The sequence below is a fragment of the Streptomyces zaomyceticus genome, from assembly GCF_014656215.1.
Lineage (GTDB): Bacteria > Actinomycetota > Actinomycetes > Streptomycetales > Streptomycetaceae > Streptomyces > Streptomyces zaomyceticus.
In genome coordinates this window covers 571,408-627,601 of the sequence record NZ_BNBZ01000001.1, presented here as the reverse complement: position 1 = coordinate 627,601, position 56,194 = coordinate 571,408, and the positions used below count along the sequence as shown (strand labels likewise).

Genomic DNA, 56,194 nt, shown 5'->3' with positions numbered 1-56,194 from the left:
CCTGGACAACCCCGGCCCGCCCCCGGGCCAGGAGCAGCCCGCGCACGGCCTCGGCGCCTCCCTCCCGCAGGCCGAGTCGCGGGCGAAGACCGAGGGCACCTTCCCCTACGCCTCCGACCTGTGGGCCGAGGGTCTGCTCTGGGCCGCGATCCTGCGCTCCCCGCACCCGCACGCCCGCATCGTCTCCGTCGACACCGGCGCCGCGACCGCCATGCCGGGCGTACGGGCCGTGGTGACGGCCGCCGACGTGCCCGGCGCGGCGACCTACGGCCGGCGGGTCGCCGACCGGCCGGTCTTCGCCGCCGACCTGGTCCGGCACCACGGCGAGGCGATCGCCGCCGTCGCCGCCGACCACCCCGACACGGCCCGGCTCGCCGCCGCCGCGATCAGCGTCGAGTACGAGCTCCTCGACCCGGTCACCGACCCGGAGAAGGCGTTCGAGGCCGAGGCGCTGCACCCCGACGGCAACCTGATCCGGCACATTCCGCTCCGCTTCGGCGACCCGGACGCCACCGGCGAGGTCGTCGTCGAGGGGCTGTACCGGATCGGACGCCAGGACCCGGCACCCATCGGCGCCGAGGCCGGCCTCGCCGTGCCCCGGCCCGACGGCGGCGTCGAGCTGTACACGGCCTCCACCGACCCGCACACCGACCGCGACCTGGCCGCCGCCTGCTTCGGACTGCCGCCCGAGCAGGTCAAGCTGGTCGTCACCGGTGTCCCCGGCGCCACCGGCGACCGCGAGGACCCGGGCTTCCAGATCCCGCTGGGCCTCCTCGCGCTGCGCACCGGCTGCCCGGTCAAGCTCACCGCTACGCGCGAGGAATCCTTCCTCGGCCACGCCCACCGACACCCCACCCTGCTGCGCTACCGGCACCACGCGGACGCCGAAGGGCACCTGGTGAAGGTGGAGGCGCAGATCCTCCTCGACGCGGGCGCCTACGCCGACTCCTCGTCCGAGTCCCTCGCGGCCGCCGTGGCCTTCGCCTGCGGCCCGTACGTCGTCCCGCACGCCTTCGTCGAGGGCTGGGCGGTCCGCACGAACAACCCGCCGTCCGGCCATGTGCGGGGCGAGGGCGCGATGCAGGTGTGCGCGGCCTACGAGGCGCAGATGGACAAACTGGCGGCGAAGCTCGGCGTCGACCCGGCCGAGCTGCGCATGCGGAACGTCATGGCGACGGGCGACATCCTGCCCACCGGCCAGACGGTCACCTGCCCGGCCCCGGTGGCCGAACTCCTCGCTGCTGTACGGGACTTCCCGCTCCCCCCGCTGCCCAAGGACACCCCCGAGGGCGAGTGGCTGCTGCCCGGCGGCCCCGAGGGCGCGGGCGAACCCGGCGCGGTGCGCAGGGGCGTGGGCTACGCGCTCGGCATGGTGCACATGCTCGGCGCCGAGGGCACCGACGAGGTCTCCACGGCCACCGTCCGGGTCCAGGACGGGATCGCCACGGTCATCTGCTCGGCCGTGGACACCGGTTCGGGCTTCTCGACGCTCGCCCGGCAGATCGTGCAGGACACCCTCGGCATCGACGAGGTCCACGTGGCTCCGGTCGACACCGACCAGCCGCCGGCGGGTCCCGCGGCCCACGGCCGCCACACCTGGGTGTCCGGCGGAGCGGTGGAACGGGCCGCGAAGATGGTCCGCACCCAGCTCCTCCAGCCGCTGGCCCACCAGTTCGGCATGTCGACGGAGCTCCTCCAGATCACCGACGGCAAGATCACCTCGTACGACGGTGTCCTCTCGACGACGGTCACCGAGGCGATGGACGGCAAGGAACTCTGGGCCACCGCCCAGTGCCGCCCCCACCCCACCGAGCCGCTCGACGAGGCGGGCCAGGGCGACGCGTTCGTCGGCCTCGCGTTCTGCGCGATCCGCGCGGTGGTCGACGTGGACATCGAACTCGGTGCCGTACGCGTCGTGGAGATGGCCGTCGCCCAGGACGTCGGCCGCATCCTCAACCCCGCCCAGCTCGCCACCCGCATCGAGGCGGGCGTCACCCAGGGCGTCGGCGCGGCCCTCACGGAGAACCTCCGCACCGCCCGCGGCCTGGTCCGGCACCCCGACTTCACCGGCTACGCACTCCCGACATCCCTGGATGCCCCGGACATTCGCATCGTGAAACTGGTCGAGGAGCGCGACGTCGTCGCACCCTTCGGCGCCAAGGCCGCCAGCGCGATCCCGGTCGTCACCTCACCCGCCGCAGTGGCCTCAGCGGTGCGCGCGGCGACCGGACGGCCGGTCAACCGCCTCCCGATCCGCCCCCAGGCGGCCGTCGCCGTGCCCAATTCGTAACCATGTGATGTCCGTTGCTTGTGCAACCCGGAGGTGCGCACTGTCGTCGTTCCTGGCTACAGTGAACTTCTAGACTCGGTAGTAGACGTCATGGACGCGGACGTCACAGCAGGTGGTTCACGGGGGAGGGGTACGGGTATGGCGATCGTGGGCATGGGCATGTCGGCGCAGGCCCTGCGGTACAGCGCGGATTCCATGGAGACGTTCCGCAAGGACGTCCAGGGCCTGATCGATCAGCTGAGCGGCTCCGAGGCGAGCGCCGACAAGATCAAGACGGAAACGGTCACGCGCGACAAGTTCGGCGGCGGCGGCGCCGCCTGGGCCGAGGCCCAGGGCGTGTACACCGCCTACGACGCGGTCCTCGGCCGCCTCGTGGACCTCTCCGTCCTCCTCAGCGACTGCCTGGAGGGCCTCGGCATCGCGATCGTCGCCTCCAAGAACGGCATCGAGGAGATGGACGACGACGTCAAGCGCAGGATGATCGAGATCCACCAGCGGACGAAGGACGCGAAGCGCCAGGCGGAGATCGAGGCCGGCAAGGGCGCACCTGCCAGCGAAGGCAGCGAGGGCACCGAAGGCGACGGCTCCTTCAAGTAGGCAGCCGCCGACGGAATTTCAGGGACACGGGGAAGAGGCGACAGATGAGGCCTGCAGAGGGCGGCGGAGGCGGCGGAACCGACTTCAGCGGCATGTCCCACCAGCAGATGCTGGCGTGGCTGGACGAGGCGAGCAGCTTCTACGTCGGGGACGCGGCACAGCGGTTGAAGACCATCGGGATGCAGATGGAGAAGATCGCCGAGGATCTGCGCGTCCGCATGAAGGGCATGGACTGGGAGGGCGAGGCCGAGAAGGCCTTCGTCGAATGGGCCACCAACGTGGCCAACTCGACGTCGGCGCTCGCCACTTACAGCAAGAAGGGCGCGGTGCCGATGGAGGACAACTCCAACGCCATCGCCTCGGCGCAGAGCGCCATGCCCCGGTACACCTCGCACGAGCAGGCCAAGGAGAACCTGGCCGCCGCGCGGAAGTACCACAACGACCCGGACTCGCAGACGATCGCGGGCAAGGCCAAGAGCTCCATGGCCGACTCCGAGGACGCCGCGGCCATCCAGGCCAAGGAAGAGGCGAACCGGCAGGCGGCGGCAGCGGAGATGCGCCGCCTCTCGTCGACGTACCAGTGGTCGAGCCACCGGATGAACAACGAGGTGCCGCCCACGTTCCCGCCGCCGCCGGGGGCGTTCGTTCCCTCGGACGGAGGCAACATCGGTAGCGGGGAGCGCTACATCGGATCCACGCCGCAGGGCGACCGCTCCACGGGTACCGACACCGGAACGCCGCAGACGAACACCACGCGTCCGCAGCCGCAGGACACCCGGACCACGCCGGACACGAACATCGTCCAGCCCCCGAACGACCCGAGCCGCCCGACGAATCCGGTCCGTCCCGAGGTCCGGCCCGACGTCCCCGTGGACCTCGGCATCGACAGCGTGGACACGCTGCCGCCGACCACCACCACGCCCGGACCGACGACGCCGACCCCCGGGGGTCCGCCGCCGATCAACAAGCCGGACGGTGTCACGCCCCCGTTCGTGACCACGACCGGCATGCCTCCGCTTCCCGGCAAGACCGGCCCGGGATCGCTGCCTCCCACCGGCCCCGTCACCGGTGGCACACGGAACCCGATGACCACCGGCCCGCGCGGCCTTCCGACGGGCCCGGGCCCGCTGGGCGGCACCCGCGAGGGCATCAGCGGCGGCAAGGCGGTACCCAACGCGGGACGCCCCCAGACCGGTCTCCCGCGCAGCACCGTCATCGGCACGGAGCAGGGCGGCCGCAATGCCACGGGCATGGGCCGCGGCATGGGCGGCGGCATGGGCGGCGGCATGGGCGGCCCGATGGGCGGCGGCATGGGCGCCGGCCAGAACGGCATCAGCGGCGGGCGCCGTCTCGCCGGTGAGGCCGGCGGAGTCGTCGGCGGCAAGGCGCAGCGCGCCGGGACCACCGGTACCGGTGCACGCCCCTTCACGCCCGGTGGCTCCGGCCTCGTGCGCGGAGGCTCCACGCAGGCCGGCGACCGGCGCGAGGAGACGAACGGAGAGCGTCCCGACTACCTTGTCGAGGACGAGGAGACCTGGCAGCAGGGGCGCCGCGTGGCGCCGCCCGTCATCGACTGATCAGCGCGAGGAAGCAGATGCGTACCAGCAGTATTCGTCGGAGCCGTGCCCGAGTCACCGCCTCGGCCGCCTTGGGGATGCTGCTGGTGGGCATCGCTTCCGCACCCGCCCACGCGGAGGGTATCCGCGCCCGGCAGTGGCACCTGGATGCCATGGGCGCCGAGGAGATCTGGCAGCTCAGCACGGGCAAGGGTGTCACTGTCGCTGTTCTCGACACCGGTGTGGAGAGAGACAATCCCGATCTGCGAGGCCAGGTTCTCGCGGGCAAGGACTTCGCTCCGGACAAGCCGGGTGACCAGTTCACCGACTACTCCGGGCACGGCACGGGTATGGCCGGGCTCATCGCCGGCACCGGGGCCCGCGACGGTGGCAACGGCGCCTTCGGGCTGGCTCCCGGAGCCAAGATCCTTCCGGTCCGTGTGCCGGGCGGGACCGGGGGCGACAAGAGTCAGGCGGCGGCCGACGAAGAGTTCAACAAGGTCATGCCCCAGGCGATTCGCTACGCCGCCGACTCCGGGGCGAAGGTGATCAACATTTCGCAGGCGTCGCCGACCGGCTCGCAGCAGCTCACGGAAGCGGTGAAGTACGCCCTGGACAAGGGCGCACTGGTCTTCGCCGGTGTCGGCAACGACGCCGAGAAGGGCAACGACCTGATGTACCCGGGGGCGACCCCCGGCGTCGTCGGCGTCGGTGCCGTCGACAAGAGCATGAAGCGCATCCCCATGTCCCAGCACGGCGACCAGGTCGACATCGTCGCACCCGGCAAGGACACGGTCTCCGCCTGCGGCGGCGGTACCGGGATCTGCGAGTCCACCGGTACCAGTGACGCCACCGCCCTCGCCTCCGCCGCCGCCGCGCTCCTCTGGTCGAAGCATCCCGACTGGACCAACAACCAGGTCCTCAAGGTCATGCTCAACACCGTCGCCGCCCCGACCGGGGGCGAGAAGCGCAGTGACTTCGTCGGTTACGGCGCCATCCGGCCGCTCCGTACGCTGAAGACGCCCGGCGACCCGGGCCCGGCCGACGTCCGGCCCATCGACGACCTGAAGGCCCCGGAGACCAAGGCCCCCGAGGCCGGGGCCACCGGCAACGCGACCGCCGACCCGGCCCCCGTGGAGTCCCCCGCGGCCTCCGCCCCGGCCGTCGCGGCCGCGGAGGAGGGCGGCAACACCGGCCTCTGGATCGGGATCGGCATCGGCGCGGCGGTGCTGATCGCCGGGGCCGTCGCCGTCCCCGTACTCCGTTCGCGACGGGGCTGAGGGCGACGATTCCGGTGACCATCCGTGACGCGCGCGGCGTACGCATCGGTGCCGCTGTGGCGGTGGCCGCTCTCCTCGCGGGCTGCTCCGGCGGCACCGCCGACGGGGAAGGCACGAAGGGCCCGGAGGGCCTGACGGCCGCCGAGGCCTGCGGGGGCTTCGCCTCGGCCGCGCCCGTCGCCGCCGCGCTCGAAGCCGTCGTGGGTACCGAGCACTTCGAGGACGACCTGTCGAAGCCGGACAAGGCCATCGAGCGGTTGCGTGACGACGCGGCCGCGCCCTGGGCCGATTCCTACCGGCCGCAGCCGGTGCGCTACTGCGGCCTCCGGGCCGTCGAGCTCGGCCGGAAGGACCTCAGGATCGAGGTGCGCGCGGCGGGAAAGGGGCCTTACCTGGGCCCGGCGCTCGCCAAGTCGGTGACCTCCTACGCCTCGGGGCTCGAGGCCTTCGCCTCCTCCGGGATCGGTCGTCTCTACTTCTCCTGCCGTCTCGACGCCCCCGCCCGCTCCCTCGTCGTCGAAGCGGTGGTCCGGGGCCCGGCGGACGTCCCGGAGACGGACCTGCGGCACCGGACCCGGCTGATCACCCTCGCCAACGCGGCGGCCCGGCAGGTCTCCGCGAAGCTGGGCTGCGAAGGCGACGGGCTGGCGACCGGGGTGCCGAAGACCGTCCCGGCCCCCGCATCCGTCCAGTCCGCCCAGTAGGCCCCTTCCTCCGCCCAGTCCCCCAGGAGGCCCCGTCCTCCCTGACGGGGCCGTGCACCGGGTGACCGGCCGGGCTCTACCTCTCGAACACCGGCATCGCCGCGATGCGGCCGCCCCGGGCGATGAAGACCCGGTTGCCGCCGCTCGCCAGCTGGTAGGAGCCCGTGCGCTGAAACTTCGCCTGGAAGAGGCGGGTGCCGGTGGTCTTGTGGACGACCTGGACGTAGCTGTTGTCCGGGGCGTGGAACCAGACCGTCGCGCCCTGCACGACAGGGGGGTTGACGTTGCCGGGGCCGGTGTCGTCCAGGACCTCGTACCAGTCCGAGATCGAGGAGTTCATGCCCGGCTGCGTGCTGTACCGGTAGGCGTTGTACGCGTTGGACGCGAAGACGAGGTCGCCGCTCGCCACAGGGGTTCCCCAACCGTGCGGGGACGCCTCGCTCTTCGCCCGCTCCGTCCAGATGAAGTCACCGCGGTCGAGGCGGCGGGCCGTCAGCTGGGAGCCGCCGAAGTAGGCGGTGTTGTTGTCGCCGAGCGTCGGGGCCTGGCCGTCGGTGCCCTGGTCCTTGATCTCCCAGTCCGTCTCGCCCGTCTCGGTGTAGAGCGCGGCGCAGTGGCCGTCCCGGCCGTGGATCACGAGCCGCTTCCTGCCCACCGCGGCCTTCGCGGGGCCGTTCTGCGAACGGGGTGACGTCATCGGGCGGGCCCATGTCGTGGCGAGGGTCCAGGCGTTGACGGCGCGGAGCTCGTTGTCCTTCGTCACCAGGTAGACATGGGTGTCGTCGGCGGCGAGGACGTCGTCGACGTCGCTGCCCGTCTGCCAGACGGGGGCGCCGGTGGAGGCCACGAACGCGCGCAGCCCGCCCTCCTTGTCGACGCCGACGACGAGCCGGTCGGCGACGGAGACGAAACCGGCGTCGGCGTCGATGTCCTTGGCCCTCCATCGCTCCTTCCCGTCCTTGACGGCGAGGGCGAGCAGCCCGCCCGTCTTCGCCTGCACGATCACCACATCCCGTACCGGCAGGGGGAGTTCACCCTCCGGGGCCGTCACGTCGAGCGGGCCCCACAGGGTGTCGGGGGCCTCGTCCTGCCGGATGTCGATGCTCGAGACGAAGGCCGCCTCCGGGGTCGCCACGGCGGGCGGCACGTCGAACGACGGGGTCTTCGCGCCCCGGTTCAGCCACCACGCGCCCACCCCGCCGCCAGTACCCAGGACCGCCACGCCGACGGCTGCTCCGGTGAGGAAGCGCCGCCGGGACGGCGAGGAGGGTACGGCGGTGTCCGCGGGCGCGGTCAGCCGCTTCGTCGCGGTCTCGCGTCGCTTGATGTCCTCGGCGAGCGGGCCCTTGCGCCAGGCGCGGTCCGCTCCCTTCGGCGGGGCGAAGGCCGCCGCGACCTGCGGGGGCGTCGGACGGAACGCCGGGTCCTTCGCCAGGCACGGCCCGATCAGCTCCTGGAGCTGCGGCGGCACCAGGCTCATGTCGGCCGTCCCGTGCACGACCTCGTACTGGACGGCCGGCACGTGCGCTCCGTCGAAGGCCCGGCGGCCGCCCGCCGCGAAGACGAGGACCGCACCGAGGGAGAAGACGTCCGACGCGGGGCCGACGCGCTGCCCCAGGACCTGTTCCGGGGCCCCGTAGCCCGGGGTGACCGGAATCTGGCCCGTCGTCGTGAGGGTGAGGCCGTGCTCGGGACGCGCGATGCCGAAGTCGATGATCCGCGGGCCGGTCGAGGTGAGCACGATGTTCGCGGGCTTGAGGTCGCGGTGGACCAGGCCGGCCGCGTGGATGTCGTGGAGGGTGCGGGCGAGCTGGTGGGCGAGGGCGCGGACGGCGGCCTCGTCCATCGGCCCGTACGCCTTGACGGCCTCGTCGAGCGTCGGTCCCGCGAGGAACTCGGCGGCGATCCACGGCCGTCCGCCCTCGGTCTGCGCTCCGAGGACCCGGGCCACGCCCCTGCTGGTGACGGCCCGCGCCATGTCGGCCTCGCGGACGAACCGCTGGGCGAGGTGCTGGTCGTGGGCGAGTTCGGGGCGGAGGACCTTGACGGCGGCGGGGGCTCCGGTGGCGTCCCTGCCGACGTACACCTTGCCCATGCCGCCCTCGCCGAGGACGCCGAGCAGGCGGTACGGGCCGAGCCGGAGCGGATCGCCGGTGGCGAGGGGCTGCGTGGTCACGGAAATGCCTTCTGCTGGAATCGGAAGAGGAGAGAAGTGAAGTGAACTGAAGCGCTGAGACGTCGGGGAGAAGCCGGGGCGGGGGCAGGTCAGGCGTAGGGGATGGCCATGACGCTCGACTTCCCGGCCCCGATGATCCGCTTCCGGTCCTTGTCGACGACGAACCGTGTCGCGTCCGTCGGGAACACCCAGTCCGAGACGTGCGTCGTGCGGTCGACCGCGCTCAGGCCGCCCTGGACGGGTGCGTACACGTACTTCTCGCCGACCACGGGCTTGTCGAAGAGGGACGGCGTCAGGCTGCGGCCCGAGTAGACCTCTTCCCAGCGCTTGAGGCCCTTGTCCGCGCTGACGGCCACGATCCCCACGCCGTTCTTGTTCACGTGGACGAGCCCGTCGGCGAGCACCGGCACGCCGTACTCGGTGCTTCTGGTGCCCGAGCCGAACTCCCAGGCGATCCTGCCGTCGGTGACGCGCAGGGCCCGCAGCCGGTCGCCGCCCACGTAGACGTGCCGGTCGTCGGTGGTGAGCTGGCCGGGGATGTACCAGGACGAGTCCTCCAGGGGCAGTCTGCGCTGCCACAGCTGACGGCCGGTGCGCAGGTCCCTCGCCTGGACGAGGAAGGAATCCAGGTCGCCGCTGTTCTTGCCGAGGATCAGCCGGTCGCCCACGATGCTGGAGAGCCACGGGCGGACGCCGTCCCAGTCGTACGCGAAGCGCCACACGAACTTTCCCGTGCGCAGGTCGACGGCGAACATGTGCCAGTCGACGTCGTTCTTCTCCAGCGGGTCGTCGAAGGAGCCGCGGCGGGCGGTCGCGTAGAGGATTCCGCCGGAGACCGTGAACACCTCCATGTTCCTGCCGGCGCCGTCGAAGCCCTTGAGGGTGACCGTCCGGGCCGTCTCCTCGCCGGTGAGGGGGGCGAGCGTACGGATGTGGAGTCGGCCCGGACCGTCGACGGGCCCGTCCGCGGCGTAGAAGGACGTGCCGTCGGTGGTGATCTGCAGGGGCTCCGAGACCTTGTTGTCGGTCCAGAGTTCGGCGTTGTCCTTCGGGGACACGGCCCGGAAGGAGACCGTCTCGGCGAAGCCGACGACGCCACCGGCGAGCAGGGGGAAGGCCTTCTGCTCGCGGTCGAGCACCTCGCCCTGCCACAGGGCCGTGGGGGCGCCGTCGGAGGCCGTCTTCGCGGGGATGGCGGTGGGGCCCGTCGCGGTCACCGAGCCCGTCGTGGTCCCGGTCCCGCCCTCGTCGTCCCGGGAGCGCAGCCACGCCCAGGCCCCGCCACCGGCGCCCGCCACCCCGAGCAGGGCGGCACCGCCGGCGGAGAGCAGACGGCGGCGGGAGACTGGGGTGCCCGGGGTGGTCTCGGCCACCGCGGACTCAGCGGGGGCCGGCAGCCGGTGCGGCGCGTGCAGCCAGACATCGGTCGCGCGGCGGGCGATGTCGGTGAGGAGTAGCGGCGGCAGATGGTCGGCGAACTCGCCGTGGCCGTCGTGGAGACGGTCGATCAGGTCACCGGTGGTGGGGCGGGCCTCCGGGTCCTTGGAGAGGCAGGCCGTCAGGAGCGGCAGCAGTGCCTCGGGTACGCCGGAGAGGTCGGGATCGGCGTAGCGGACGCGGTAGAGGAGGTCGGCGGCGGAGCCCGTACCGAACGGGCCGTGGCCGGTGGCGGCGAAGACGAGGACACCGGCGAGAGCGAACACATCGCCCGCGGGCGGGTGTTCCTGGCCGCTCGCCTGCTCCGGCGACATGAAGGCGGGCGTGCCGGCCGCCGCTCCCGTCCGTGTGAGGTGCTCGTCGCCGGCCGCGCGGGCGATGCCGAAGTCGATGATCTTCGGGCCGTACGCGGTGACGAGGACGTTCGAGGGCTTCAGGTCGCGGTGGACCACGTCCGAGGAGTGCAGCTGGGCGAGGGCCCCGGCGAGCGCCGCGCCCAGGGCGCGGACGGTCGGTTCGGGGAGGGGGCCGCCGAGCGCGACGGCGTCGTCGAGCGGCGGGCCGAGGACGTACTCGGTGGCCAGCCAGGGTGTCTCGGCCAGGGGATCGGCGTCGACGACGGCCGCGCCGTGGCGGGCGCCGATGATCCGCGCCGCGTCCGTCTCCAGCCGGAAACGGGCACGGAAGGCGGGGTCGGTGGCGAGCCGCGCGTGCACGGTCTTGAGCGCGACGGTACGGCCGCCGGGGGTGCGCGCCAGATACACCGTGCCCATGCCGCCGGAGCCGAGGCGGGCGAGGAGACGGTGGGCGGCGACGTCGGCCGGGTCGTCGTGGGTCAGGGGCGACAGCATGGATGAGGTCCGTCAGGTCCGGGGAAGGGAGGGCGGGCAGGTACGCGGGCGGGCAGCCGGGGCGGGGGTGTTCAGACCCGGGCCGGCTCGGGGAGTTCGGCGGCGAGGAGCTCGGAGGACTGGCGGGCCAGCGCGGCGACCACCCGGCCCGGAAGCCAGCCGGGGGAGAGCAGGGAGCCGCCCGAGTTCAGCACCGTCTCGTGCGTGGACGGCGGGGCGAGCGCCGTCATGAGGGCGGCGGCCGTGGGCCGGTCGGCCGGGTCGCGGGCCAGGCACGAGGCGATCACCGGGCGCAGGGCGGGCGGGATTTCGTCCCGCTCGGGCACCGTGTGACCGGTGGCGGCGTACGCGAGGACGGCGCCGAGCGCGAAGACGTCGCCCGGCGGACGCGGCCGGCCGCCCGAGGCCTGCTCGGGGGCGAGCGCCCCCGGGTCGAGGCCCGGCAGGCCGGTGCGCGGCTCGCCGTCGGCCGAGGCGGCCCGTACCGCGCCGAAGCAGGTCAGCCGGGGGCCGTCGGCGGTGAGCAGCACGGCGGCGGGGGAGACCCCGGCGTGTGTGAGGCCCTGGCCGTGCGCGGTGGCCAGCGCCTCGGCGAGGGTGGCGCCGACGGCCCGGACGGTGGCCTCGGGCAGTGGGCCGCCGTGGACGGCGAGCGCCACGGGGAGCGGGAGCGCCGGAAGGTACGGGCTCGCGGACCAGGGCGCCTCGCCGGGGCCGGCCACTCCGGTCACCGGGGCGATCCAGGGACCGAGGAGGAAGCGGGCGGCTTCGGCCTCCGCGGCGAACCGGGCGGGATCGGTGCCGGGCAGCGGGGTGTTGAGCAGCACGGTGTGCTCGCCGTCCTCGGTGCGGGCCACGAACCGGCGGCAGGGCAGGACGGAATGGGGCGGGTCGAGGCGGGTGATCAGCCGGAACGGACCGATCCGCCGCGCGGATTCCTGCTGTGTGCGCGACTGTTCCACCGCTCGTGCCCCCCGTCGTTCGTGCACCCCGTGGTGACGGGGGCGGGTCGAGCCTACCGAGGCGGGGGCGGGAGGCCGTGCGCGGGAGGTGTGCGGGAAGGGGAGAGGGAGCGGGGACCGGCGGTGGGGTGGTCCGGGAAGTCCGGGGTGTCCCGGTTGCGAAGGTGAAGCGGGCATGCGGACACCGTGAAGATGTCGGGGTCGGCGGTGATTCCCGGTCGGCCGGGCTCGAACAGGCACCGGGGGGACTACGATCACCGTGTTTCCGTGGGCACGGAACTTGCTGAGGCGAAGCCGGAACGATCACCGTCACGGGGGAGAGCATGTCGTTCGAACAGGAGTGGGCGTCGGTACGGTCCGCGTCCACGGCCGGTGTGAGCATGAGGCTCAACCAGGTCGCCCCCGAGCCCGGTGGCGGTGGCGGCGGGAACGCCGACCTCAGCGTCGACCAGGACAAGCTCGGAGCCATCGGCGGCGCCGCGTACGCGCTGCACGGCCGGCTGGCCAAGGACGGCAACCACGCGCGGACGAACACCACGGACGCGGCGACGAGTCTGTCCAGCCACGGCTTCGCCACCGGGTCGGCGATGTCGACCGTGCAGGAGACGTGGAGCTCGCAGCTGAACACGCTGCTCGACGCCTGCGCCAACATCTCCAACCACCTCGACTACAGCGCGGCCTCGCACGCCAAGGAAGAGGCGGACATCCAGGCGGCCCTCGCGGCATCCAAGATCAACGAGTACTTCAAGTAGGCGGGGGACCTGCTGTGCTGACCTTTGACAACGTGTACCAGGCGCCGCTCGACAAGATGAAGTCCGCGGCCGACGACTGGTCCGCGATGAAGGGCAAGCTGGACAAGCTCGCCGACGACGCCCGTACGACGATGGCCGCGAAGGCCAAGGACGACTACTGGCGCGGAGTGAACGCCGAGGTCACGAAGCCGTTCGTGGACAAGACCGCGAAGGAGTTCGAGGACGCGGCCAAGGCCGCCGACGGCATCCACAAGGTCCTGGAGGATGGCTACAACGCCTTCAAGAAGGCGAAGGACGACCTCAAGAAGATCGTGGAGACCGAGGCGCCGGCCCAGCGCTTCCGGGTCGACTCCAGCGGCAAGGTCGAGGCCGTCGAGCCGCTGTCCCAGACCAAGGACCAGGGGATGCGGCACGACCCCGACTTCCAGGACATGGTCCGCAAGGAGAACGCCGACATCAGGGCGATGCAGCAGCGGATCGACGCGATCGTCGAGACCTGCGACGACGCGGACGTCGCCTGCTCCAACGCCCTCAAGGCCAACATCACAGGCGAGAAGCACAACTTCAGCGCCCCGAAGTACGGCAGCCTCGACGCCGAGGAGGCGCAGCGCGCCGTCGACCTGGCCAAGAAGGGCCGGGACATCTCCCACGAGGAGCTGATGCGCCTCAACGAGCTGCTCAAGGACAACAGCGGCTCGAAGGAGTTCTCCCGGACCTTCTACGACGGCATGGGTCCGAAGGGCGCGCTGGAGTTCTTCGGCCAGCTGTCCACGGACACGTACGACTACTCGAAGGTCGACAAGCAGCGCCTCGCCGACGTCCAGGAACTCCAGAAGAACCTGGGCATGAACCTGGCGACGGCGACGCAGGGCGGCGACGCGTGGACCGACAAGTGGTCCACGGACATGCGCAAGCTCGGCACGGAACGCATCCCGCTGGTCAAGTACGACAACAACCCGGCCTTCGGCTACCAGTTGCTCGGCGGCATCATGCGCTACGGCAACTACGACCCCAAGTTCCTGGTCCCGATCGCCGAACACGTCACCCAGCTCCACGCGAAGGACCCGTACCTCTTCGCCAACAGCAAGCCGATGGGCGGAGGCTGGCTGCAGAACCAGTACAACCCGTCGGGTGTCAACGGCTCCGGCTTCGACCCGATGGTCTCCATGCTGGAAGCCCTCGGGCACAGCCCGGAAGCGTCGAAGGAGTACTTCTCCAAGGAGCCGACGTCCTACAACAAGGACGGCAGCCTCGGCGGAACGGTCGATCTGGACCCGAAGAAGGACGGGAACCAGAAGGGCTACCTGGACTACTTCCAGAACAAGGAGTACGAGTTCTTCCCGGACATCGAGGGCCACAACCCGGACGACTGGAAGAAGACCGCCGAGTACATGCCGGACGCCCTCGGCCACGCCCTGGAGGCGGCGACCACGGGCCACGGATGGGACGACCCCAACCCACAGCTGCACCGCGACGAGAAGTCCGCCGAGATCATGAAGCAGGTGATCGACTCGTACGGTTCGAGCACCGAGCTGCGCGAGCAGCACAAGCCGCTGATGGACAGCCTGGGCAACATGGGCGCCGCCTACATCGACGACCTGAACTACTCGATGATGAACTTCGGCGGCACGGGAGACGCGTACAACCGCGACGAGCTCTTCGGGAACAGCAGCGACGGCAGCAAGCGGACGGACTTCGGGTTCAACTCGTCGCTGGAGTTCATGAAGGCCGTCGCGGGCGACGAAGGCGCGTACAAGAGCATGTCCGCGGCCCAGCAGGTCTTCGAGGCGAGCGGCATCAAGGCGCTGGAGGGGGACCGGGACGACGCCATGGCTTTCGCCAAGAACGGTTCACTCGTCCACGGTGTCCTCGACGAGTCGCGCGTCACCCAGATCGCCGAGGACTTCAAGGACGACGAGGACAAGAAGAACCTGGCCCTGGAGCAGCAGGCCGAGTGGCGCAAGTCCGCGGTCAGCGGCGGTGTCACCGCGGTCGTCGGCGTCGGCTCGGCCATCGTGCTCGGTCCGGCGGCGGGCGTCGTGGCGGCCACGGTCGTGCCGATCATCATGGAGAGCGTCGGCTCGACCGTCAGCACGTCGTACGCCTCCGGCACCCTCGAGTACCTCAAGGACAACGAGTACAAGAACGACGACGAGGCACGGACGTCGATCGGCTCCACGAGGGAGACCGGGCGTGGCAGCGCGATGAACCCGCTGATGAACTACGCGGACGCCACCGGCATGACGGAGGCCGAGCGGCGTGCGTTCCTCGACGACGCGCGGGGCGCCTACCTGGACGGCGAGCAGCTCGTCAGCGGTACCGAGCAGAAGGTCAGGTGAGCATGCCGGTCATCAGCAGGTGGGTGGGCAGGAGCGCCGCCGCGCTCGCCGTCGTCGTCTCGGCGACGGCCTGCGGCGGCGCGGACACCCCGAAGCCGAGCGGAACGGGGACCGTGTCGCCGACCGCGCTCAAGACCTGCCAGGAGGTCTTCGGCAGGGCGAACGTCGACGCAGTGAGCGCCGACCTCGGCAGCGCGTTCCGCCCGTTCGACCGGTCGCTCACGGACATGCGGGACCGCCTGCTCACGGAGGCGCGCGGCTGGGCCGCCGGCAAGGACGATCTCCAGCGCACCACGTTCCACCCGTGCGAGATGGAGGGCGGGGGCGACGGAACGTCGGCGCGGGTCACCGGCACCGTCGGATGGTCGACGTACGACATCGACTTCCTGGCCTCCGGAGAGGGAAGGCTCCGCTGGCGGGCCGTCGCGGACGGGCTGTACGTGGCCTCCCGCGCCGACAACTGGGGCACCCCGCTCGTCATGACCTGCACGGTTCCGGGTACCGCCGCCGGCCAGGGCCGGGAGCTGCCGCTCCAGGTCTCGGTGAACGACGAGGGCCGCAAGGGCGACGCGACCGTGTCGACGGAACAGCTGCTGAAGTCCCTCGCCGAGAGCACGCGCGTGCTCCTCGGCTGCGCGGAGAAGCTCCCCGTCCCCGGCGACCTGCTGCCCTGAGGGCCCGCGCGGCCCGCTCCCTCAGTCCTCGGCCGTCTCGACGGCCGGGGACAGCTGGGACAGCAGCAGGACCGTCGCGCGGGTGATCAGCGCCGCGAGGAGGATCGTGGCCAGGCCCTCGACCCGCAGTTCCGAGATCTTCGGTCCCAGCCAGGACAGCAGCCACCAGATGAGGGCGTCCTGGACGAAGCCGGCGAGGCCGAAGACGGTCAGGGCGGGGACGGGGACGCGGCCCGAGGGGCCGATGTGCACGAGCTGGGTGAGGACGACCGTCACCAGGGTCGCGGCGAGGACGGAGATGATGACGTCGAGCGGCTCCGCGCCCAGCGTCACACCCGGCAGGAGACCGCCGGCGAGGGCCACGCCCGCGAGGACGCCCAGTTTGCGTCTGCCTTGATCACTCATGGGCGGACTCTGGCACAGCCCCGCGAGGTTGTGAAGATCCGATAGAGACCGTGATCGGAATTGAACCGACGTAACTCGCTTTGCAGGCGAGCCCCTCAACCACTCGGGCACACGGTCGTGTTGTGCACGAGTACGACCGTAGGGCGGGGGTGGGGAGGGGCTCAAGGGGTTCGGGTGCCGTGCAACACGACTGCCATACCGCTGCCACACCCCGTTCACGGTCGTACGTCGAAGGGCTGAGCAGCACCGGGACTCCTGACAGGGGTCATTCCCCGCTTCACCTCTTACCCTGGGGGAATGAGCGCCCTCGAACCCCGCGACGCCGACGTCGCCCCACGCCCCGGAGCCCGTGCCGTCGCGCACGTCGCGCACGACGACGACACCAAGGGGTCCGTCCTCGATCCGGCCCACCGGGCGCTCAGCATCGGCATCGTCTCCGTCGTCCTGCTCATCGCCTTCGAGGCGACCGCCGTCGGCACGGCCATGCCCGTCGCCGCCCGCGAGCTGAACGGCGTGTCCGTGTACGCCTTCGCCTTCTCCGCGTACTTCACCACCAGCCTCTTCGCCATGGTCCTGGCCGGACAGTGGTCCGACCGGAGCGGTCCGCTCGCGCCCCTCACCGCGGGCATCAGCGCCTTCGCCGCCGGTCTGCTGCTCTCCGGGACCGCCGGCGCCATGTGGCTCTTCATCCTCGGCCGGGCCGTCCAGGGCCTCGGCGGCGGGCTCGTGATCGTCGCGCTGTACGTGATCGTCGGCCGGGCCTACGCGGAGCACCTCAGGCCCGCGATCATGGCCGCGTTCGCCGCGTCCTGGGTCGTTCCCTCCGTCGTCGGACCGCTGGCCGCCGGAACGGTCACCGAGCACCTCGGCTGGCGCTGGGTCTTCGTCGGTATCCCCGCCCTCGTCGTCTTCCCGCTGGCGCTCGCCCTCCCCGCGATACGCCGCACCGCCTCCGGACCCGCCGACCCGACCGCGCCGGTCGCCCCCTGGGACCGGCGGCGGATCCGCCTCGCGCTCGGCATCTCGGCGGGGGCGGCGCTCCTGCAGTACGGGGGCCAGGAGCTGCGCTGGCTCTCCCTGCTCCCGGCCGCGGTGGGCGTCGCGCTGCTCGTGCCCGCCGTCCGCGGGCTGCTGCCGCACGGCACCTGGCGGGCGGCCCGCGGTCTGCCGTCCGTCGTCCTGCTGCGGGGCATCGCCGCCGGCGCCTTCATCGCGGCCGAGTCCTTCGTGCCGCTGATGCTGGTCACCCAGCGGGGGCTGAGCCCCACGCTCGCCGGGTTCTCGCTGGCCGCGGGCGGTCTCACCTGGGCCCTCGGCTCCTGGATCCAGGCCCGGCCCTGGACGGAGCCGTACCGGGAGCGGCTGGTCGTCCTCGGCATGGTGCTGGTCGCGCTCTCCATCGCGGCGGCGCCGAGCGTGCTGATCACGGCCGTGCCGGTGTGGGTGCTCGCGGCGGTCTGGGGTCTCGGCTGCCTGGGCATGGGGGCGGTGATCGCCTCGACGAGCGTGCTGCTCATGAAGCTCTCCGCGCCCGAGGAGGTCGGCGCGAACTCGGCCGCCCTGCAGATCTCGGACGGCCTGTCGAACGTCCTGCTCCTGGCGGCGGGCGGCGCGGCCTTCGCGGCGCTGGGCGGCGGCGCGGTCGGCCACGCGGTCACGTCCTCCGCGGCCACGGGCTCGCACCCGGCGGCTTTCGCGGCGGTCTTCCTGCCGATGGCGGGGGTGGCGGCGGTGGGGGCGTGGGTGGCGACCAGGCTGCACGGTACCGAGGCCCGGGCCTGAGTAATTCGGTACCAGTCTGACCCCACCCGGTGGTACCGTTTTGGTATGGCCATGAACCTGCGTCTCCGCGACGACCAGACCGAGGCACTCAAGCTGCGCGCCGAGCAGGAGGGCACGAGCATGCACGCCCTGCTCCTCCAGGCGGTCGACGACTACCTCGCCCGGACCGCGCAGCAGGCGATCGTGCGGAAGACCGCCATGGAGCAGGCCGCCAAGTGGCACGAGCTGATGGAGCGGCTGAAGTGAGCTGCGTCTACCTCTCGGCCGAGGACGTCCTGGTCATCGCCGAGCACGCGGTGGACGACCAGCACATCGTCGTACGGGACGCGGGACTGCTCGAATCGGCGGTGCACCGGCCGTCCGCCGCCATGTTCGGCGAGGAGGCCTACCCCGACCTCGTCGACAAGGCCGCCGCGCTGCTCCAGTCGCTCGCGATCAACCATCCCTTCCTCGACGGCAACAAGCGCACCGCCTGGCTGTCCTGCGTCACCTTCCTCGCCATGAACGGCGTCCAGCTCCGACCCGACATCGACGCGGCGGAGCGCCTGGTCATCGCCGTGGCGACCGCCGCGATCGACGAGGTGAAGGCCATCTCCCACGGGCTGCGCGAGCTGATCGCCCCCGACGTGAGCTGAATCGCAACCGGGCCCCACCGGCCCGGTTTCATACGACGTTCCGGCCGGGCCGCCGGTAAGGTGGCCCGGTTGTCATATCTGGACGAGCGTCGAACCCGGAGATCGTGACTACTACCACCACCTCCTCACACCACCTCTCTCCCGCCTTCCCCGGCCGGGCCCCGTGGGGTACCGCCGGCAAGCTGCGCGCCTGGCAGCAGGGCGCCATGGACAGGTACCTCCAGGAGCAGCCCCGTGACTTCCTCGCCGTCGCCACCCCCGGCGCCGGCAAGACGACCTTCGCCCTGACCCTCGCGTCCTGGCTCATGCACCACCACGTCGTGCAGCAGATCACCGTCGTCGCACCCACCGAGCACCTGAAGAAGCAGTGGGCCGCCGCGGCCGCGCGGATAGGCATCAAGCTGGACCCGGACTACAGCGCCGGGCCGCTCAGCAAGGAGTACGACGGCGTCGCCATCACCTACGCGGGTGTCGGCGTCCGGCCCATGCTCCACCGCAACCGCTGCGAACAGCGCAAGACCCTCGTCATCCTCGACGAGATCCACCACGCCGGAGACTCCAAGTCCTGGGGCGAGGCCTGCCTGGAGGCGTTCGAGCCCGCGACGCGGCGCCTCGCGCTGACCGGTACGCCCTTCCGGTCCGACACCAACCCCATCCCCTTCGTCACGTACGAGGAGGGGAACGACGGCATCCGCAGGTCCTCCGCGGACTACACGTACGGCTACGGCAACGCCCTCGGCGACGGCGTCGTCCGGCCGGTCATCTTCCTCTCCTACAGCGGCAACATGCGCTGGCGCACCAAGGCCGGCGACGAGATCGCCGCCCGCCTCGGCGAGCCGATGACCAAGGACGCCGTCTCGCAGGCCTGGCGCACCGCGCTCGACGCCAAGGGCGACTGGATGCCCAACGTGCTGCGCGCCGCCGACCAGCGGCTCACCGAGGTCCGCAAGTCGATCCCCGACGCGGGCGGCCTGGTCATCGCCTCCGACCAGGACTCGGCCCGCTCGTACGCCAAGCTGATCCGCGAGATCACCGGCACCAAGGCCACCGTCGTGCTCTCCGACGACACCGGCGCCTCGAACCGCATCGACGAGTTCAGCGAGAACAACGAACGCTGGATGGTCGCCGTCCGCATGGTGTCCGAGGGCGTCGACGTGCCACGTCTCTCCGTCGGCGTGTACGCGACGACGATCTCGACCCCGCTCTTCTTCGCCCAGGCCGTCGGCCGTTTCGTGCGATCACGCAGGCGCGGCGAGACCGCCTCCGTGTTCCTTCCGACGATCCCCAGCCTCCTCGGCTTCGCCAACGAGATGGAGGTCGAGCGCGACCACGTGCTCGACAAGCCGAAGAAGGCGGGCGAGGACGAGGACCCGTACGCCGAGTCCGAGAAGGAGATGGCGGAGGCCGAGCGCCAGCAGGACGAGGACACCGGCGAACAGGACATGCTGCCCTTCGAGGCGCTGGAGTCCGACGCCGTCTTCGACCGCGTCCTCTACAACAGCGCCGAGTTCGGCATGCAGGCCCACCCCGGCAGCGCCGAGGAGCAGGACTACCTCGGCATCCCCGGCCTCCTCGAACCCGACCAGGTCCAGCTGCTGCTGCAGAAGCGGCAGGCCCGGCAGATCGCGCACAGCCGCAAGAAGCCGGACGACGAGGCGGACCTCCTGGAGCTTCCGGCGGAGCGGCGACCCGTCGTTTCCCACAAGGAGCTCCTCGAACTGCGCAAACAGCTCAACACGATGGTCGGCGCGTACGTCCACCAGACCGGCAAGCCCCACGGAGTGATCCACACGGAGCTGCGCCGGGTGTGCGGCGGGCCGCCGAGCGCGGAGGCCACCGCCGGCCAGATCCGGGAACGGATCAAGAAGGTGCAGGAGTGGGCCACCCGGATGCGGTGACCGTTTCCGCACCCGGCAGGTGCGACAGACGTGGCTGAGGCCCGTACGACGGCGGTCGTACGGGCCTCACTCGTCCCGCGCGGCGGTGGATCCGGCGGGGATGACCGACGGCGGGCCGGCCTCGGAGACCGGCCCCCACGGTCGGCCTCCGGGCCCTTCCACGCTACCGGCACGACAAAGCCGATCTTGTCCGCCAAAGTCCCGCATGCGACCGACGAAGGTCCCGAACCGTCTCTATTCGCTCGTCGACGCCCGGATTCTGGACGAGGTCTTCCGCTGAGCGGAGCGGGTCGCTACTGTCCCGGCTCAAAAGCAATCGCCCCGTGGCAGCGCCGCCGCGGAGCGCAGCCGGTGTACCCCTTCCTGCCGGCGGCCTCTGACGTGCGTCGCCGACGGGACCGGCGACGCAACCCCGTGAGAGCACCGCCGCCACTCACTCCGAAGGAGAGGGCGTCGTGACCGCGGAAACCTCCCAGACGCTCGACCGGGGACTCAGAGTCCTCAAACTGCTCGCCGACACCGACCACGGCCTGACCGTCACCGAGTTGTCCAACAAACTCGGTGTCAACCGGACCGTGGTCTACCGTCTGCTCGCCACACTCGAGCAGCACGCCCTCGTCCGACGCGACCTCGGTGGACGCGCCCGCGTCGGCCTCGGCGTGCTCCGGCTCGGCCGCCAGGTCCACCCCCTGGTCCGGGAGGCCGCGCTGCCCGCGCTGCGCTCGCTGGCCGAGGACATCGGTGCGACGGCCCATCTGACCCTGGTCGACGGGGCGGAGGCGCTCGCCGTCGCCGTCGTCGAACCGACCTGGACCGACTACCACGTCGCCTACCGGGCCGGCTTCCGCCACCCGCTCGACCGGGGCGCTGCCGGCCGCGCCATCCTCGCCGCCCGCCAGGGCGGGCTGATAGAACCCGGCTTCACCCTCACCCACGGCGAGCTCGAGGCCGGGGCGAGCGGTGCGGCCGCACCGCTGGTCGGCGTGACCGGCGTGGAAGGCAGCGTCGGTGTCGTGATGCTCGCGGACGCGGTGCCCGAGCGCGTGGGACCGCGGGTGGTGGACGCGGCACGCGAGGTCGCCGACGCGTTGCGCTAGGCCGCGGGCGCGCGGCGCCGGGTCGTAGACGGGCTGCGCCGGGTCGTGGGCGCCGGGGACGCGAGGCGCCAGGCCGCGAGGCGCTCGGGCGCGTGGCGGTCCGGGTGCGCCTGCCGAGGGTCGGGGACGTCGGGCACCGGGCGTCGGCACCGTCCTACGGCGTCGTGCCGACGACGAGCGTCCCCAAGGGGGTCTGCTCGTGGTGGACGGATCTGCCCGTTCTCGTCGTGGTGATCAGGCCCGCCGCCCTCAGGGCTGCCGCGTGGGCGGAGGCCGTCGCGTTGCCGATGCCCGTGCGCCGGGCGAGGTCGGTCGTCGTACGGGGTTCCGCGAGGGCCCGGAGCACGGCGGCCCTCGTGCGGCCCAGGGCCGCCGCCAGGCCGCCGTCCTCGCTCCGCGCTCCCCGGGGCTCCGGCGCGGGCGGAAGGCCCCCACCCGCCGGGTAGGCCAGCACCACCGGGCGGTCCGGCAGGTCCTGCACCAGCGGGCCTCCCCTCCAGTGGAAGGTCGGCAGCAGGACCAGGCCCCGGCCGTCGAGGCGGACCTCACGGGCTCTCCCGGCTTCCCCGGCTTCCGGGGCTGTCCCGGCTCCCCGGGCTTCCGGGACTTCCGGGGCTTCGAGCACCGACGGGGCCGACGGGGCCGACGGCCACTCCCAGACGCCGTCCCGCAGCCGTGAGCCCGGGGCGACCGCCGCCAGCGCGGCGGCCAGGCCCTGCTCCGCCGCCGTCAGGGCGTAGCGGGTGAACTCCGCCCGGTGCAGGTCCTCGACCAGCGGCCACACCGGCGCGAGAACCGTCTCGTGGGCCGCCCGCTGGGCCCGGTCGAGCGTGCCCCAGGCCGCCGCGTCCCCGCGGTGCAGCGCCCTGACCCAGAGCGGGACGGGGCCCTGTCCCGCGTACACCCGTGCCAGCTCGGACCGTACGAACTCCGGTCGCGCCGAACGGATCAGCCCGAAGCCCTCCTCCCGCGTGCCGCCGAGGACGTCGAGGAAGCGGGGGGCCGCCCCGCCCGGCACCAGCTCCCCGAGCGGTTCGGCCGCGCCCGGCAGGGTCCGCAGCAGCCTGCCCCGCCAGCGGCCGAAGAGCAGCCCCTCGTGCGGGGCGCCCAGCATCAGCAGAGCCGCGTGCAGCTCGGGCACGGGGGAGGGGCGGGGCGCGAACCGCACCCGGCTCATGTCCTCCGCCGTGAAACGGATGTGAAGCACCGCACCGACCCCCGTTCTCCGCCAGCCTTTCGGGTAGGGCCGTAACCTTCGCTCCGGCGTCCCGTCCGCTCCCAGGATGACGCTCATGACCATGACACCCGATCACACGCCCGGCAGCCACACGCCCGCCCGCCGTACCGTCGCCGCCGGGGCCCTCGCCGGGGCCGCCGCCCTGCTGCTCGGCACCGGCACCGCCTCGGCCGCCGCCTCCCGTCCCCTCGTCCTCCGGCTGCCCGCACCCACCGGCCCGCACGCCGTCGGAGCCACCGTCCGGCATCTCGTCGACCCCTCCCGCAACGATCCGTGGGCGCCCGCCGTCGGTGTGCGGGAGCTGATGGTCACCGTGTTCCGGCCGGCCGCCTCCGGCCGGGGCCTCCCGCGCATGCCGCAGCTCACCCCCGGTGCCGCCGACGCGTTCACCTTCCTCGCACCGCTGGTCCGCCCCGGCCTGCCGGGGGCCGGGGTCGACTGGGCGGCCACCCTCACCCACGCCCGCACCGGCGCCCCGCCGCTGCCCGCCCGGCGGCCGGTGCTGGTGTACAGCCCCGGCGGCGGGGACTCCCGGGCGATGGGCAGCTCCCTCGCGATCGACCTCGCCTCGCACGGCTGGACCGTCGTCACCGTCGACCACCCCGGCGACGCCTCCGAGGTGGAGTTCCCCGTCGAGCGGCCGGGGCGCGAACGGGTCCGGACCACCGTCCTCCGTCCCGACCTCGACGCCGGGACCTTCCGCACCATGATCGACACGAGGGTTGCCGACCTCCGCTTCGTCCTGGACGCCCTCGGCCTCGACCGGGTCGGGCTCTACGGGCACTCCGCGGGCGGCACCGCCGTCGCGCAGGCGCTCCACGAGGACCCCAGGGTCGCCGCCGCCGTGAACCTGGAGGGCTACCTGGACCAGATGGACGGCGCACTCCTGCCCGTCGCCCGCGAGGGGACGGACCGGCCGCTGCTCCTCGCCGGCACCGACGGCTTCCGCGACGCGCGCCTCGACCGCTCCTGGTCGGCGCTGCTCGGCCGCGGCGGACCCGTCGCCCGACGGCAGCTCGCCGACAGCCACCACTGGGTCTTCACCGACTACGCGGCCCTGGTCCCGCAGCTGCGGGCCGCCGGTCTGACGACCGCCGCCGGGCGGGCCGGGATGGTCGGCACCGTCGACCCCCGTGCCTCGGTGCCCGCCGTGCGGAAGCTCGTACGGTCCTTCTTCGCCCGGCACCTGCCGGTGCCCGGCTCCGGGGCCGTGCCCCGGGCCGTGCGCGCGCCCGGCTCCGCGCCCCCGGCCCGGTGGGGGCGGTCGCCCCAGTAGATTGGGGGCGTGCTCTCCAGTCTCTCCCGTCCCAAGGCGCTCGCTCTCTGCGCTCTGCCCGTCGCCGCGCTCTTCGCCGTCGTCGGGCTCGCGCCGCTGCCGTACGCGATCGCGCAGCCCGGCAGCACCGCCGACGTGCTCGGCAAGGACAAGGGGCAGGAGGTCATCACGATCACCGGCGCCCCCGTCCGTGACACCGAGGGCCAGCTGCGGATGACGACGATCGTCGCCACCGGGCCGTCCACGGACGTGGACCTCGCGGACGTGGCCGACGCCTGGTTCCGCACCGACCGGGCCGTCCTTCCGCGCGACTCCGTCTACCCCTCGGGGAAGTCCGACGCCGAGGTCGAGAAGCACAACCTCGGCCAGATGAAGGAGTCGCAGGACGCGGCCACCCTCGCCGCCCTCGACCACCTCGACCTGGACCCGGAGAAGGTGAAGGTGAGCCTGCACCTCGCCGACATCGGCGGTCCCAGTGCCGGGCTGCTCTTCTCCCTCGGCATCGTCGACAAGCTCGACGGCGACGGTGACGGCGGTGACCTCACCGGCGGCGGCATCGTCGCCGGTACGGGCACGATCGAGGCGGACGGCACGGTCGGCGCCGTCGGCGGGGTCTCCCTCAAGACCCAGGCCGCCTCCCGTGACGGGGCCACCGTCTTCCTCGTGCCGAAGGCCGAGTGCTCGGACGCCCAGGCCGAGCTGCCGAAGGGGATGCGGCTCATCCCCGTCACCGCGCTCAGCGACGCGGTGGCGTCCCTCCGGGCGTTGGAGCAGGGGCAGGAGTCGAAGGTTCCGTCCTGCTGAACCGTTCCGCGCCGCCGCCGGGTATCGGCTCCGGCCGTTCGGCGTCCATGGCCCGCCAGGCCGGGAAGACCAGCGGCGACAGGGTGGCCAGGAGGTAGAGCCCTCCGATCCCGAGCAGCGTCGTCGTCAGACCGACCCGCTCGACCAGCAGGCCCGCCGCCACGCCGCCCAGCGGGGTGGTCAGCAGGACGCCCGCAGTGGTCGCCCCCATGACCCGGCTGCGCAGGGCGTCGGGGACCTGCTCGTACATGACCGTGGTCAGGATCGGGTTGAGCACGCCGACGCCGAAGCCGGCCGCCGCGAGGGTCACGAGCAGGGGTGCGGTGGTGTCGGTGAGCGCGGCCACCACGTACTGCGGGGTGCCGCCGATCAGGAAGCCCGCGGTGAAGACCGCCCGGCGCGGGAAGCGCTCCCCGATCGCCCCGTAGAGCAGGGCCCCGGCCAGAGCGCAGCCGCCGAAGACCGACACGAGCAGGCCCTGCGCGGCCGGGCCGCCCAGCTCCTCCCGTGCGTGGACCGGAAGCAGCACCGCGCTCCAGCTCTGGTTCAGCCCGTTGGTGACCATCACCATGACCGTGATGCCGAGCAGCAGCCGGGCGCGGAACACGAAGGCGTACCCCTCGCGCAGATCGGCCCGGTAGCGGGCGGGGGAGAGCCGGGGGCCGTCCCGCAGCGGCTCCGCCGAGGGCACCCCGCGCAGACCTCCGGCGACGAGCAGGGCGGAGACGGCGAAGGTGGCCGCGTCGAGGACCAGGACCGTGTCGGAGCCCATGAACGCGACCAGCAGACCGGCGATCGCCGCGCCCGTCATCCGGGCCCCGCGCGACACGGCGTCGTAGAGGCTGGCGGCCCGGGGGAGCGAGGTCCCGGCGCGCCCGGCGAGGTCGGGGAGCAGTACACCCCGGGCCATCTCCCCGGGGGCGTGGAACAGGCCGTTGACCGCCATCAGCGCGCACAGCATCCAGAACTCCAGGACGCCGGTGTGGTGCAGGAGGGGGATCGTGGCGAGCGCGAGGGCGCAGACCAGGTCGGAGGCGATGCTGACCCGGCGTCGCCCGAGGCGGTCGACGACCGGGCCGCCGGCGATCGCGGAGACGAGGACGGGCAGGGCCGCGCAGAAGGCGACGAGACCGGCCTTGCCGGGGCTTCCCGTGGTGTCGAGCGCGAACCACGGGACGCCGATGAGTGTGAGTGAGTTCCCGGTGATCGATACGGCGTTGGCGGCCAGGACGGTGGCGAGCGGAACCCGGTCCCCCTTCGCCGCCCCCTCCTTCCCGGTGGCCTTCCCCGCCGTGTCCGCGTCGTGTCCCCCCGGCGCGGTCATGCGGCCAGGGTGACCGGGCGGCGGTGTGCGGGCGTGGCCAGGCGCAGGCCCCATTCGACGAGTCGCCATCCGAGTTGGACACGGAGGGCGGGGCGGCGGACGCGCGGGGCGGTGGTGGCGGCCGCTCGGTGGAGTTCGGCGGCGTGCAGCTGGTGGAGCTGATGGTGAATGTCGGCGTGCATGACTCCGTGGTTCCTTCCGTCAGTTCTCGCGCTGCGGGAAAGCGTGCAGATGGATCCGTACGCGCTCGGCGTCCGGCGCGTCGGCCTCCTCGACGCCCCGGTACGACTCGATGAGGGCGTGCATCCTCTGGTCGAGCTCGCGGAGCTTCTCGGGGGGCAGACGCAGAGTGAAGTCGCTCATGTCGGACACGCCGATCCAGGCGTCACCCCAGTCGTGCCGGGTGCCGAGGTAGGTGCTCAGCTCCTGGGTGTGGATGGTCGCGATCTCGTGGACGTAGAGGTCGAGGGCGCCGCGGACCTCCGGGTCCGGGTTCCGGGAGAGCGTCTCGTCGACGGTGACGCCCTGCTGGCCGGCCTTCCACCACCGCTCCCGTCCCTTGCCCCGCGTCGGGTCGTCCTCGACGAAGCCGTGGGCCGCGAGCTGGCGCAGGTGGTAGCTGGTCGCCCCGCTGGACTCGCCCAGCCGCTCCGCGAGTTGGGAGGCGGTGGCGGGGCCGTGGGTGCGCAGGGCGCGCAGCAGCTGGATGCGGAGGGGGTGGGCGAGCCCGCGCAGGGTGCGCGGGTCCAGGGAGCGGGTCGGGAATCCTTCGGGCTCGGGCATGGTCCGAGCGTAGAGTTACAAAGGACCAGTTGCAAGCAGTTCTTTGCAAGTGGTCCTTTGCATTCGTCCTCCGGTGTCCGGGGCCCTACTCCTGGGCCGCCTGCTCCACCAGCGGGATGATCCGCAGGGGGACCGGGTTCTCCATGACGATCGCCGTCGACGCCCGCACGATGCCCTCGAAGGCCACCACCTTGTCGATCACCCGCTGGAGGTCCGCGTTCGAACGGGCGACGAGACGGCAGAGCATGTCTCCGTGGCCCGTCGTCGTGTGGAGCTCCAGGACCTCCGGCACCGTCGCCAGGTGCTCCCGTACGTCCGCGCCCTGCCCCTGCTTGATCTCCAGGGTCGCGAACGCCGTCACCGGGTAGCCCAGTGCCGCCGGGTCCACCTCGGGCCCGAAGCCCCTGATCACCCCGCTCGCCTGGAGCCGGTCGAGCCGGGCCTGCACCGTGCCGCGTGCCACCCCGAGCCGGCGGGAGGCCTCCAGAACCCCGATGCGCGGCTCGCGGGCGAGGAGCCCGATCAGCCGGCCGTCCAAATGATCGATCGCCACAGCGGTCTCCCCGTGGTCAGGATGTACAAGTCGCACGACGATACTCGCCCGTCACTGTGCAACATGACCAGCAGATCAACGAACTCTTGCGCACCTTGCAGAACGGCGGGACATTGCTGCCATGACTGAGACCATCGATCACACCCCCTCCACCGCGCGTAAGGCCGATCCCTTCCCGGTCAAGGGAATGGACGCGGTCGTCTTCGCCGTCGGCAACGCCAAGCAGGCCGCGCACTACTACTCCACGGCCTTCGGCATGAAGCTCGTCGCCTACTCCGGACCGGAGAACGGCAGCCGCGAGACCGCCAGCTACGTCCTCACCAACGGCGCCGCCCGTTTCGTGTTCACCTCCGTCATCAAGGTCTCCACCGACCGGGGGCGGTTCCTCGCCGAGCACGTCGCCGAGCACGGTGACGGCGTCGTCGACCTGGCGATCGAGGTGCCGGACGCGCGTGCCGCGTACGCGTACGCCGTCGAGCACGGCGCCACCGGACTCACCGAGCCGCACGAGGTGAAGGACGAGAACGGCACCGTCGTCCTCGCCGCCATCGCCACGTACGGCAAGACCCGCCACACCCTCGTCGAGCGCTCCGGATACGACGGCCCCTACCTGCCGGGCTTCGTCTCCGCCAAGCCGATCGTCGAGCCCCCGGCCAAGCGCACCTTCCAGGCCATCGACCACTGCGTCGGCAACGTCGAGCTCGGCCGGATGAACGACTGGGTCGGCTTCTACAACAAGGTCATGGGCTTCACGAACATGAAGGAGTTCGTGGGCGACGACATCGCCACCGAGTACTCCGCCCTCATGTCGAAGGTCGTCGCGGACGGCACCCTCAAGGTGAAGTTCCCGATCAACGAGCCGGCGATCGCGAAGAAGAAGTCGCAGATCGACGAGTACCTCGAGTTCTACGGCGGCGCCGGTGTCCAGCACATCGCCCTCGCCACCAACGACATCGTCGCCACCGTGCGCGCGATGCGGGCCGCCGGTGTCTCCTTCCTCGACACCCCCGACTCGTACTACGACACCCTCGGCGAGTGGGCCGGCGAGACCCGGGTGCCCGTCGAGACCCTGCGCGAGCTGAAGATCCTCGTCGACCGCGACGAGGACGGCTACCTGCTGCAGATCTTCACCAAGCCGGTCCAGGACCGCCCGACCGTCTTCTTCGAGATGATCGAGCGTCACGGCTCCATGGGCTTCGGCAAGGGCAACTTCAAGGCCCTGTTCGAGGCCATCGAGCGCGAGCAGGAGAAGCGCGGCAACCTCTGACGCGCACCGCACGGTGAGGGGCCCGGGGCCACGCCCCCGGGCCCCTCACCGTGCGCCACAGACCGCGTCGACCCGGGCGCCCGCGGCGGACGCCGGGCGGCCCCGGTCACCCGGCGGCGTCCCGGCGGGACACGGGGCCTGTCCGGGACGCCGCACCTCCCCGCCGTCGCCGCCGGCGACGGGCCCTACTCCGTCACGGGGCTCCCGGACCCGGCGGGTTTCGCCTCCGGAGCCTCCGGAGCCCCCAAAGCCGCAGCCTCCTCCGGGTTCGCCGAGTCCCCCGGGTTCGCCGCGTCCGACGCCTGCGACGGGTCCGTCGAGCCCGCCGCCGCGACCTGCTTCCGCGGTGACTGCCGCTGCTGCGGAGTCCCCGGGGCTTGCGGTGCTGCGGGCTCCGGGCGGAGCTCCGGCGGAAGTTCGTCCGAGGGCTCGCCCAGCACCGCCAGCGACTCCTTCGCCCGCGGCGCGAGCAGCGGCGAGAACCACGGGTTGATCCGCAGCGCCTCCGCCAGATGACGGCGGGCCGGGCCCGCGGCGGTGAGCGCACGCTCGATCTCGCCCCGGTGGTACGTGAACAGGGCGCTCCGGGGCCCTTCCTCCGTGGCCCGCTTCGCGTAATCCAGCGCCTCCTTGCTCGCGCCCGACCGGTGCAGCGCCCACCCCAGCGCGTCCGCGACCCGCACCGAGCGGTGCCCGCGCGCCCACTCCGCCCGCATCCGGGTGACCGCCGCCGCCGGGTTGCCGTGGTCCGCGTCGAGCAGCGCGAGGGACACCGCCCCCCGCGCCCACGGGCCCGTCCGCAGCCGCTCGTACAGGGCCTCCGCGTCCGCGTCCCGGCCCAGCGACTCGTAGAGCTCACCGGCCTCCAGGACGTACTCGGGCAGCGGCAGCCGGGCCAGCGCCGCCCGCCAGTCCCGCACCGCCTCGTCGATCCGGCCGAGCGCCGCGAGCGCCCGCGCACGGCCCGCGAGCGAGGGCCCGTGATCCCGTACGAGGCCCAGCGCCGCCCCGTACCGCACCAGCGCCTCGTCCGGCTCGCCCCGGTCCCACGCCAGGTCCCCGAGCCGCGCGAGCGAGGCCGCCTTCTCCGCGCCCGTCTCCGCGAGCGCCACCGCGTCCAGGGCCGCCGCGTCGGCGTCCTCGCGCCACCCGCGGTCCCGGTAGCTCTGCGACGCCCTGCTCCGCACCACCGCGCCCTTGCGGAGCCCCTCCAGGCTCCGCATCGCCTGCTGGGCCGCCTTGTACTCCCCGAGACCGTTGTACGCGTCCATCAGGACCGGGTACACGGGCCAGCGCCGAGGATCGGCCTTCCGGACCTTCTCGGCCCACTCCTTCGCGGACTTCCAGTCGCCGCGCGCCCCCGCGAGCGCCCCCAGCCCCAGCTGCGCGTCGAGGTTGCCCTCCGCGGCGGGCTTCTCGGCGAGGGAGCGCCGCAGCGCCTCCTCGGCCCGCGGATAGTCCCGTACGTCGCCCAGGCGCGTCCCGCGCTCCGTGTAAGCCGCCCCGAGCTCCGCCCAGGACGCCTCGTCGTCCGGGTGGTCCCGGAGCCACTCCTCCCGGTCGGTGATCAGCGCCGCCAGGTCGAGCAGCGCGGCCTGCGCGCCCGCGTGGGCCGCGATCGTCGCCCGTTCCGCCGGACCGGGCGGGGACGGCCGCCCCTGGCCGAGGAGCTCGGGGACGTAAAGGAGTGCCGTCGCCGCGAGCACCGCGCCCACTCCGGCCGCCAGGACCGTCCTCGACACGTTCTGCGTCTTCATGGCGCTCACTGTGCGCCCGCCCGCACCTGTACGAAGAGCACACGAAGCGCCTGCCCCGGCGGGTTCACACCGATGGCCCCGGGTGCCAGGCTGGAGGCATGGACGATCTTCTGACGCGGCTGCGCGCCGGGCTCCCCGCCGAGGCGCTGCTCACCGACCCGGACGTGACCGCCTCCTACGCGCGTGACATGGCGAGCTTCTGCGAGGCCGGCGCCCCCGCGGTCGTCGTGCTCCCGCGCACCGTCGAACAGGTGCAGCACGTCATGCGCACCGCGACCGAGCTCCGTGTCCCCGTCGTCCCCCAGGGCGCCCGTACGGGCCTCTCCGGCGGTGCCAACGCCTCCGAGGGCTGCATCGTGCTCTCCCTGGTCAAGATGGACCGCGTCCTGGAGATCAGCCCGGTCGACCGGATCGCCGTCGTCGAACCGGGCGTGATCAACGCCGTGCTCTCACGGGCCGTCGCCGAACACGGCCTGTACTACCCGCCGGACCCGTCCAGCTGGGAGATGTGCACCATCGGCGGGAACATCGGCACGGCCTCCGGAGGCCTGTGCTGTGTGAAGTACGGCGTGACCGCCGAGTACGTCCTGGGCCTCGACGTCGTCCTCGCCGACGGCCGCCTCCTCACCACCGGCCGCCGCACCGCCAAGGGTGTCGCCGGATATGACCTGACCAGGCTCTTCGTCGGTTCGGAGGGAAGTCTGGGCATCGTCGTCAAGGCCGTGCTCGCCCTCAAGCCGCAGCCTCCGGCGCAGCTCGCGCTCGCCGCCGAGTTCCCCTCCGCGGCAGCCGCCTGCGCGGCCGTCTGCGCGATCATGGAGCGCGGCCATACTCCGTCGCTGCTCGAACTGATGGACCGCACCACCGTTCAGGCCGTCAACAAGCTGGCGCGCATGGGTCTGCCCAACACCACCGAGGCGCTGCTCCTGTGTGCCTTCGACACCCCGGATCCGGCGGCCGATCTGGCCGCCGTGGGCGAGCTGTGCGTGGCGGCGGGTGCCACCGAGGTCGTCCCGGCCGCGGACACCGCCGAGTCCGAACTGCTGCTCCAGGCGCGCAGGCTCTCCCTCACGGCCCTGGAGACCATCAAGTCCGCGACGATGATCGACGACGTGTGCGTCCCGCGGACACGGCTCGCCGAGATGCTCGACGGCACCGCGGCCGTCGCGGAGAAGTACGGGCTGACCATCGGCGTCTGCGCGCACGCCGGCGACGGCAACACCCATCCCGTCGTCTGCTTCGACCACACCGACGAGGACGAGTCGCGGCGCGCGCGGGAGTCCTTCGACGAGATCATGGCGCTCGGGCTCGCGCTCGGCGGCACGATCACCGGCGAGCACGGCGTGGGCGTCCTCAAGAAGGAGTGGCTGGCACGGGAGCTGGGGCCGGTCGGTCTGGAACTCCAGCGCGGGATCAAGGCCACGTTCGACCCGCTGGGCCTCCTCAACCCCGGCAAGCTGTTCTGACGGCGGGGCCGCACCGGGCCCGGGGGGTACGGGGATCACAGCTCGCCGTCCTGCGACTCGTCCGACGGCCACGGGTCGCGCAGCCACAGCTCGTCGGCGATCACGGTGGCCGCCAGGAGTTCGGCGAGTCCGTCGTCCATGCCGAGCCGCTCGGACTCGGTGCCCGGCGGCACGGCGCGCAGGGTGCGCTCCAGCCAGGCGGACACCTGCGCGGACGGGGCTTCGAGGAGGGCGTCGCCGTCGGGGGAGGAGAGCGCCATCAGGACGACGCCGCGGCCGTCGACCTTGGTGGGCCAGATCCGCACGTCACCGTGGCCGCACGCCCGGAACACGCCCTCGACCAGGAGTTCGCGTGCGAACGTCCAGTTGACCGGGTGGTCCGTGCCGATGTGGAAGGTGACATGGACGGCGTACGGGTCGTCGCTGCGGTAGGCGAGCCGGGCGGGGACGGGGACGGACCGCTCGGGCGAGAGCACCAGCTTCAGCTCCAGCTCGCGCTCGACGGTGGTGTTGTCGGTGTTCTGCATGGTCGTACTCCCTCTCGCGGACCGGCCCCGGGCGGGCCTTCACAGGGAGAGAGCGGGGTGGCCGCGTCTCATTACGCGACTTCGGGAAGTTTTTTCGGGAAGTTCTCTCCGGGCCCCACCACGGGCGTATGCACCGCCCCGAACATCACCGGGAGTGATCGATTCCGGTATGTGTCTCCCCGAAGGCCTGCTTTCTCGCGGGCTCTTTGTTCCCTCGGGGACGTTCTTCGTTACTGTCCTCCTTGGGCGCGGCACGCCCGGCACGCGGCCGCGCGGATCAAGGGCGTTGTGACTGAACGGAGTCGGGGCAGTGGCTACTCCTCCTGGAGGCGGCGAAGAGGTACCGCAGGCGGGGTACTACCCGGACCCGTCCATTCCCGGGTACATCCGGTACTGGAACGGGGGCGCCTGGGTTCCCGGTACGAGCCGGCCCGCCCCCGGGGACGGCGAGGTCCCTCCCCACCCGCCCGCCTCGGCGATCCCGGCCGGCCCGATCCTGGCCTCCGGCCCGGCGCCCGCGCCGGTATCCGTCCAGGCCGTACGCCCCGAGCCCGTACGCGCCGAGCCCGTACGCCCGGAACCCGTACGCCATGAACCCGTACGCCCCGAGCCCGTACAGGCCGGGTCCGTACAGCCCGAGCCCTGGCAGCAGCAGCAGCAGCCGCAGCAGCCCCAGCGGTCGCAGCCCGCTCCGCGGCCCGAGCCCGTGGGGCCCGCCGCCTCCGTGCCCCCTCAGGCCCAGGCGTCCGCCCAGCTCCCCGCCCAGGTCCACGCGCAGGCCCCCGTCCCCGTACCCGCGGTGGAGGAGACCGGGCCCGTCTTCTTCGACGAGGAGCCGGTCGCCACGGAGCCCGCCTCCGCCTGGCAGGCGGACACCTCCCGCCAGACCGGCTTCGGCGGCGACCGCGACCAGAAGGTCTCCTGGGGCGCGCCCCGGACCCCCGACCCCCGCACCCCGGCGGACTGGCCGGTCGCCGGCGCGAGCGAGCCCGCCGAGGCGCCGTCCGCCTCCCCGGCGCCGACGGCGGACCCCCGCGCGACCGGGACGGCCGGACGGCTCGGCGGGATGCCCGTCACACGGATCCCCACGCCCGCTCCGGCGCCGCAGCAGCCCCAGCCGGACCCCCGGCCCCGGCCGACTCCGCAGCCGGCCCCCGAGGCCCCGGCTGCGGCTGCGGCACCCGCGCCCGCCCCCGTGCGGCGGACGCCCGCCCCGGCCCCCGCACCCGCGGCACCCGCCTGGGCGCAGCAGCAGCCCCAGGCGCAACAGCCGCAGGCACAGGCACAGGCACCGCAGTCCCCGGACCAGCCGCAGCCGCCCGTCGTCCCCTGGAAGCCGCCCGTCGACGACCTGTTCGTCCAGGCTGCCCGTGCGCAGGCCTCCGCCCGCCCCGCCGGGCTCGGCAGGCGCCTGTTCGCCCGGATCATCGACACCGTCGTCCTCGGGGCGCTCGTCGGCGCCGCCTCCTTCCCCTTCGTGACCGCCGCGCTCGACCACATCGACGGCAAGATCGAGGCGGCCAAGCAGTCCGGCGTCACCGTCCAGGTCTGGCTGCTGGACGGCACGACCGCGGTCCAGTTCGGCATCGCGCTGGCCGCGCTGTTCGTCATCGGCGTCCTGTACGAGGCCCTGCCCACCGCGAAGTGGGGCCGCACGCTCGGCAAGAAGCTCTGCGGGATCGAGGTGCGGGACATCGAGGCGCACCAGCCGCCGAGGTTCGGCGCCTCCCTGCGCCGCTGGCTCGTCTACAGCGTCCTGGGGCTCCTGGTCCTCGGCGTCCTCAACGTCCTGTGGTGCCTCTTCGACCGGCCCTGGCGCCAGTGCTGGCACGACAAGGCCGCCCGTACCTTCGTGGCGCGCTGAGTCCGCGCCGGGCGCCGCGGCACCCGGCGGCGGCACCGGCCGGGTCCCCCGGCGGGTGAGCGTCCCCCCGATGGCCGGGGGTCCCCCGAACGGGCGGTGATTCCTTGCGGGGGTGCCGCGCCCGGGATGCACTGCCCCCATGAGCACCGATCAGCCGCCGTCCGGCCAGCCGCCCGAGGAGGACCCCTTCCTCAAGAGGCCGCAGGAGCCTCCGCCGCCCTCCGCCGGCCAGCCGCCGCCCGCGGGGCCGCCCCCGTCCGAGCCCCCGCCGGGCGGTCCGCCACCGGGAGGCCCCCCGCCGGGAGGTCCGCCTCCCGGGGGTCCGCCTCCGGGCAACCCGTACGGCCCTACGGGCGGTTCGCCGTACGGCCCCTCGGGCGGCTCCCCGTACGGCAACGACATGCCGCCGCCCCCGCCTCCGTACGGCGGCTACGGTGCCGGGTACGGCGGGACCGATCCGCTCTCGGGGATGCCGCCGCTCGCCGAGTCCGGCAAGCGCATCATCGCCCGGATCATCGACTGGCTGATCATCGCGATCCCCCTGGCGATCATCGGCATCCCGTTCAAGATCTACTCGCGGGCGACCGAGGACGGGAACGACTTCGGCGACACGGTCAACAGCCTCAACGGCGGCAGCCAGCTGGTCTTCCAGCTGATCACGATCGTCGCGTTCGTCGCCTACGACACGGTGATGGTGGCCAAGAACGGCCAGACCCTCGGCAAGAAGTGGATGAAGCTGCGGGTCGCGATGCTCAACGACGGCTCGACGCCCCCGATGAGCCAGTCGCTGCTGCGCGCCGTCGTCCTGTGGCTGCCCGCGCTGATCTGCTGCGCCTGTCTGTGGCCGCTGCTCCTGCTGATCCTGATCCTGGTCGACAAGCCCTACAAGCAGGGTCTGCACGACAAGGCGGCGAAGACGGTGGTGGTGTCCGTCCCGCAGTGAACGGACCTCTTCACGAACCGATCCGGGTATCGGCTCCCGCGCCCACGCGCTGGGTCGGCACCCGGATCTCTTCGTCGGCCGGGGGAGCCTGGTCCGTCGCCGGGGAAGTCTGAACCGTCTCCCGGACCTTGACGGCGGGCGTCCGCACCGGCATCGTCACCGCAACGAGCAGTCCGAGCAGCAGGCCGGCGAGGCTGATCACCGTGATGCCGAGGGTCGTCGTCGCACCCGAGAGCAACAGCAGGGCGACGGTCGCGAGGACGACGGTGGCACCACCGTAGGCGAGTTGCGCGGTATTCGGACGCTGCATGACAAATACCGCCCTCTCAGGACAACGGTCGGCTCTGTGCCCGGTTCTATGACAGTGGATGCCCGGGCGGACCAAACGTAAGCGTGACCTAACCCACGGTGCCGGGTGCACGGGGGGCGCACGGAGTCACTCGGACGGGCAAGTGCCGCCGTCAATGCGCCTGTTGGGGTCCCAGGGACGCTCGGGGCGGGACGGAAAAGTGTCCGAATATCGGAATCTCGCTCCCGCATAGTGCACTTGGTATGTGCAAGTCAAGATCTGTCTTTTCTTGTCTCCCTCCGGTCGAATGTCGTCACTTGTGACGCGCGACCCGCCGGACGGACACCCCACCTTCGGTCCGAGAGCGCGGGCGCCGGGGAGGACATATCAAGTGACCAACAGACGACGGGCGATCAGAGCGTCCGCAGTCGTCGTGGCGCTCGCGGCCACCGCCGCCACCGCCTCGACCTTCACCACCGCCTGGGCCGACAATCACGGCAGCGTGACGCCGGCCGACGTCCGTCACGACCCGGCGCCCGGCGCCGGTGTCGACAAGGCGGCGGTCGACCACGACCTCGAGGGCCCGTACAGCAAGCAGCAGGAGCAGCAGCGCAAGGCTGCCCTGGAGCAGGTGCTGAGCGGCGAGTCCAAGGTGGAGCGCCGCGGTGGCTCCCAGGTCGTCAAGCTCGACAGCAAGAAGTACGTCGAGCTGGGCCGCGAGAAGACCGACAAGATCTTCACGATCCTCGTCGAGTTCGGCGACAAGGTGGACAACACCACCCTCGTCGACCGCGCCGACGACGACACGACCGAGCCGAAGCCGAAGTTCGGCGGCACGCCCGGTCCCCTGCACAACCAGATAGCCAAGCCCGACCGCGCGACGGACAACTCCACGGCGTGGCAGGCGGACTACAACCAGAAGCACTTCCAGGACCTGTACTTCGGCACCGGCAAGGACGCCAAGGGACAGCCCAAGGAGTCGCTGAAGACCTACTACGAGAAGACCTCGTCCGGCCGTTACTCGGTCGCCGGTGGCGTCTCCGACTGGGTCAAGGTCGAGTACAACGAGGCCCGTTACGGCTCGAACTACTGCGGCAACAGCAACTGCGCCAACGTCTGGGACGCGGTCCGCGACGGCGTCACCGCCTTCGTCGCCGACCAGAAGGCCAAGGGCCGGACGGACGCGCAGATCAAGGCCGACATGGCCCAGTACGACCAGTGGGACCGCTACGACTTCGACGGCGACGGCAACTTCAACGAGGCCGACGGCTACATCGACCACTTCCAGATCGTCCACGCGGGCGAGGACGAGTCGGCGGGCGGCGGCGTCCAGGGCAGCGACGCCCTGTGGGCCCACCGCTGGTACGCGTACGGCACCAACGCGGGCAAGACCGGCCCCTCGAACAACAAGGCCGGCGGCACGCAGATCGGTGACACCGGCATCTGGGTCGGCGACTACACGATGCAGCCGGAGAACGGCGGCCTCGGCGTCTTCGCGCACGAGTACGGCCACGACCTCGGTCTGCCGGACCTGTACGACACCTCCGGCAAGGCCGGCGCCGAGAACTCGACCGGCTTCTGGTCGCTCATGTCCTCCGGCTCGTGGCTCGGCCGCGGCAAGGACTCCATCGGCGACCTCCCCGGCGACATGAACGCCTGGGACAAGCTGCAGCTCGGCTGGCTGAACTACACCAAGGTCGCCAACGAGGCCCGGAAGTGGAACTCCACCCACAAGCTGGGTGTGGCCGAGTACAACACGAAGAACCCGCAGGCGCTCGTCGTCGAGCTGCCGAAGAAGGCCGTCACCACCGATGTCGTCGCGCCCGCCGAGGGTGCCACGCAGTGGTGGAGCAACATGGGTGACGACCTCAAGAACACCCTGACCCGCTCCGTCGACCTGACGGGCAAGACGTCCGCCTCCCTGAACCTCAAGGGCTGGTACGACATCGAGCTCGACTACGACTACCTCTACACCGAGGTGTCGACCGACGGCGGCGCCAACTGGACGGCCCTGGACGGCACCGCCGACGGCAAGCCGCTCCCGCGCGACGCCAGCGGCGCCCCGGCGCTGACCGACGTCTCCGGCGCCCACAAGGAGCTCGTCTACGGCCTCGACGCCTACGCGGGCAAGAAGTTCGACCTCCGCTTCCGCTACCAGACGGACGGCGGCGCGGGCGGCAAGGGCTTCACGGCCGACGCCATCACCCTGACCGCCGACGGTGCCACCGTCTTCTCGGACAACGCCGAGAACGGTGACAACGGCTGGGCCGCCAAGGGCTTCTCGCGGGTCGGCAAGGGCTTCACGAAGGAGTACGACCAGTACTACATCGCGGAGAACCGCCAGTACGTCTCGTACGACGCGACCCTCAAGGTCGGCCCGTACAACTTCGGTTTCGCGGGTGACAGGTCGGGCTGGGTCGAGCACTACCCGTACCAGAACGGTCTGCTCATCTGGAAGTGGGACCTCTCCCAGAAGGACAACAACACCGCGGTCCACCCGGGCCAGGGTCTGATCCTTCCGGTCGACGCCCACCCGTCCCCGCTGAAGTGGAAGGACGGCACCCTGATGCGCAACCGCGTCCAGGCGTACGACTCCACCTTCGGCACCTACCGGACCGACGGCCTCCAGCTCCACAAGGCCGATGTCGCGACCTTCGTACCGTCCCTGAAGGGCAACCCGGTCTTCGACGACCGCAAGGGCACCTACTGGTACAAGGAGACCGAGCGCGCCGGTGTTCAGGTAACTGACACCAACACCAAGATCCAGGTCGTCAAGGAGCCGAAGAGCGGCGAGACGATCACGGTCCGCGTGGGTCCGTCCACGAAGTAATCGGTAAAACAGCAGGTCAAGCCATGATCGGCCGTCGCCCTCTAGCGGGCGGCGGCCGATCGTGTTTAGGTGCGTCTGGCAGTACAGACCGATGTTCTTATTGACAGTCGATCCACGGGGGAGTGGTTCCGCATGCCCAACGGAGGGTTCTGCAAGTTGCCGGGAGGCAGTGTCGTCGTCGCGATAGGGCTGCCCAGCCCGGCCCGCGACGGCGCCAGCGTCCGCTTCCTGGTCCACGCCGCGAACCGTGCCCGCGCCCTGACCAGGCTGCGGAATCTGGGACTGCGGGCGGTCTATCTCCGCGGCAACAGCGAGCCGCCCACGCCGGACGAGATCACGGCCGTCCTGCACCACCCGGACGGGCTGCTGTGGAGATCCACCCCGGGCGCGGCCCAGGAGCTCTGGCACCCCGTACGGTCCCTCCCCAGGGAACCGGCGGCCTGACCCCGAAGGGGCCCGACCCGGGCAGGATCCCGGGCGGCGCTCCGGGACGAGACCCCGGCCCGGGGCTCCGGGCCGGCGGGCTCAGGCCACCACGGGCTTGCCGGTCAGCTCCACGCCCGCCGTCCGCAGCTCCTCCAGGGCCCGGTCCGTCGTCGCCTTCGCGACGCCGGCCGTCAGATCGAGCAGCACATGGGTGCGGAAGCCCTCGCGGGCCGCGTCCAGGGCGGTCGCCCGGACGCAGTGGTCGGTGGCGATGCCGACCACGTCGACCTCGGTGACCTCCCGCTCGCGGAGCCACTCCGCGAGCGTCCGCCCGTTCTCGTCGTGCCCCTCGAAGCCGCTGTACGCCGCGTCGTACGCGCCCTTGTCGAAGACGGCGTCGATCGCCCCGCTGGCGACGGCGGGCGCGAAGTTCGGGTGGAAGCCCACCCCCTCCGTACCGGCCACGCAGTGCACCGGCCAGGAGGAGACGTAGTCCGGCTCCTCGCCGGCCGGGGCGAAGTGCGCGCCCGGGTCGACGTGGTGGTCACGGGTGGCGACCACGTGCCGGTAGGAGGTGCCCGCCGTCTGGCCGACCAGGTCGGTGATGGCGGCGGCGACGTCCGCGCCGCCGGTCACCGCGAGGCTGCCGCCCTCGCAGAAGTCGTTCTGAACGTCCACAACGATCAATGCGCGGTGCATGGCGGGTGTCCTTAGCGCGTCGGGGAGGGGTGGGTTCGAGCCTAGAGACTTCCCCCTCCCACCGGGAGGGGGCGGGTCCGGGTCCTGGCCGGAGACCCCTACATGTACTCCGTCGGGAGCACCGGCTCGCCGCGGGAGAGCTGGATCGCCGACATCGGCAGCCCGGCGCGGGCCGCGATGTGCCGGGACCTGGCGGCCTCCAGGGGCTCCCGGGCCACCACGTCGCCGCCCTTGACCAGCTCGACCAGGAGCTGGTGGTCGGCGAGCTCCGGCGGAACCGGCCCGGTGCCCACGACCTCGGCCTCGGCGTCCCCGTAGGCGTCGGGGCGGCGGGCCGCCCACTTGCGCCCGCCGACCGAGGCCTTGCCGCCCAGGGACTTCTTGGCGACCGGGGTGAGGGGCGCCTTGGGGTCGGCCGAGGCGGCCCGCGCGACCAGCTTGTAGACCATGGAGCAGGTCGGGTGGCCGCTGCCGGTGACCAGCTGGGTGCCCACCCCGTACGCGTCGACCGGCGCCGCCGCCAGCGAGGCGATGGCGTACTCGTCGAGGTCCGAGGTGACGACGATCTTCGTGTCCCGCGCGCCCAGCTCGTCGAGCTGCGCCCGGACCCGGTGGGCGACGAGCAGCAGGTCGCCCGAGTCGATGCGGACGGCTCCGAGCTCGGGCCCGGCCACCTCCACGGCGGTGCGGACGGCCTCGGCCACGTCGTAGGTGTCGACGAGCAGGGTCGTCCCGCGTCCGAGGCTGTCGACCTGGGCGCGGAAGGCGTCCCGCTCGCTGTCGTGGAGGAGGGTGAAGGCGTGGGCGGAGGTGCCGACGGTCGGGATGCCGTAGCGGAAGCCGGCCGCGAGGTCCGAGGTGGAGTCGAAGCCGCCGACGTAGGCGGCGCGGGAGGCGGCGACGGCCGCCAGTTCGTGGGTGCGCCGGGCGCCCATCTCGATGAGGCGGCGTCCGGCGGCCGCGGCCGACATGCGGGAGGCGGCGGCGGCGATGGCCGAGTCGTGGTTGAGGATGGAGAGGATCACCGTCTCCAGGAGCACGCACTCGGCGAAGGAGCCCTCGACGCGCAGGAGGGGGGAGCCGGGGAAGTACACCTCGCCCTCGGGGTAGCCCCAGATGTCGCCGGAGAAGCGGTAGCGGCCCAGCCATTCGAGGGTCGGCTCGTCGACGATGCCGTGCTCGCGGAGGAAGCCGAGGACGGCGGGGTCGAAGCGGAAGTTCTCGACGGCGTCCAGGACCCGCCCGACGCCCGCGAGGACGCCGTAGCGCCGGCCCTCGGGCAGCCTTCGGGTGAAGACCTCGAAGACGGAGCGCCGGTCGGCGGTGCCGGCCCGGAGGGCGGCCTGGAGCATGGTCAGCTCGTACTGATCGGTGAAGAGCGCGGTCGACGGCACGTCCACCGGCAGCCCAAGGTCCGCAGCGTTCATGTCAGCGATGCTAGCGCAGAAATCGTCAGAGTGACGATTTCTAGGCCGTCTGTGTGCGGGAGGCCCTACCCGTTTGTGCGACGGGCCCCTTGGGGTGGCAGCATGGGGTGAGTGAGCGTCGCGCCTATTGAGATCGAACGTACGGAATCGGCCGAGGAGGTCTCCGCGGTCGTCGAACCGGACGTGCCCTGGGTGACCCTCGTGCACAACGACCCGGTCAACCTGATGAGCTACGTGACGTACGTCTTCCAGTCGTACTTCGGCTATTCCAAGGACAAGGCGCACAAGCTGATGCTCGACGTGCACAACAAGGGGCGCGCGGTGGTCTCCAGCGGCACCCGCGAGGAGATGGAACGCGACGTGCAGGCGATGCACGGCTACGGACTGTGGGCGACCCTCTCCCAGGACCGCTTCTGATGGCCGGGCGCTTCGACACCCTGCCCGGCGGTGGCGCCGCCGTCGCCCTCGACGACGTCGAGATCTCCATCCTCCGTTCCCTCGCCGTCCAGCTCATGGAGCTGATCGGACCGGGCGACGAGCCCGCCGAGGACGCGGACCCGCTGGCGGCGCTCTTCGCCGAGGGCCCGAGCAAGCCGCCCTCCGACCCCGCGCTCAAGCGCCTCTTCCCCGACGCGTACGGGGACGACAGCGAGGAGCTGCGCGCGGCCGCCTCCGACTTCCGCCGCTACACCGAGAACGACCTGCGGGCCCGCAAGCGCGAGGACGCCCTCGTCGTGGTGCGCGCCCTCGACGCGCTCTCCGCCGAGGCGGCGGGCGAGGGCGGCGCGGTCCTGAAGCTGACCGCGGACGAGTCCCGGGCCTGGCTCGGCGCGCTCAACGACCTCCGGCTGACCATCGGCACCCGGCTGGAGGTCACGGACGAGGAGGGCGAGCAGCTGTACCGGCTGCCGGACTCCGACCCGCGCAAGCCGATGGTGATGGCATACCTCTGGCTGGGGGCGCTCCAGGAGTCCCTCATCGAAGCCCTGATGTCCTGACCCCTCTCCCCGGAACACCTCCCCGTCACGGGGTGTTCGCTCAGCGGACGCTCAAATCCGGATAACGAATGCGTTATCAGAGCGTCCGCTTCGCCGTCTTGTGCACCTTTTTCCCGGCGTTTTCTGTGGCCTGCGCCACACGGAACTCCCTCGATCGAGCCCCGCAGCGTGATAAATCTTCACGACCGCTCGGGGACGCCACCCCTGTTCCCGAGGGCGCTTTGGCCGGCTGACCGCCGGTAGCACTCCATCCACATCCGGGGGGATCAGGAACTGATCCGCGGCAGACGCACTCGCAGTCGCGCGGATCGGTATGGAGAAAGGCGCACCACCATGACCTCTGTGCAGGTCGACAAGCAGCACGACGGCACCGACGGGGCCGTGGACGGCGGCGAGGGCTACCAGCGTGGCCTCGGCGCCCGGCAGATCCAGATGATCGCGATCGGCGGCGCCATCGGCACCGGCCTCTTCCTCGGCGCGGGCAAGGCCATCGCCAAGGCGGGCCCCAGCCTGATCCTCGCGTACGCCATCGCGGGCCTGGTCATCTTCTTCATCATGCGCGCCCTCGGCGAGCTCCTCATGTACCGGCCCGTGTCCGGCTCCTTCGCGGAGTACGCACGCGAGTTCGTCGGCCCGTTCTGGGGCTTCGTGACCGGCTGGACGTACTGGCTCTTCTGGGTCGTCACCGGCATCACCGAGGTCACCGCCGCGGCCACCTATATGACGTACTGGTGGGACATCCCGCAGTGGATCTCCGCGCTGGTCTTCACGGTCATCCTCTACGGCGCGAACCTGATCTCCGTGAAGCTCTTCGGTGAGCTGGAGTTCTGGTTCTCCATGGTCAAGGTCACCGCGATCATCGGCATGATCCTGATCTGCGCCGGCATCCTCACCATCGGCTTCTCCGACGCCGGCGACACCGCCTCCGTGACCCACCTGTGGGACCAGGGCGGCTTCTTCCCCACCGGCATCGGCAACACGCTGATGACCCTGCAGATCGTCATGTTCGCCTTCCTCGCCGTCGAGCTGGTCGGCGTCACCGCCGGCGAGTCCAAGGACCCGAAGACGGTCCTGCCCAAGGCCATCAACACCGTGCCGTGGCGCATCGCCGTCTTCTACGTCGGCGCGCTGATCATGATCCTGTCGGTCGTCCCGTGGACCGAGTTCCAGCCGGGCGTCTCCCCGTTCGTCGCCGCCTTCCAGAAGATGGGCCTCGGCGTCGGCGCCGCCATCGTCAACTTCGTGGTGCTGACCGCGGCCCTGTCCTCCTGCAACTCGGGCATGTACTCCACCGGCCGCATGCTGCGCGACCTCGCGCTCAACGGCCAGGGCCCGAAGGTCTTCACCAAGCTCACCAAGAACGGCACCCCGCTGCTCGGCCTGACCTTCTCGGCCTCGCTGATGCTCGTCGGCGTCTGGATCAACTACGTCGCCCCCGGCAAGGCCTTCGAGTACGTCGTCTCCTTCGCCACCATCTCCGGCATGTGGGCCTGGATCATGATCCTGGTCTGCCAGATCCGCTACCGGGCCAAGGCGAACCGCGGCGAGCTCCCCGAGTCCACCTTCAAGGCCCCGGGAGCCCCGTACACCAGCTGGTTCGCGCTCCTCTTCATCGGCATGGTCATCGTGATGATGGGCATCGACGAGGGCGCCCGCGTCTCCCTGTACGCCGCCCCGGTCTGGGGTCTCGTCCTCGGCGTCTCCTACCTGGTCCTGAAGGCCCGCAACCCCGAGGGCGCCGCCTTCGCCAAGCGGTCCTGACCGGTCCCCCCAGAGCGGTCGCGCGGTCGTCCCCCCAACGGCCCCGAACGATCGTCTCGGCATGCGGGCCGTCCCGTACCACTCCTCGGTACGGGGCGGCCCGTCCGCTTATCCTGTCGGCATGCTGACCATCACCCGGGCCCTGTACGACCAGATCGTGGAACACTCCCGCGCGGACCACCCCGACGAGGCCTGCGGCGTGGTCGCGGGCCCGGTCGGCACCGGGCGCCCCGAGCGGTTCATCCCGATGCTGAACGCCGCCCGTTCGCCCACCTTCTACGAGTTCGACTCCGCGGACCTGCTCAAGCTCTACCGAGAGATGGACGACCGGGACGAGGAGCCCGTCATCGTCTACCACTCGCACACCGCGACCGAGGCCTACCCGTCCCGCACGGACATCTCGTACGCGAACGAGCCCCAGGCCCACTACGTCCTCGTCTCCACCGCCGACAGCGACGGCGCGGGCCCCTTCCAGTTCCGCTCCTTCGGCATCGTCGAGGGCGTCGTCACCGAAGAGGACGTCAAGGTCGTCGAGGCGTACGACGCCTGAGAGACTGACCGGGACCAACGGGCGGCAGGACCCAGGAAGCCGGTGTGAATCCGGCACGGTCCCGCCACTGTGACCGGCGCCCTCGGGCGCCGGGAGCCAGGAACTGACCTGCCGCCTCCCACCACCGATCGGGGACGTGGAAATCCCCGGAGGAGGCACTCCGTCATGACCGGGTCCCGTCGCGCCCTGCTGCCCGCCGCCGTCCTGCTCCCGCTGCTCGCCGCCTGCTCGGCCACCCCCTCGGCGCCCGCCGCGAAGGCCGCACCGGGGTTCCCCTACACCGTCACCAACTGCGGTGTGAAGACGACGTACCAGGCCCCGCCGCAGCGCGCGGTCACCATGAACCAGCACGTCACCGAGGTCATGCTCGCCCTCGGCCTGGAGAAATCGCTCGTCGGCACGGCCTACCTCGACGACGCCGTCCTCCCCGCGTACAAGAAGGCGTACGACAGCGTCCCCGTGCTCGCGAAGGAGTACCCCTCCAAGGAGGCCCTGCTCGCCGCGAACCCCGACTTCGTGTACGGCGGTTACTCCTCCGCCTTCGCGGCCAAGGACGGCCGCGGCCGCGACGACCTGAAGCGCGCGGGCATCGACACCCGCCTCAACACCGAGTACTGCCCGACCGGTTCGCCCTCCGTCGACGACCTCTACCGCGAAGTCCGCGAGACCGGACGGACCTTCGGCGTCCCCGACCGGGCCGAGACCTGGATCAAGGAGGCGCGGGCCACCGTCGCCGCCACCGGGAAGCGCCTCAAGGACGTCGAGCCGGTCTCCGTCTTCGTCTACGACAGCGGCGACAAGACCGCCTTCACCGCAGGCGGCAAGGGCATCGGCAACGAGCTCATCACCCGGGCCGGCGGCGTCAACGTCTTCGCCGACCTCGACAAGCCCTTCGGCGACGCCACCTGGGAACAGGTCGTCGCCCGCAAGCCCGAGGTCGTCGTCATCTACGACTACGGCTCCACCACCGTCGAACAGAAGAAGAAGCGGCTCCTCGACGACCCGGCGCTGAAGGACGTCCCCGCGATCAAGAACCGCCGGTTCGCCGTCATGCCGCTCTCCGACACCGTCCTCGGCGTCCGCGTCCCGGCCGCCGTCGACAAGCTGGCCGCCCAGCTCCACCCGGCCCGATGAGCCCGACGGCCCGCACCGCGGGCCCGGCGGGGGAGCCCACCGGCGCGCCGGGCGCCCCGGAAGACCCGCAGGCCCCGCCCCGCCAGGACACACCGGCCACCGGTGCGGCCGGTGCGGCCGGTGCAGGCCGGCCCGCAGGGCCCGAACGGCCCGGTCGGCCCGGTGCGGGGAGCCCGGGGGCACCCGTCCGGAAGGCCGGCCCACCACCGCGGACCGGTGGCGGGCCCCTGCGGTACACGGTCGTCGTCACCGGGCTTCTCCTCGCCCTGGCCGCCGCCGCGACCGCCTCCCTGGCCCTCGGCTCCGTCCGCATCCCGCCCGGCCAGGTGCTCGACGCCCTCACCGGGCGCTCCGGCCCCTCCCCGTTCCGGACCATCGTCCTCGACGTACGGCTGCCCCGGGTCCTGCTCGGGGCGGTCGTCGGCGCCGGACTCGCCGTCGTCGGCGCCGTCCTCCAGGCCCTCGTCCGCAACCGGCTCGCCGACCCCTTCCTCCTCGGGATCTCCTCCGGCGCCTCCGCCGGAGCCGTCCTCGTCCTGGTCCTCGGCGGGGGAGTCGGCCTCGTCGGAGGCGTGACCACCACCCTCGCCCTGCCCGCCGGCGCCTTCGTGGGCGCCCTGCTCTCCCTCGTCCTCGTCTACGGGCTCGCCCGCACGGGCGGCACGCTGACCAGCACCCGGCTCGTCCTCGCCGGAGTCGCCGTCTCCTACATCCTCTCCGCCCTCGCCACCCTGCTCCTGGTCGTCGCCGGACGTCCCGAACAGTTCCAGGAGGCCATGTACTGGTCCCTCGGCGGCCTCGGCAGCGCCCGCTGGGACACCCTGGCCCTGCCCGCCGTCGTCCTCGCCGTCGGCGTCGGCGCCCTCCTCACCCTCGCCCGCCCGCTCGACCTCCTCCTCGTCGGCGAGGAGGAGGCCACCGTCCTCGGCCTCGACACCGCCCGCTTCCGCGCCGCCGTCTTCGTCCTCGCCTCCCTCGTCACCGCCGTCATGGTCTCCGCGAGCGGAGCCGTCGGCTTCGTCGGACTGATGGCCCCGCACGCCGCCCGGCTCGCCGTCGGCGCCCCGCACCGCAGGCTCCTCCCGGTCGCCGCGCTCGGCGGGGCGCTCGCCCTCGTCCTCGCCGACCTCGCGGCCCGGACCGTCGCCGCACCCCAGGACATCCCCGTCGGCGTCCTCACCGCACTCACCGGCGGCCCGTTCTTCCTCTGGCTGATGCGCCGCCGCCCCGGCCCCGAAGGAGCGGCCCTGTGACCGAACTGCGCCTGCACGGCCTCTCGTACGGGGAACGGCTCCGTGCCGTCGACCTCACCGTCCGCCCCGGCGAGACCGTCGGACTCATCGGCCCCAACGGCAGCGGCAAGACCACCCTCCTGCGCTGCGTCTACGGCACCCTCGTCCCCACCGCGGGCCACGCCCTCCTCGACGGCGACGACCTCCACGCCCTCGGGCCCAAGGCCCGCGCCCGCCGCGTCGCCACCGTCCCCCAGGACAGCGCCACCGAGTTCGAACTCACCGTCCGTGAACTCGTCGCCCTCGGCCGCTCCCCGCACAAACGGTTCTGGGAGGGGGACACCGGCGCCGACCGGGAGCGCGCCGGGGCCGCCCTCGCCCGCGTCGGCCTCGCGGACCTCGCCGACCGCCCGTACCCCACCCTCTCCGGAGGTGAACGCCAGCGGGCCCTCGTCGCCCGCGCCCTCGTCCAGGACCCGGCCCTCCTCGTCCTCGACGAGCCCACCAACCACCTGGACATCCGGCACCAGCTCGACGTCCTCGCCCTCGTCCGGACGCTGGGCACCACCAACCTGCTCGCCCTCCACGACCTCAACCTGGCGGGGGCGTACTGCGACCGGATCTACGTCCTGGAGCGCGGCCGGGTCGTCACCGGCGGCACTCCGGCCGAGGTCCTCACCCCGGCCCTCCTGGAGGCCGTCTACGGTGTGGACACCGAGGTCATCCCGCATCCGAGGACCGGCAGCCCGACCGTCCTCTACATGCACCGTCCGGCAGTCGGTCAGGATCCATCCACCATGTGAGATCACATTCCGGAACCCGGACCGGGAATCGATACGATGTGCCCATGGTTTCCCACGACGTGAGCGAAGAGACTCCGGGCACACCTCTGCTCGTTGCGCGCCTGCACGTCGACCTGTGCCGCCTCGCCGGCGCGATCTGTCCGATCCGCGCTGCGCTCTGAGCGACCGGCCGAGCGCACTTTCGTACGACCCCCCTCCGCGCGGGGCCCCAGCAGCGCGCCCACCACGCCACTTCCGACAGGAGCCCACGCCATGGCCATCGAGGTCCGCATCCCGACCATCCTCCGCACCTACACCGACGGCGAGAAGGCCGTCGAGGGCAGCGGCGCCACCCTCGCCGAGCTCTTCGCCGACCTGGAGACCCGCCACAACGGGATCGAGGCCCGCATCGTCGACGGCGGCAAGCTCCGCCGCTTCGTCAACGTCTACCTGAACGACGAGGACGTCCGCTTCCTCGACGGCATCGACACCAAGCTCACCGACGGCGACAGCGTCACGATCCTGCCGGCCGTCGCCGGTGGCATGGTCTGATCCACATGCGCTACGACTCCTCGCTGGCGGCGGTCGGCAACACACCGCTCGTCCGCCTCCCCCGGCTCTCGCCCTCGGACGACGTCCGCATCTGGGCGAAGCTGGAGGACCGCAACCCGACCGGCTCGGTCAAGGACCGCCCCGCGCTCCACATGGTCGAGCAGGCGGAGAAGGACGGCCGCCTCACCCCCGGCTGCACCATCCTGGAGCCGACCAGCGGCAACACCGGCATCTCCCTCGCCATGGCCGCCAAGCTCAAGGGCTACCGCATCGTCTGCGTCATGCCCGAGAACACCAGCGAGGAGCGGCGCCAGCTGCTCGCCATGTGGGGCGCGGAGATCATCTCGTCCCCCGCGGCGGGCGGCTCGAACACGGCCGTACGCGTCGCCAAGGAGCTCGCCGCCGAGAACCCGTCCTGGGTGATGCTCTACCAGTACGGCAACCCGGACAACGCGGGCGCGCACTACGCCACCACCGGCCCCGAGATCCTCGCCGACCTGCCCTCCATCACCCACTTCGTCGCCGGCCTCGGCACGACGGGCACCCTGATGGGAGTCGGCCGCTACCTGCGCGAGCAGAAGCCCGACGTCAAGATCGTCGCGGCCGAGCCCCGCTACGACGACCTCGTCTACGGCCTCCGGAACCTCGACGAGGGCTTCGTACCGGAGCTGTACGACGCCTCCGTCCTCACCACCCGCTTCTCCGTCGGCTCCGCCGACGCCGTCACCCGCACCCGCGAACTCCTCCAGCAGGAGGGCATCTTCGCGGGCGTCTCCACGGGCGCGGCACTGCACGCGGCCATCGGCGTCGGCAACAAGGCGGTGAAGGCGGGCGAGAGCGCGGACATCGCCTTCGTCGTCGCCGACGGCGGCTGGAAGTACCTGTCGACCGGCCTCTACACGGCGGCGACCACGGAAGAGGCGATCGCGACGGTCCAGGGCCAGCTCTGGGCGTAGGCCGCCCCTCGCGGATCCCGCCCGGCGCACCGCCGGCACCCGCTCCACCGGCCCGCACCGCCCGGCACCCGCTCCACCGGCCCGCTAGCGCGCCAGATGGCGGACCCGGTCCCAGAGGACCGGGTCCGCCATCCCCGCTTTCCGCCGGAAGTCCGACACCGGCACCTCGCGCAGCTCGTCCGTCTCCAGGAAGCTGGGCCGCCCCTGCGCGTCACCCACCGCACCCGGCGGCAGCGCGATCACGCCCGGCCGCTCGTCGTGGTACTTGCTGGTGATCTTGGCGACGAGCGCGTTGTCCCCCCGTACGGACAGCACCAGACAGGGCCGGTCCTTCGAACCCGGCCCGTCCTCGAAGGGCACGTCCGCCCACCAGATCTCGGCCGCGTGCGGCAGACGCGACGGAGCCTTCCGCGGCCCGGTGGGCCGACCGGGCGGCCGGGTCGGCGGCCGGGTCCGTCCCGACGGGCGGCGCGACGACCGCCTCCATCCGTCGGCGAGCGCCACGACCAGCCCGATCACCACGACCGCGACCAGCGCGGGCCACCACGACGTGTCCATACCTCAAGACGGTACCGGCGCGCCTCCCACTCCGCCGCAACGGCCCGCCATCCATCCGAACCGGTGACAGAGCCCGTGAGTTCGCCCACAACGGGCCACCGCAAAGGAGCGACAGGCCCCCGTGCGCCTTACGCTCGACAGACCGCACAGCCTCCCCCTTCCTCAGCGCGCTTTCCGTATCCGTCCACGGAGGTTCCCGCTCCATGAAGCTCACCGTCGTCGGCTGCTCCGGGTCGTTCCCGTCCGCGGATTCGGCCTGTTCGAGCTACCTCGTCGAGGCCGACGGCTTCCGGCTGCTCCTCGACATGGGCAACGGCGCCCTGGGCGAGCTGCAGCGACACATCGGTCTGTACGACCTCGACGCGATCTTCCTCAGCCATCTCCACGCGGACCACTGCATCGACATGTGCGGGTACTTCGTCGCCCGCTACTACCGGCACGAGGGCGGGCGCTGCGACGCGATCCCGGTCTACGCCCCGGAGGGTGCCGAGCAGCGGCTGACCACGGCGTACGCGGACACCCCGTCCCCCACGGCGATGAGCGAGGTCTTCGACTTCCACACCCTGAAGTCGGAGGCGTTCGAGATCGGCCCGTTCTCCGTCCGTACGGAGAAGGTGTGCCATCCGGTCGAGGCGTACGGCATCCGCGTCGAGCACGGCGGCCGCGCGCTCACCTACTCCGGGGACACCGGGGTCTGCGAGTCGCTGCACAAGCTCGCCGAGGGCAGCGACCTCTTCCTCTGCGAGGCCTCCTTCACCCACGGCAAGGAGGACATCCCGGCCCTCCATCTCAACGGCCGGGAGGCGGGGGCGGAGGCGACCCGCTCCTCGGTGGGCCGGCTCGTCCTCACCCACATCCCGCCGTGGACCGACGGCGAACAGAACCTGGCGGACGCGCGCCAGGTGTACAAGGGCCCGTCGGAGCTGGCGCGGCCGGGCGCGGTCTACGAGGTCTGAGGCCGTCCCCGGCAACGGGGTGGTCGGCAACGGGAAGGGCCCCGGAACCGTACGGTTCCGGGGCCCTTCCGTGCTGCGGGTGGGACTCACGCCTTGGTGAGGTCCTCGATCTCCTCGTCGGACTCGCGGCCCGGCGTCGGAAGGTTGAACTTGGTGATCGCGAAGCGGAAGACCACGTAGTAGATCGCCGCGAAGACGAGACCGATCGGGATGATCAGCCACGGCTTGGTCGCGAGGTTCCAGTTCAGCAGGTAGTCGATGCCACCGGCCGAGAAGGTGAAGCCCGCGTGGACACCGAAGGCCCAGGTGACGGCCATGGACACGGCGGTCAGGACGGCGTGGATCGCGTACAGGACCGGCGCGATGAACATGAAGGTGAACTCGATCGGCTCCGTGATACCGGTGACGAAGGAGGTCAGCGCGAGCGAGACCATCATGCCCATCACGGCCTTGCGGCGCTCGGGGCGAGCGGCGTGGGCGATGGCGATGGCGGCGGCCGGGAGGCCGAACATCATGATCGGGAAGAAGCCCGACATGAAGATTCCGGCGCTCGGGTCACCGGCGAAGAAGCGGTTGAGGTCACCGTGGACGACCTCGCCGGCCGCGTTGGTGAAGTCACCGATCTGGAACCACGAGACGGTGTTGACGAACTGGTGCATGCCGACGGGGATCAGCGCGCGGTTGATGAGACCGAAGAGGCCGGCGCCACCGGCGCCGAGGCCGGTCATCCACTCGCCGAAGTTGGAGATGCCCTCACCGATGGGCTCCCAGACCAGACCGAACACGACACCGACGAGGGTGCCGACGAAGGCCATGATGATCGGGACGAGACGGCGGCCGTTGAAGAAGCCGAGCCAGTCGACGAGCTTGGTCCGGTGGAACTTCTGCCACAGGACGGCCGCGATGAGACCCATCAGGATGCCGCCGAGGACACCCGGGTTGTTGAACTTCGCGGCGACGTCGACGCCCTTGTTGGCGGTCGTGTTGATGACGGCGTCGGCGACGGGGAAGGCCTTCAGCACGTTGCTGTAGACCAGGAAGCCGACGAGCGCGGCCAGGGCGGTGGAGCCGTCCGCCTTCTTGGCGAAGCCGATGGCGACACCGATACAGAAGAGCAGGGGCAGATTGTCGAAGACCGCGCCGCCGGCGGTGGCGAAGACAGAGGCGACCTTGTCCCAGCCGAGGCCGTCGGCACCGAACACGTCGGGCTGGCCGAGACGGAGCAAGATACCCGCGGCCGGCAGAACGGCGATCGGCAGCTGCAGGCTGCGACCGACCTTCTGCAGGCCCTGGAACAGGCCGGATCCGCGCTTCGCGGGAGCGGCGGCCTGGGCGGTGGCCGTACTCATCAACTTCCTCCAGTAAGGCAAGGCGCCGCCAGAGGATGGAAAGGGGGGACGGCGACGTCTCGTGGAAACGCGGTGGTCTGGACCGCGTGGTCTACACCAATGAGTGGTGTAGACCAGTTGTAGCACGTGAGACTTAGATAAGGAACCTGCGAATTTTGTGTGCTCAGCCATAGCTGGAAATGCACGACATAAGGCCCCCGGACCGTCAGGTCCAGGGGCCTTTCTCGGGTCTTACGGGAGGGATGAAAGCCCCGTAACGGTCAGGGCTCCGCGGGGTGACCGAAGGGCTACCTGACGTTGTCGAGCCGTCTCACTTGACGTTCTCGCGCTCCATCTCGTCCCCCACCTCGTCCGGCTCGCGGCCCGGCGTCTGGAGGTCGAACTTGGTGATCGCGAACCGGAAGATCGCGTAGTACACGACCGCGAACCCGAGACCGATCGGAATGATCAGCCAGGGCTTCGTCGCCAGGTTCCAGTTGATCACGTAGTCGATCAGACCCGCCGAGAAGCTGAAACCGTCCTTCACCCCGAGCGCCCACGTCACCGCCATCGAGACACCCGTCAGCACCGCGTGGACCGCGTACAGCAGCGGCGCGATGAAGAGGAACGAGTACTCCAGCGGCTCCGTGATGCCCGTGACGAACGAGGTCAGCGCCACCGACAGCATCAGACCGCCCACCTCCTTGCGCCGGTGCGGCTTCGCGCAGTGGGTCATCGCCAGCGCCGCCGCCGGCAGCGCGAACATCATGATCGGGAAGAAGCCCGTCAGGAACTGACCGGCGTTCGGGTCGCCCGCCAGGAACATCGGGATGTCACCGTGGACCACCGTGCCGTCCGGCTTCTCGTACGTGCCGAACTGGAACCAGATGGGCACGTTCAGGAACTGGTGCAGGCCGATCACGAGCAGCGCCCGGTTCGCCACGCCGAAGATGCCCGCACCCCATTCGTCGAGCCCGACCAGCCAGTCGCTGAAGTTCTCCAGGGCGTCACCGATCGGCGGCCAGATCCACAGGCAGATCGAGGCGAACGCGATCGCCACGAACGTCATGATGATCGGGACGAGGCGGCGGCCGTTGAAGAAGCCCAGCCAGTCGACCAGCTTCGTCCGGTGGTAGCGCTGCCACAGATACGCGGTGAGCAGACCCATCACGATGCCGCCGAAGACACCGGGGTTCTGGTACGTGTAGCCCGCGAAGGAGTCGTCGGCGCCGAGGCAGCCGCCGCCGACGTCCGCCGTGCCCGTCGGGCAGTCCTTCGGGAACTGGCGCAGCACGTTGAAGTAGACGAGAAAGCCGACGACCGCCGCGAGCGCGGTCGAGCCGTCCGACTTCTTCGCCATGCCGATCGCGACACCGATGCAGAACAGCAGCGGCAGACCGAGGTTGCCGTCGAGGAGGGCGCCGCCCGCGCCCGCCATCACCTTCGCGACGTTGTCCCAGCCGAGACCGTCCGCGCCGAAGACGTCCGGCTGCCCGAGCCGGTTGATGATGCCCGCGGCCGGCAGCACGGCGATGGGGAGCTGAAGGCTGCGCCCCATCTTCTGCAGCCCCTGGAAGAGTCCGCCCCACAGGGACTTCTGCGGCCGCGCGGCGGCGCTGTCCGTACTCATCGGCGTCCTCCCTGCCCGGGAACGACCCGGGTCCGCATCTCGTTGCACACTGGTGTAGACCAGTTGCGATAGGCTCCCGGGAGCCCGCTGAGGACAGGCCGCCGGTGATCGTCATCATTCGGCAGAACGGCGGCACTCGCTCGCGAAGTTGGGCCAACCGTGGGTTACCGTGACAAAGCGGACCGCAGGTGCGCCGAGATTCGCGCTCGCGCGAACGGAACGGACAGGGAGAAACACATGGCCACCAAGGCTGAGAAGATCGTCGCCGGACTCGGCGGCATCGGGAACATCGAAGAGGTCGAAGGCTGCATCACCCGCCTGCGCACCGAGGTCGTGGACCCCGCCCTCGTCGACGAGGCCGCCCTCAAGGCCGCCGGCGCCCACGGCGTCGTGAAGATGGGCACCGCGATCCAGGTCGTCATCGGCACCGACGCCGACCCGATCGCCGCCGACATCGAAGACATGATGTGAGCGACTGACACACGTCGGCCGACCCGCATCGGCGAAGGGCCCGTTCCGGCAGGGGAACGGGCCCTTCGTCATGAACGGCCCGGGAGCGAAGGCCGTGCGACCGGAGGGCGAAGACCCCCGGTACCGGGGAGCGAAGTCCCCCGCGACCGGGGAGCGAAGTCCCCCGCGACCGGAGAGCGAAGACCCCTCCCCATGTCCCGCTACGCTCGTCCCATGTCTCGTATCGACGGCCGTACCCCCGAACAGCTCCGCCCCGTCACCATCGACCGCGGATGGAGCAAGCACGCCGAGGGCTCCGTCCTCATCTCCTTCGGCGACACCAAGGTCTTCTGCACCGCCTCCGTCACCGAAGGCGTCCCGCGCTGGCGCAAGGGCAGCGGCGAAGGCTGGGTCACCGGCGAGTACTCCATGCTTCCCCGCGCGACCAACACCCGCGGCGACCGTGAATCCGTCCGCGGCAAGATCGGCGGCCGCACCCACGAGATCTCCCGCCTCATCGGCCGCTCCCTGCGCGCCGTCATCGACTACAAGGCGCTCGGCGAGAACACCATCGTCCTCGACTGCGACGTCCTCCAGGCCGACGGCGGCACCCGCACCGCCGCCATCACCGGCGCCTACGTCGCCCTCGCCGACGCCGTCGCCTGGGCCCAGGGCAAGAAGCTCGTCAAGGCCGGCCGCAAGCCCCTCACCGGCACCGTCGCCGCCGTCTCCGTCGGCATCGTCGACGGCGTCCCCCTCCTCGACCTCTGCTACGAGGAGGACGTCCGCGCCGACACCGACATGAACGTCGTCTGCACCGGCGACGGCCGCTTCGTCGAGGTCCAGGGCACCGCCGAGGCCGAGCCCTTCGACCGCAAGGAGCTCAACGCCCTCCTCGACCTCGCGTCCGGCGGCTGCGCCGAACTCGCCGAGATCCAGCGCAAGGCCCTCGAAGGAACTCTCTGACGCTCCGGCGCGTCACAACGGGCAACGGGCGCACGGATACGATCCGTGCGCCCGCATCAATGTCATGCACAGGGGGAGGACCCGCCTTGAAGCGCCGTCTCGCACTCGCCGTGGCCACGGCCGCCGCACTCACCACCGTCCTGAGCGGCTGTGGAGCCCTCGACAAGGCCATGGACTGCGTCAAGACCGCCGACGCGATAGCCACCTCGGTCACCAAGCTCCAGGACGCCGTCGCCAACGCCTCCAACGACGTCACGCAGATCGAGGAGTCCCTCAACTCGATCTCCACCGAGCTCGGCAACCTCAAGAACACCACCGACAACGCCGACCTCGCCAAGGCCGTCGACGACCTCACCAAGGGGGTCGACTCCGTCCGCACCGCCGTCAAGAACGGCGACACCACCCCGGACATCACCCCCATCACCGACGGGGCCACCGAGATCGGCAAGGTCTGCACCCCGGGATAATCGATGGCATGACCCGTCTGATCCTCGCCACCCGCAACCCGGGAAAGATCACCGAACTCCACGCGATCCTCGCCGACGCAGGTCTCGACCTCGAACTCGTCGGCGCGGACGCGTACCCGGAGATCCCCGACGTCAAGGAAACCGGCGTCACCTTCGCCGAGAACGCCCTCCTCAAGGCCCACGCCCTGGCCAGGGCCACCGGCCTGCCGGCCGTCGCCGACGACTCCGGCCTCTGCGTCGACGTCCTGAACGGCGCCCCCGGCATCTTCTCCGCCCGCTGGTCCGGCACCCATGGCGACGACCGCGCGAACCTGGACCTCCTGCTGGCCCAGCTCTCCGACATCGCCGACGAACACCGGGCCGCCCACTTCGCCTGCGCGGCGGCCCTCGCCCTCCCGGACGGCACGGAGAGGGTGGTGGAAGGCCGCATGCCGGGCACCCTCCGCCACGCCCCGGTGGGCACGAACGGCTTCGGCTACGACCCGATCATCCAGCCGGACGGCCACGAGGTCACCTGCGCGGAGCTGTCGCCGGAGGAGAAGAACGCGATCAGCCACCGAGGGAAGGCGTTCAGGGCGCTGGTACCGGTGGTGAGGGAACTGCTGGGCTGAGTGCCACAGCGAAGGCCTCACCCGTAACAACTTCGGGTGAGGCCTTCGATTTGATGGTCTGTGCGGCCTGAGGGATTCGAACCCTCACGGGATTGCTCCCATCGCGACCTAAACGCGAGGCGTCTGCCGTTCCGCCAAGGCCGCTGGTCGCCCACCATGGTAGCGGGCCTGCGCCTGCCGGAGTATGGATGCCGTTACGTCGACTGGCGGCGCCCGCCACCTCGACACCACGTAGCAGTCTTCGAGTGGCAGTTGGGGCAAAGGTAGCGGAGGTTCTCCTGGCGATTGTCGAGCCAGTCTCCGTTGATGTGGTCGATCTGCAGGGTAATGAGTCCGCCTCTCCACGAACCTTCATT

Annotated in this window: 54 protein-coding genes, 2 tRNA genes and 1 riboswitch (2 of these 57 running past the window's edge); of the genes, 36 read left to right on the top strand and 20 right to left on the bottom strand. The window is 71.6% G+C overall.

Annotated features, from left to right (window positions below):
• The 5 genes from IE311_RS02760 to IE311_RS02740 all read left to right on the top strand — a co-directional run.
• Nucleotides 1–2,290, top strand: the 3' portion of a protein-coding gene (locus IE311_RS02760; RefSeq protein ID WP_189829856.1) for a xanthine dehydrogenase family protein molybdopterin-binding subunit. Its footprint begins 41 nt before the window's first position; 2,290 of the gene's 2,331 nt are visible here — the last part of the coding sequence; the start codon falls outside the window, past its left edge; it ends in the stop codon at nt 2,288–2,290.
• A gap of 138 nt (nt 2,291–2,428) precedes the next feature.
• Nucleotides 2,429–2,887: a hypothetical protein gene (locus IE311_RS02755; protein WP_229901669.1), complete on the top strand. Its 459-nt coding sequence runs from the start codon at nt 2,429–2,431 to the stop codon at nt 2,885–2,887.
• 44 nt (nt 2,888–2,931) lie between these two features.
• Complete coding sequence (locus IE311_RS02750; protein ID WP_189829855.1) at nt 2,932–4,464, top strand: hypothetical protein; 1,533 nt, start codon at nt 2,932–2,934, stop codon at nt 4,462–4,464.
• Nucleotides 4,465–4,481: 17 nt separating this feature from the next.
• Complete coding sequence (gene mycP / locus IE311_RS02745) at nt 4,482–5,723, top strand: type VII secretion-associated serine protease mycosin (protein WP_189829854.1); 1,242 nt, start codon at nt 4,482–4,484, stop codon at nt 5,721–5,723.
• A 14-nt stretch (nt 5,724–5,737) separates the two neighbouring features.
• Nucleotides 5,738–6,427 (top strand): hypothetical protein, encoded by a 690-nt coding sequence (locus tag IE311_RS02740; RefSeq protein ID WP_189829853.1) that lies wholly within the window; start codon nt 5,738–5,740, stop codon nt 6,425–6,427.
• 76 nt (nt 6,428–6,503) lie between these two features.
• Here IE311_RS02740 and IE311_RS02735 read toward each other — a convergent pair whose 3' ends face one another.
• The 3 genes from IE311_RS02735 to IE311_RS02725 all read right to left on the bottom strand — a co-directional run bounded on the left by IE311_RS02735 (nt 6,504) and on the right by IE311_RS02725 (nt 11,853).
• On the bottom strand, nt 6,504–8,603 hold the full coding sequence (locus IE311_RS02735; RefSeq protein ID WP_189829852.1) for a protein kinase domain-containing protein: 2,100 nt from the start codon (nt 8,601–8,603) through the stop codon (nt 6,504–6,506).
• 89 nt (nt 8,604–8,692) lie between these two features.
• Entirely contained in the window at nt 8,693–10,891 is a 2,199-nt protein-coding gene (locus IE311_RS02730) for a protein kinase domain-containing protein (protein WP_189829851.1), read from the bottom strand.
• 71 nt (nt 10,892–10,962) lie between these two features.
• Nucleotides 10,963–11,853, bottom strand: coding sequence for a protein kinase family protein (locus tag IE311_RS02725; protein ID WP_189829850.1), 891 nt, complete (start codon nt 11,851–11,853; stop codon nt 10,963–10,965).
• A 323-nt stretch (nt 11,854–12,176) separates the two neighbouring features.
• Between IE311_RS02725 and IE311_RS02720 the strand changes: the two genes are divergently transcribed.
• Genes IE311_RS02720 through IE311_RS02710 form a run of 3 tightly spaced genes read left to right on the top strand, consistent with a single transcriptional unit; the run spans nt 12,177 to nt 15,618 of the window.
• Nucleotides 12,177–12,605: a hypothetical protein gene (locus IE311_RS02720; protein ID WP_189829849.1), complete on the top strand. Its 429-nt coding sequence runs from the start codon at nt 12,177–12,179 to the stop codon at nt 12,603–12,605.
• 14 nt (nt 12,606–12,619) lie between these two features.
• Nucleotides 12,620–14,944 carry a DUF6571 family protein gene (locus IE311_RS02715; protein ID WP_189829848.1) on the top strand — a complete coding sequence of 775 codons (2,325 nt, stop codon included), beginning with the start codon at nt 12,620–12,622 and terminating at the stop codon, nt 14,942–14,944.
• 2 nt (nt 14,945–14,946) lie between these two features.
• On the top strand, nt 14,947–15,618 hold the full coding sequence (locus tag IE311_RS02710; RefSeq protein ID WP_189829847.1) for a hypothetical protein: 672 nt from the start codon (nt 14,947–14,949) through the stop codon (nt 15,616–15,618).
• Nucleotides 15,619–15,639: 21 nt separating this feature from the next.
• Here IE311_RS02710 and IE311_RS02705 read toward each other — a convergent pair whose 3' ends face one another.
• Together IE311_RS02705 and IE311_RS02700 are read right to left on the bottom strand one after the other, a co-directional pair.
• The gene (locus IE311_RS02705; protein WP_189829846.1) at nt 15,640–16,023 is read right to left on the bottom strand and encodes a phage holin family protein; all 384 of its coding nucleotides are present in this window, start codon (nt 16,021–16,023) and stop codon (nt 15,640–15,642) included.
• A 45-nt stretch (nt 16,024–16,068) separates the two neighbouring features.
• Nucleotides 16,069–16,140, bottom strand: a tRNA-Cys gene (locus IE311_RS02700).
• A gap of 180 nt (nt 16,141–16,320) precedes the next feature.
• Between IE311_RS02700 and IE311_RS02695 the strand changes: the two genes are divergently transcribed.
• The 5 genes from IE311_RS02695 to IE311_RS02675 all read left to right on the top strand — a co-directional run bounded on the left by IE311_RS02695 (nt 16,321) and on the right by IE311_RS02675 (nt 21,435).
• On the top strand, nt 16,321–17,805 hold the full coding sequence (locus IE311_RS02695; protein WP_189829845.1) for an MFS transporter: 1,485 nt from the start codon (nt 16,321–16,323) through the stop codon (nt 17,803–17,805).
• A 45-nt stretch (nt 17,806–17,850) separates the two neighbouring features.
• Nucleotides 17,851–18,051: a ribbon-helix-helix protein, CopG family gene (locus tag IE311_RS02690; protein ID WP_015033897.1), complete on the top strand. Its 201-nt coding sequence runs from the start codon at nt 17,851–17,853 to the stop codon at nt 18,049–18,051.
• A complete protein-coding gene (locus IE311_RS02685) occupies nt 18,048–18,440 on the top strand; it encodes a type II toxin-antitoxin system death-on-curing family toxin (RefSeq protein WP_189829844.1) in 393 nt (130 codons plus the stop codon). The genes IE311_RS02690 and IE311_RS02685 overlap by 4 nt, the downstream gene beginning before the upstream one ends.
• 101 nt (nt 18,441–18,541) lie before the next feature.
• Complete coding sequence (locus IE311_RS02680; protein ID WP_189829939.1) at nt 18,542–20,338, top strand: DEAD/DEAH box helicase; 1,797 nt, start codon at nt 18,542–18,544, stop codon at nt 20,336–20,338.
• A gap of 455 nt (nt 20,339–20,793) precedes the next feature.
• Nucleotides 20,794–21,435: an IclR family transcriptional regulator gene (locus tag IE311_RS02675; RefSeq protein WP_015033894.1), complete on the top strand. Its 642-nt coding sequence runs from the start codon at nt 20,794–20,796 to the stop codon at nt 21,433–21,435.
• 154 nt (nt 21,436–21,589) lie between these two features.
• Here the strand turns inward: IE311_RS02675 and IE311_RS02670 are convergent, their stop codons facing one another.
• Nucleotides 21,590–22,642 (bottom strand): helix-turn-helix domain-containing protein, encoded by a 1,053-nt coding sequence (locus IE311_RS02670; protein WP_189829843.1) that lies wholly within the window; start codon nt 22,640–22,642, stop codon nt 21,590–21,592.
• 91 nt (nt 22,643–22,733) lie between these two features.
• Between IE311_RS02670 and IE311_RS02665 the strand changes: the two genes are divergently transcribed.
• Both IE311_RS02665 and IE311_RS02660 read left to right on the top strand, forming a co-directional pair.
• Nucleotides 22,734–23,948, top strand: coding sequence for an alpha/beta fold hydrolase (locus IE311_RS02665; protein ID WP_189829938.1), 1,215 nt, complete (start codon nt 22,734–22,736; stop codon nt 23,946–23,948).
• Nucleotides 23,949–23,957: 9 nt separating this feature from the next.
• Complete coding sequence (locus tag IE311_RS02660) at nt 23,958–24,752, top strand: S16 family serine protease (RefSeq protein WP_189829842.1); 795 nt, start codon at nt 23,958–23,960, stop codon at nt 24,750–24,752.
• On the opposite strand, the gene IE311_RS02655 is transcribed toward IE311_RS02660, so the two are convergent.
• The 4 genes from IE311_RS02655 to IE311_RS02640 form a co-directional block, all read right to left on the bottom strand.
• Nucleotides 24,685–26,076, bottom strand: a complete 1,392-nt coding sequence (locus IE311_RS02655; protein WP_189829841.1) for an MFS transporter — start codon at nt 26,074–26,076, stop codon at nt 24,685–24,687. The two genes, IE311_RS02660 and IE311_RS02655, sit on opposite strands and share 68 nt — an antisense overlap.
• Nucleotides 26,073–26,258, bottom strand: coding sequence for a hypothetical protein (locus IE311_RS02650; RefSeq protein WP_189829840.1), 186 nt, complete (start codon nt 26,256–26,258; stop codon nt 26,073–26,075). Before IE311_RS02650 ends, IE311_RS02655 begins: the two co-directional genes overlap by 4 nt.
• Nucleotides 26,259–26,277: 19 nt before the next feature.
• Complete coding sequence (locus IE311_RS02645; RefSeq protein WP_189829839.1) at nt 26,278–26,859, bottom strand: ArsR/SmtB family transcription factor; 582 nt, start codon at nt 26,857–26,859, stop codon at nt 26,278–26,280.
• Between the two features lie 85 nt (nt 26,860–26,944).
• Entirely contained in the window at nt 26,945–27,412 is a 468-nt protein-coding gene (locus IE311_RS02640) for an Lrp/AsnC family transcriptional regulator (protein WP_189829838.1), read from the bottom strand.
• 121 nt (nt 27,413–27,533) lie between these two features.
• On the opposite strand from IE311_RS02640, the gene hppD reads away from it, so the two are divergent.
• Entirely contained in the window at nt 27,534–28,679 is a 1,146-nt protein-coding gene (gene hppD, locus IE311_RS02635; protein ID WP_189829837.1) for a 4-hydroxyphenylpyruvate dioxygenase, read from the top strand.
• 185 nt (nt 28,680–28,864) lie between these two features.
• On the opposite strand, the gene IE311_RS02630 is transcribed toward hppD, so the two are convergent.
• The gene (locus IE311_RS02630; protein ID WP_229901667.1) at nt 28,865–30,436 is read right to left on the bottom strand and encodes a tetratricopeptide repeat protein; all 1,572 of its coding nucleotides are present in this window, start codon (nt 30,434–30,436) and stop codon (nt 28,865–28,867) included.
• A gap of 98 nt (nt 30,437–30,534) precedes the next feature.
• On the opposite strand from IE311_RS02630, the gene IE311_RS02625 reads away from it, so the two are divergent.
• A complete protein-coding gene (locus IE311_RS02625; protein ID WP_189829836.1) occupies nt 30,535–31,902 on the top strand; it encodes an FAD-binding oxidoreductase in 1,368 nt (455 codons plus the stop codon).
• Nucleotides 31,903–31,937: 35 nt separating this feature from the next.
• Here IE311_RS02625 and IE311_RS02620 read toward each other — a convergent pair whose 3' ends face one another.
• Nucleotides 31,938–32,429: an SsgA family sporulation/cell division regulator gene (locus IE311_RS02620; protein WP_189829835.1), complete on the bottom strand. Its 492-nt coding sequence runs from the start codon at nt 32,427–32,429 to the stop codon at nt 31,938–31,940.
• A gap of 310 nt (nt 32,430–32,739) precedes the next feature.
• On the opposite strand from IE311_RS02620, the gene IE311_RS02615 reads away from it, so the two are divergent.
• Complete coding sequence (locus IE311_RS02615; RefSeq protein ID WP_189829834.1) at nt 32,740–34,293, top strand: RDD family protein; 1,554 nt, start codon at nt 32,740–32,742, stop codon at nt 34,291–34,293.
• A 139-nt stretch (nt 34,294–34,432) separates the two neighbouring features.
• Nucleotides 34,433–35,236, top strand: a complete 804-nt coding sequence (locus IE311_RS02610) for an RDD family protein (RefSeq protein ID WP_189829833.1) — start codon at nt 34,433–34,435, stop codon at nt 35,234–35,236.
• Nucleotides 35,237–35,246: 10 nt separating this feature from the next.
• Here the strand turns inward: IE311_RS02610 and IE311_RS02605 are convergent, their stop codons facing one another.
• On the bottom strand, nt 35,247–35,546 hold the full coding sequence (locus IE311_RS02605) for a hypothetical protein (protein ID WP_189829832.1): 300 nt from the start codon (nt 35,544–35,546) through the stop codon (nt 35,247–35,249).
• 370 nt (nt 35,547–35,916) lie between these two features.
• Here IE311_RS02605 and IE311_RS02600 point away from each other — a divergent pair, with 370 nt between their 5' ends.
• Both IE311_RS02600 and IE311_RS02595 read left to right on the top strand, forming a co-directional pair.
• Nucleotides 35,917–38,355, top strand: a complete 2,439-nt coding sequence (locus IE311_RS02600; RefSeq protein ID WP_189829831.1) for an immune inhibitor A domain-containing protein — start codon at nt 35,917–35,919, stop codon at nt 38,353–38,355.
• 132 nt (nt 38,356–38,487) lie between these two features.
• Nucleotides 38,488–38,799, top strand: coding sequence for a hypothetical protein (locus IE311_RS02595; RefSeq protein WP_189829830.1), 312 nt, complete (start codon nt 38,488–38,490; stop codon nt 38,797–38,799).
• 81 nt (nt 38,800–38,880) lie between these two features.
• On the opposite strand, the gene IE311_RS02590 is transcribed toward IE311_RS02595, so the two are convergent.
• Both IE311_RS02590 and IE311_RS02585 read right to left on the bottom strand, forming a co-directional pair.
• Complete coding sequence (locus IE311_RS02590; protein WP_189829829.1) at nt 38,881–39,480, bottom strand: nicotinamidase; 600 nt, start codon at nt 39,478–39,480, stop codon at nt 38,881–38,883.
• A gap of 98 nt (nt 39,481–39,578) precedes the next feature.
• Nucleotides 39,579–40,907, bottom strand: a complete 1,329-nt coding sequence (locus tag IE311_RS02585) for a nicotinate phosphoribosyltransferase (protein WP_189829828.1) — start codon at nt 40,905–40,907, stop codon at nt 39,579–39,581.
• Nucleotides 40,908–41,018: 111 nt separating this feature from the next.
• On the opposite strand from IE311_RS02585, the gene clpS reads away from it, so the two are divergent.
• The 10 genes from clpS (at nt 41,019) to IE311_RS02540 (ending at nt 48,872) form a co-directional block, all read left to right on the top strand.
• A complete protein-coding gene (gene clpS / locus IE311_RS02580; RefSeq protein WP_015033876.1) occupies nt 41,019–41,324 on the top strand; it encodes an ATP-dependent Clp protease adapter ClpS in 306 nt (101 codons plus the stop codon).
• Nucleotides 41,324–41,905, top strand: a complete 582-nt coding sequence (locus tag IE311_RS02575; protein WP_189829827.1) for a DUF2017 domain-containing protein — start codon at nt 41,324–41,326, stop codon at nt 41,903–41,905. Before clpS ends, IE311_RS02575 begins: the two co-directional genes overlap by 1 nt.
• Before the next feature lie 333 nt (nt 41,906–42,238).
• Nucleotides 42,239–43,666 carry an amino acid permease gene (locus IE311_RS02570; protein ID WP_189829826.1) on the top strand — a complete coding sequence of 476 codons (1,428 nt, stop codon included), beginning with the start codon at nt 42,239–42,241 and terminating at the stop codon, nt 43,664–43,666.
• 121 nt (nt 43,667–43,787) lie between these two features.
• A complete protein-coding gene (locus IE311_RS02565; protein ID WP_189829825.1) occupies nt 43,788–44,216 on the top strand; it encodes a M67 family metallopeptidase in 429 nt (142 codons plus the stop codon).
• A 32-nt stretch (nt 44,217–44,248) separates the two neighbouring features.
• Nucleotides 44,249–44,322, top strand: a riboswitch (cobalamin riboswitch).
• A gap of 59 nt (nt 44,323–44,381) precedes the next feature.
• A complete protein-coding gene (locus IE311_RS02560; RefSeq protein WP_189829824.1) occupies nt 44,382–45,350 on the top strand; it encodes an ABC transporter substrate-binding protein in 969 nt (322 codons plus the stop codon).
• Nucleotides 45,347–46,603: a FecCD family ABC transporter permease gene (locus IE311_RS02555; RefSeq protein ID WP_229901666.1), complete on the top strand. Its 1,257-nt coding sequence runs from the start codon at nt 45,347–45,349 to the stop codon at nt 46,601–46,603. The genes IE311_RS02560 and IE311_RS02555 overlap by 4 nt, the downstream gene beginning before the upstream one ends.
• Nucleotides 46,600–47,385: an ABC transporter ATP-binding protein gene (locus IE311_RS02550; protein ID WP_189829823.1), complete on the top strand. Its 786-nt coding sequence runs from the start codon at nt 46,600–46,602 to the stop codon at nt 47,383–47,385. The genes IE311_RS02555 and IE311_RS02550 overlap by 4 nt, the downstream gene beginning before the upstream one ends.
• Before the next feature lie 44 nt (nt 47,386–47,429).
• Entirely contained in the window at nt 47,430–47,546 is a 117-nt protein-coding gene (locus tag IE311_RS37280; protein WP_364286309.1) for a putative leader peptide, read from the top strand.
• A gap of 91 nt (nt 47,547–47,637) precedes the next feature.
• On the top strand, nt 47,638–47,916 hold the full coding sequence (locus IE311_RS02545) for a MoaD/ThiS family protein (RefSeq protein ID WP_031011677.1): 279 nt from the start codon (nt 47,638–47,640) through the stop codon (nt 47,914–47,916).
• Between the two features lie 5 nt (nt 47,917–47,921).
• A complete protein-coding gene (locus tag IE311_RS02540; RefSeq protein ID WP_189829822.1) occupies nt 47,922–48,872 on the top strand; it encodes a PLP-dependent cysteine synthase family protein in 951 nt (316 codons plus the stop codon).
• A gap of 84 nt (nt 48,873–48,956) precedes the next feature.
• On the opposite strand, the gene IE311_RS02535 is transcribed toward IE311_RS02540, so the two are convergent.
• Entirely contained in the window at nt 48,957–49,430 is a 474-nt protein-coding gene (locus IE311_RS02535) for a type II toxin-antitoxin system PemK/MazF family toxin (RefSeq protein ID WP_189829821.1), read from the bottom strand.
• 203 nt (nt 49,431–49,633) lie between these two features.
• Between IE311_RS02535 and IE311_RS02530 the strand changes: the two genes are divergently transcribed.
• The gene (locus IE311_RS02530) at nt 49,634–50,386 is read left to right on the top strand and encodes an MBL fold metallo-hydrolase (protein ID WP_189829820.1); all 753 of its coding nucleotides are present in this window, start codon (nt 49,634–49,636) and stop codon (nt 50,384–50,386) included.
• An 86-nt stretch (nt 50,387–50,472) separates the two neighbouring features.
• Here the strand turns inward: IE311_RS02530 and IE311_RS02525 are convergent, their stop codons facing one another.
• Both IE311_RS02525 and IE311_RS02520 read right to left on the bottom strand, forming a co-directional pair.
• Nucleotides 50,473–51,735 carry a PTS transporter subunit EIIC gene (locus IE311_RS02525; RefSeq protein ID WP_189829819.1) on the bottom strand — a complete coding sequence of 421 codons (1,263 nt, stop codon included), beginning with the start codon at nt 51,733–51,735 and terminating at the stop codon, nt 50,473–50,475.
• Between the two features lie 310 nt (nt 51,736–52,045).
• A complete protein-coding gene (locus tag IE311_RS02520) occupies nt 52,046–53,344 on the bottom strand; it encodes a PTS transporter subunit EIIC (RefSeq protein WP_189829818.1) in 1,299 nt (432 codons plus the stop codon).
• Between the two features lie 198 nt (nt 53,345–53,542).
• Between IE311_RS02520 and IE311_RS02515 the strand changes: the two genes are divergently transcribed.
• The 4 genes from IE311_RS02515 to rdgB all read left to right on the top strand — a co-directional run bounded on the left by IE311_RS02515 (nt 53,543) and on the right by rdgB (nt 55,838).
• Nucleotides 53,543–53,815: a PTS glucose/sucrose transporter subunit IIB gene (locus IE311_RS02515; RefSeq protein WP_268257169.1), complete on the top strand. Its 273-nt coding sequence runs from the start codon at nt 53,543–53,545 to the stop codon at nt 53,813–53,815.
• 213 nt (nt 53,816–54,028) lie between these two features.
• Nucleotides 54,029–54,760 (top strand): ribonuclease PH, encoded by a 732-nt coding sequence (gene rph, locus IE311_RS02510; protein ID WP_189829816.1) that lies wholly within the window; start codon nt 54,029–54,031, stop codon nt 54,758–54,760.
• 59 nt (nt 54,761–54,819) lie between these two features.
• Nucleotides 54,820–55,227: a hypothetical protein gene (locus tag IE311_RS02505; RefSeq protein ID WP_189829815.1), complete on the top strand. Its 408-nt coding sequence runs from the start codon at nt 54,820–54,822 to the stop codon at nt 55,225–55,227.
• Between the two features lie 8 nt (nt 55,228–55,235).
• Nucleotides 55,236–55,838 carry an RdgB/HAM1 family non-canonical purine NTP pyrophosphatase gene (gene rdgB, locus IE311_RS02500; RefSeq protein WP_189829814.1) on the top strand — a complete coding sequence of 201 codons (603 nt, stop codon included), beginning with the start codon at nt 55,236–55,238 and terminating at the stop codon, nt 55,836–55,838.
• Between the two features lie 61 nt (nt 55,839–55,899).
• Here the strand turns inward: rdgB and IE311_RS02495 are convergent.
• Nucleotides 55,900–55,982: transfer RNA gene (locus IE311_RS02495), tRNA-Leu, on the bottom strand.
• 50 nt (nt 55,983–56,032) lie between these two features.
• Nucleotides 56,033–56,194: the 3' portion of an HNH endonuclease signature motif containing protein gene (locus IE311_RS02490; RefSeq protein ID WP_189829813.1), read on the bottom strand. 837 nt of this gene lie beyond the right edge of the window; 162 of the gene's 999 nt are visible here — the last part of the coding sequence; its start codon lies beyond the right edge, outside the window; the stop codon is at nt 56,033–56,035.

Bases quoted from the DNA above. Each gene is read 5' to 3' on its own strand.
- IE311_RS02755 (WP_229901669.1), top strand. From the start codon at position 2,429: ATGGCGATCGTGGGCATGGGCATGTCGGCGCAGGCCCTGCGGTACAGC.
- IE311_RS02750 (WP_189829855.1), top strand. From the start codon at position 2,932: ATGAGGCCTGCAGAGGGCGGCGGAGGCGGCGGAACCGACTTCAGCGGC.
- mycP (WP_189829854.1), top strand. From the start codon at position 4,482: ATGCGTACCAGCAGTATTCGTCGGAGCCGTGCCCGAGTCACCGCCTCG.
- IE311_RS02730 (WP_189829851.1), bottom strand. From the start codon at position 10,891: ATGCTGTCGCCCCTGACCCACGACGACCCGGCCGACGTCGCCGCCCAC.
- IE311_RS02720 (WP_189829849.1), top strand. From the start codon at position 12,177: ATGTCGTTCGAACAGGAGTGGGCGTCGGTACGGTCCGCGTCCACGGCC.
- IE311_RS02710 (WP_189829847.1), top strand. From the start codon at position 14,947: ATGCCGGTCATCAGCAGGTGGGTGGGCAGGAGCGCCGCCGCGCTCGCC.
- IE311_RS02705 (WP_189829846.1), bottom strand. From the start codon at position 16,023: ATGAGTGATCAAGGCAGACGCAAACTGGGCGTCCTCGCGGGCGTGGCC.
- IE311_RS02695 (WP_189829845.1), top strand. From the start codon at position 16,321: ATGAGCGCCCTCGAACCCCGCGACGCCGACGTCGCCCCACGCCCCGGA.
- IE311_RS02690 (WP_015033897.1), top strand. From the start codon at position 17,851: ATGGCCATGAACCTGCGTCTCCGCGACGACCAGACCGAGGCACTCAAG.
- IE311_RS02665 (WP_189829938.1), top strand. From the start codon at position 22,734: ATGACACCCGATCACACGCCCGGCAGCCACACGCCCGCCCGCCGTACC.
- IE311_RS02655 (WP_189829841.1), bottom strand. From the start codon at position 26,076: ATGACCGCGCCGGGGGGACACGACGCGGACACGGCGGGGAAGGCCACC.
- IE311_RS02650 (WP_189829840.1), bottom strand. From the start codon at position 26,258: ATGCACGCCGACATTCACCATCAGCTCCACCAGCTGCACGCCGCCGAA.
- IE311_RS02645 (WP_189829839.1), bottom strand. From the start codon at position 26,859: ATGCCCGAGCCCGAAGGATTCCCGACCCGCTCCCTGGACCCGCGCACC.
- hppD (WP_189829837.1), top strand. From the start codon at position 27,534: ATGACTGAGACCATCGATCACACCCCCTCCACCGCGCGTAAGGCCGAT.
- IE311_RS02630 (WP_229901667.1), bottom strand. From the start codon at position 30,436: ATGAAGACGCAGAACGTGTCGAGGACGGTCCTGGCGGCCGGAGTGGGC.
- IE311_RS02625 (WP_189829836.1), top strand. From the start codon at position 30,535: ATGGACGATCTTCTGACGCGGCTGCGCGCCGGGCTCCCCGCCGAGGCG.
- IE311_RS02620 (WP_189829835.1), bottom strand. From the start codon at position 32,429: ATGCAGAACACCGACAACACCACCGTCGAGCGCGAGCTGGAGCTGAAG.
- IE311_RS02610 (WP_189829833.1), top strand. From the start codon at position 34,433: ATGAGCACCGATCAGCCGCCGTCCGGCCAGCCGCCCGAGGAGGACCCC.
- IE311_RS02605 (WP_189829832.1), bottom strand. From the start codon at position 35,546: ATGCAGCGTCCGAATACCGCGCAACTCGCCTACGGTGGTGCCACCGTC.
- IE311_RS02595 (WP_189829830.1), top strand. From the start codon at position 38,488: ATGCCCAACGGAGGGTTCTGCAAGTTGCCGGGAGGCAGTGTCGTCGTC.
- IE311_RS02590 (WP_189829829.1), bottom strand. From the start codon at position 39,480: ATGCACCGCGCATTGATCGTTGTGGACGTTCAGAACGACTTCTGCGAG.
- IE311_RS02585 (WP_189829828.1), bottom strand. From the start codon at position 40,907: ATGAACGCTGCGGACCTTGGGCTGCCGGTGGACGTGCCGTCGACCGCG.
- IE311_RS02575 (WP_189829827.1), top strand. From the start codon at position 41,324: ATGGCCGGGCGCTTCGACACCCTGCCCGGCGGTGGCGCCGCCGTCGCC.
- IE311_RS02570 (WP_189829826.1), top strand. From the start codon at position 42,239: ATGACCTCTGTGCAGGTCGACAAGCAGCACGACGGCACCGACGGGGCC.
- IE311_RS02565 (WP_189829825.1), top strand. From the start codon at position 43,788: ATGCTGACCATCACCCGGGCCCTGTACGACCAGATCGTGGAACACTCC.
- IE311_RS02560 (WP_189829824.1), top strand. From the start codon at position 44,382: ATGACCGGGTCCCGTCGCGCCCTGCTGCCCGCCGCCGTCCTGCTCCCG.
- IE311_RS02555 (WP_229901666.1), top strand. From the start codon at position 45,347: ATGAGCCCGACGGCCCGCACCGCGGGCCCGGCGGGGGAGCCCACCGGC.
- IE311_RS37280 (WP_364286309.1), top strand. From the start codon at position 47,430: ATGGTTTCCCACGACGTGAGCGAAGAGACTCCGGGCACACCTCTGCTC.
- IE311_RS02545 (WP_031011677.1), top strand. From the start codon at position 47,638: ATGGCCATCGAGGTCCGCATCCCGACCATCCTCCGCACCTACACCGAC.
- IE311_RS02540 (WP_189829822.1), top strand. From the start codon at position 47,922: ATGCGCTACGACTCCTCGCTGGCGGCGGTCGGCAACACACCGCTCGTC.
- IE311_RS02535 (WP_189829821.1), bottom strand. From the start codon at position 49,430: ATGGACACGTCGTGGTGGCCCGCGCTGGTCGCGGTCGTGGTGATCGGG.
- IE311_RS02530 (WP_189829820.1), top strand. From the start codon at position 49,634: ATGAAGCTCACCGTCGTCGGCTGCTCCGGGTCGTTCCCGTCCGCGGAT.
- IE311_RS02525 (WP_189829819.1), bottom strand. From the start codon at position 51,735: ATGAGTACGGCCACCGCCCAGGCCGCCGCTCCCGCGAAGCGCGGATCC.
- IE311_RS02520 (WP_189829818.1), bottom strand. From the start codon at position 53,344: ATGAGTACGGACAGCGCCGCCGCGCGGCCGCAGAAGTCCCTGTGGGGC.
- rph (WP_189829816.1), top strand. From the start codon at position 54,029: ATGTCTCGTATCGACGGCCGTACCCCCGAACAGCTCCGCCCCGTCACC.
- IE311_RS02505 (WP_189829815.1), top strand. From the start codon at position 54,820: ATGTCATGCACAGGGGGAGGACCCGCCTTGAAGCGCCGTCTCGCACTC.
- rdgB (WP_189829814.1), top strand. From the start codon at position 55,236: ATGACCCGTCTGATCCTCGCCACCCGCAACCCGGGAAAGATCACCGAA.